Source organism: Methylobacterium radiodurans (genome assembly GCF_003173735.1).
Taxonomy (GTDB): Bacteria; Pseudomonadota; Alphaproteobacteria; order Rhizobiales; family Beijerinckiaceae; genus Methylobacterium; species Methylobacterium radiodurans.
In genome coordinates this window covers 1,586,866-1,640,423 of the sequence record NZ_CP029551.1, presented here as the reverse complement: position 1 = coordinate 1,640,423, position 53,558 = coordinate 1,586,866, and the positions used below count along the sequence as shown (strand labels likewise).

The following is a 53,558-nucleotide window of genomic DNA, read 5'->3' as shown; positions in this document are numbered from 1 at the left end:
TGCCCGCCGTGCTGGCTCGCGACCGCGCCGGCCGGCACGGCCCGGCGCTTGACGCTGATGCGGTCGACCACCGCCCAGGCCAGGAAGGCGGAGAACAGCACGATCGAGCCGAGATCGCCGTTGGCCAGGAGGTGAGCGGTCGCCCAGATCTTCACCGCGAGCAGCATCGGGTGCTTGGCAAAGGCCCGGATCCGGCCCGGGAGGTAGGCCGAGGCCATCACCACGAAGGCCAGCAGGACGAGGAGCAGGGCGAGGTGCCGGGTGAAGACCGGCGGGTTCCAGACCGGGATGTAGCCGGTCGCCCGGTAATGGCCGTAGCCGACCCCGATCAGCACGAGCCCCAGCACCGAGAGCAGCGTGTAGCCGAGCTTGTAGCGCGCCTCGCCGACCCGCCCCACCAGCTCCGCCCGGCGCGCGCGGGCCATCGAGAAGGAGTGCGTGCCGAGAAACAGCACGAGGCCGAGCAGCATGATCAGCATGGGTGGGGTCTCGGGAGATCTCGCGGGCTGTGGATGGGCGCGGCGCGCTCAAGCTCCTTGTAACGGTTCCGGACTGAAAGTCCTGCGGATTGTCGGGCCGGCCGGCCCGCGCGGCGGCCTGCCGCGGCTCACCGGAGATCCGCGATGCGCGCGCCAGCTGCCCTCGCCCTGGCCGTCGCGCTCCTCGGCGCACCGGCCACCGCGGAGCCTGCCGGGCCGCCCCTGTCGAGCCTGACGCTGGTGGGACCGCCCACCACGATGTTCCGGGCGCCCCGCGACGCCTGCGACGGCGTGGACCTGCCGGACGCGCCGCTGCGCGCCTTCCGCGACGCGGGCGGGTCGGTGGTGGCCTTCGGCCTGCACCACCGCAACCGGGCCCTGCGCGGGCCGGACCTCGACCGGCTGAAGATCGACTGCGCGGTGGTGCTCGAATCCGGCCACAAGGCGGATCCGGCGCTCTACGACGACCGCTCCTGGATCACCGCCACTTGGACAGAGGACGGGCGCGCGGTGGCGGCCCTCGTCCACCACGAGTACCACGCCGACGCGCATCCGGGCCGCTGCCGCGAGCAGACCATGATGGCCTGCTGGTACAACACGGTGACGCTGGTCGCCTCGGCGGATGGCGGGCGCAGCTTCCGGCGGCCGGAGCTGCCCGCCGTGGTGGCGGGCGCGCCCTTCACGCAAGATGTCGGACAGACCCGGCACCGGGGCTTCTTCAACCCCTCGAACATCATCGGCGACGGGCGCTGGCGCTACGCGCTCGTCGCCACGACGGGCTGGGACCGGCCGGGCAGCGACCAGCCGGCGGGCGTCTGCCTGTTCCGCAGCGACGACCCCGCCGACCCGCGGCGCTGGCGGGCCTGGACGGGCGGCGGCTTCACCGCGGCCTTTCCGGATCCCTACCGGGGCCGGGCGAAGCTCGCCGATACCTGCCGGCCGGTCGGCCCCTTCCCCGGACCGGTCGGGGCGGTGGTGCGCCAGCGCGGCAGCGGCGCCTACGTCGCGGTCTTCATGGCGGCGGCCGGCGGCGCGTTCCCGCAATCCGGCTTCTACTGGACGAGCTCGCGCGACCTCGTCACCTGGGACCGGCCGCGGCTGCTGCTCGCCGGCACCACGCTCTACGACGATCCATGCGGGACGAAGGGTGAGATCATCGCCTACCCCTCCCTCATCGATCCTGCGGCGAGTGGCCGCAACTTCGACGATGTCGGCGAGCGGGCACTCCTCACCTACGCGACGATCCGCACCGAGGGCTGCACGGTCACGGCCGAGCGCGACCTCGTGCGGCGCCCGGTGGCGATCAAGGTCTGGCCGTAGCGCCGCGACACGCTCGCTCCCCGTAGAGGAACGAGGGCGTCGCGGCCTCTGCCCTACCGGCCCTCGTCGATCCGCTGGCCCAGCAGCGCGATCGCCTTCTGGTAGACGCCGGCCGCGTTCCAGCCCTGGATCGCCGCGAAGTTCGGCTCGCCCGGCTGGTAGCCGGCGCCGGCCCGCCAGCCGTGGCCCTTGAGGAAGTTGGCCGTCGACATCAGCGCGGTGCTGGAATTGTCCAGGCTGCCGCCGGTGCCGTAGGTGAGCACGTTCTTGGGTAGGAACTGAGTGTGTCCGACCTCGCCGTGGGCGGCGCCGCGGGTGGAGGCGGTGAGGACGCCGCGGTCGACGAGCGTCAGCGCGGCATAGAGCTGATCGGTGAAGTATTCCGAGCGCCGGCAATCGTAGGCCAGCGTCGCCACAGCCGAGAGGGTGTTGATGTTGCCCTTCACGGCGCCGAAGCCCGTCTCCATGCCCCAGATCGCCAAGAGCGGGCCCGGCGGCACGCCGTAGCGCTGCTCGATCTGCGCGAAGAGTGCGGCGTTCTGCTGCTTCAGCTGGCGGCCGCGGGCCACGATGGTGTTGCCGCCCCGCTTGGCCAGGAACTGGTCGAGCGAGAGCTTGAAGCTCTTCTGGCCCCGGTCGGCCGAGATCGTCGCGGTCGAGTAGGAGGTCTCCGCCAGCGCGGCGAGGCTCTGGGCGCTCGCCCGGCCGCGCGCCTCCTGGATAAACTCCCGCTTCCACGCCTCGAAGCCGGCGCCGGTATTGCCGCACTGCGCGGCATCGGCGCGCAGGCCGGAGCCGGCGAGCGCGAGGCCCGCCATGATCCCGGCCGCGATCCCCGACCTCGTGAACCCGAGTCTGCTCATCTCGAACTCCTGTCGCGGCGGTCTCGGGTGTCGCTCGACCCGGACCCCCGCCCCTCCCACGGCTATATGTCCGCTGGGACGCACATCCCAAGGGGTCCCGTCAAGCTTGCGGGCTCACGCACGCAGCCCTCGCGGCCCGGGACGCGGGACCAGGCGATGAATTTTTTTGAACCATGCAGAAAAATGCATGCGCTTGGACTCGTGCGGGCGCCCGTGTAGATATCTGGCCTGCAAGAGCCCGCCCGTGCACGCCGACGGACGACGGGTCCACCCGCCCGGTTACAAGAACAGAGGCCATGCTATGAGCGCCGGTACCGCCGCCGACAAGCACTTCACCGACACCTTCTTCGCCGCCCCGCTGACGCAGGCCGATCCGGAGATCGCCCGCGCCGTCGAGCAGGAGCTCGGCCGCCAGCAGCACGAGATCGAGCTGATCGCCTCCGAGAACATCGTCTCGCGCGCTGTGCTGGAGGCGCAGGGCTCGGTGCTCACCAACAAGTACGCCGAGGGCTATCCGGGCCGGCGCTACTACGGCGGCTGCCAGTTCGTGGACGTGGCCGAGAACCTCGCCATCGAGCGCGCCAAGCGCCTGTTCGGCGTCGGCTTCGCCAACGTGCAGCCGAATTCCGGCTCCCAGGCCAACCAGGGCGTGTTCATGGCCCTGATGCAGCCCGGCGACACCTTCATGGGCCTCGACCTCGCCGCCGGCGGCCACCTCACCCACGGCGCCCCCCCGAACGTCTCGGGCAAGTGGTTCAAGCCCGTCTCCTACACGGTGCGCCGCGAGGACCAGCGCATCGACATGGAGCAGGTCGAGCGCCTCGCCCACGAGCACAAGCCCAAGGTGATCATCGCGGGCGGCTCGGGCTACCCGCGCCACTGGGACTTCGCCAAGTTCCGCGAGATCGCCGACGCGGTCGGCGCCTACTTCTTCGTGGACATGGCCCACTTCGCGGGTCTCGTCGCGGCCGGCGTGCACCCGTCGCCGTTCCCGCACGCGCATGTCGCCACCACCACCACCCACAAGACGCTGCGCGGCCCCCGCGGCGGCATGATCCTGACGAACGACGAGGCCCTGGCCAAGAAGTTCAACTCGGCGATCTTCCCCGGCCTCCAGGGCGGTCCGCTGATGCACGTCATCGCCGGCAAGGCGGTGGCCTTCGGCGAGGCGCTGAAGCCCGAGTTCAAGATCTACGCCCGCCAGGTCATCGAGAACGCCAAGGCGCTCGCCGACACCCTGATCTCCGGCGGCTACGACATCACCTCGGGCGGCACCGACAACCACCTGATGCTGGTCGACCTGCAGAAGAAGGGCCTCACCGGCAAGGCGGCGGAAGCCGCGCTCTCTCGGGCCGACATCACCTGCAACAAGAACGGCGTGCCCTTCGACCCGCAGAAGCCGACCATCACCTCGGGCATCCGCCTCGGCACCCCGGCCGGCACCTCGCGCGGCTTCGGCGTGGCCGAGTTCAAGCAGATCGGCGGCTTCATCGTCGAGGTGCTGGACGGTCTCGCCGCCAAGGGCGAGGAGGGCGACAGCACGGTCGAGGCCAACGTCAAGCAGCGCGTCCACGCGCTGACCGATCGGTTCCCGATCTACGGCTGAGGCTCTTCTGTAACCGCCGCCCTTTCGGCGACCATGCGGGTCGCTCTTTCGGCGGTCGGCACGACGGTCTAGGACGCGGGCCGCGGATCCTTTCGGATCCGCGGCCCGTCTCGTTCCACGGCACCAAGGTCCCCCGATGCGCTGTCCCTATTGCGGCGGCTCCGACACCCAGGTGAAGGATTCCCGGCCGAGCGAGGACGGGGCGGCGATCCGCCGCCGCCGGGTCTGCCCGGACTGCGCCGGCCGCTTCACCACCTTCGAGCGGGTGCAGCTGCGCGAGGTCACGGTGGTCAAGCGCTCCGGCAAGCGCGTGCCCTTCGACCGGGACAAGCTGCAGCGCTCGATCGACGTGGCCCTGCGCAAGCGCGCGGTCGATCCGGAGCGGGTCGAGCGTCTCGTCAGCGGCATCACCCGCCAGCTCGAGAGCAGCGGCGAGGCCGAGGCCAGCTCGGAGGCGATCGGCGAATTGGTGATGGAGGGGCTCAAGGGCCTCGACGACGTCGCCTACGTGCGCTTCGCCTCCGTCTACAAGAATTTCCGCGAGGCCAAGGACTTCGAGGACCTGCTCGGCACCCTCGGCGGGACGCTCGCGGCGGAGGCCGAAGCGGAGGCTGCGCCCGTGGAAGGCACCCCCGCCCCCCGGCGCCGGGCCCGGCAGGCGCGGCCATGAGCGGGCCTACGAGCACTCCCAGGGGCGAGGCGCGCTACATGCGCCTCGCCCTGGCGCTCGGGCAGCGCCATCTCGGCCGCACCTGGCCGAATCCCTCGGTCGGGGCCGTGGTCGTCGCCGGGCCGCCGGGGGCGGAGCGGATCGTCGGCCAGGGCGTGACCGCGCCGGGCGGGCGCCCGCACGGCGAGCCCCTGGCGCTGGCCCAGGCCGGTGCGGCCGCCCGCGGCGCGACCCTCTACGTCACGCTCGAGCCCTGCTCTCATCACGGGCGCACGCCGCCCTGCACCGACGCGATCGTGGCGGCCGGGATCGCGCGCGTCGTCAGCGCGATCGAGGACCCCGACCCGCGCGTCGCCGGGCGGGGCCACACGCGCCTGCGGGAAGCCGGCATCGCGGTCGAGACCGGCCTGCTCGCCGCGGAGGCCCGGCGCGACCACATCGGCCATATCCGGCGGATCGTGGACGGCCGCCCGGCCATCCACCTGAAGCTCGCGCAGACCCGCGACGGATTCGCCGCCGCCTCCGGGCCGGAGCGCCTGCGCATCACCGGCCCGGTCGCGGACGGGGCCGTGCATCTCTGGCGCGCCCACGCGGACGCGATCCTCGTCGGCATCGGCACGGCGCGGGCGGACGATCCCTCGCTCACCGTGCGGCTGCCGGGCCTCGCCCAGCGCTCGCCGCAGCGGGTGGTTCTCGATTCCCGCCTCGTGCTGCAGCCGCAGAGCGTGCTGGTCCGCACCGCCCACGACGTGCCGACGCTGGTGCTGACCACCCGCGGCGCCCCGGCTCATGCCAAGCGCATGCTGGAAGCGATGGGGGTAGAGTTGGTCCGCGTGGCCGACGACGGGCGCGGGCGCGTCGATCTCGCGGCGGCGCTCGCCGCACTCGCCGAGCGCGGCCTGACGCGCCTGTGCAGCGAGGGCGGTCCGCGCCTTGCGGACGCGCTGGCCGAGGCCGATCTGATCGACCTGTGCACGCTGATGACCGGCCCGGGCGAGATCGGGCCGGCGGGCGGACTGCCGGCGATCGGACCCCACCTGCGGGCACTCCTCGACGGCGGCCGCCTCCGCACGGTCGAGGCGCGCACCCTCGGGCCCGACCGGGCCGTCACCTACGAGCGGATTCCCTAGATGTTCACCGGCCTCGTCAGCGATATCGGAACCGTGCTCACCGTCTCGGGCGACGAGCGGCTGCGGCGGCTGACCATCGCTTGCGCCTACGACCCGGCCGGCATCGCGCTCGGCGCCTCGATCGCCTGCTCGGGGCCCTGCCTGACCGCCGTCTCGGTCGAGCCGGCCGAGGGCGGGGCGGTCTTCGCCGTGGACGCGGCGGCCGAGACGCTCGCCCGCACCACGGTCGGCTCCTGGCAGCCGGGCCGGCGGATCAACCTGGAGCGCTCGCTCAAGATCGGCGACGAGCTCGGCGGCCACCTCGTCACCGGCCATGTCGATGGGCTCGTCGAGATCGTGGCGCACGAGCGCGTCACCGACGCGGAGAGTTCCTGGGGCGCGAGCGAGCGCTTCACGCTCCGGGCGCCCGCGGAGCTGGCCCGCTTCATCGCCCCGAAGGGCTCGGTCTGCCTCGACGGCACCTCGCTCACCGTCAACACGGTCGAGGGCGACCTCTTCACGGTCCTGCTGATCCCGCACACGCTGGAGGTCACCACCTGGGGCGAGCGCCGCCAGGGCGACCGGCTCAATCTCGAGGTGGACCTGATCGCCCGTTACGCCGCGCGGCTCACCGAGGCGCGGGCGCCGGCCGCCAGCTGACGTTTCAGCGCGGCGGGATCGAGTAGGTGCCGGTGGCGTGGCAGACGAGGTCGTCGCCCGCCGCCGTGATCAGAACCTCGCCCACCGCGAGCCGGCGGCCGAGCTTCATCAGCCGGGCCTCGGCCATGAGATCGCCCGAGGCGGGCTTGCGCAGGAAGTTGAAGTTCAGGCTCGTCGTCACCGCGAGCGCCACGGGCCCGATATTTGCGAGGATCGCCGCGTAGAGGGCATAGTCGGCGAGCGCCATCATGGCGGGCCCCGAGACGGTGGCGCCGGGGCGCAGGAAGCGCTCGTGCGCCTCCAGCCGCATCCGGGCGCCGAGCGGCGCGACCGCCTCCAGATGATAGGCCCGCCCCCCCGCCTGCATCTGCGGGAACTCGCGGTCGAGGAAGTCCCGCGTCTCCGCGAGGCTCAGGACGGTCGTGCTCATGACCCCATGCAGCACGGCGGTGGGTGCGGGGCAAGGGATCTGCTGCGGCCGACGAATAGATCTACCCCCACTCCCCGCGCACGGGGAGTGGGGAGGCGCAGCGGCCGCTCAGAAGAAGATCGGCCGGGCGCTCGCGTGGTGCTCGGCCAGCACCGTGCCGGTGCCGGGCTCGATCTCCTTGAGCACCACGTCGTAGCCCCAGAGGTCGGCGAGGTGCTGGAGCACCCGGGAGGCGTCCTCCTTCTGCAGCGTGATCTTGTTAAGCGCCTTGTGGTGCAGGATCAGCCGGCGGTCACCCTCCAGATCGACGTCCACCACCTCGATGTCGGGATCGAGCCACGCGACATCGTACTGGCGCGCGAAGGAGCGGCGCATCTTGCGGTAGCCGCGCTCGTCGTGGATCGCCGCGACGCGCAGTTCCGGCTCGTCGGGATCGTCCACCACGTGGAACAGGCGCAGGTCGCGCATAAGCTTCGGAGAGAGAAACTGCGCGATGAAGCTCTCGTCGCGGTAGTTCTCCCAGACGTCGCGCAGCACCGACATGGCGTCGCCCGTGCCGGCGATCTCCGGGAACCACACGCGGTCCTCGGCGGTCGGCTGCTCCACGATGCGCTGGATGTCCTGCATCATCGCGAAGCCGATCGCGTAGGGGTTGTGGCCGCCGTAGGAGCGGTCGTCGTAGGTCGGCTGGCGGATGACGTTGGTGTGCGACTGCAGGAACTCGAGATAGGCCGCCTCGCCGATCTGCCCCTTCTGCGAGAGCGCGTTCATGATGCGGTAGTGCACGTAGGTGGCGCAGCCCTCGTTCATCACCTTGGTCTGGCGCTGCGGGTAGAAGTACTGCGCCACGAGGCGAACGATGCGCAGGATCTCCCGCTGCCAGGGCCGCAGGCGCGGAGCCACCTTCTCCAGGAAGTAGAGGATGTTCTCCTGCGGCAGCTCCAGGAGCGCCCGGCGTCGCTCGGCCGCGGCGTCTGTGCGGGCAGCACCGGGCTTTGCCGGCAGCGTGCGCCAGAGGTCGTTGTAGATCTGCTCGCCGTGCTCGACCCGCTCGCGCTCGCGGCGCTGCTCGGAGGCCAGATCCGGCCGCTTCTTGCGTGGGTAGCGGTGCACGCCCTGGCTCATCAGCGCGTGGGCGGCGTCCAGCACCTGCTCGACCGCCTGGTGGCCGTGGCGCTCCTCGCAGCGACTGATGAAGCCCTTGGCGAAATCGAGATAGTCGAGGATGCCCTCGGCATCGGTCCACTGCCGGAACAGGTAGTTGTTCTTGAAGAAGTGGTTGTGGCCGAAGGCGGCGTGGGCGATCACCAGCGTCTGCATCGTCGCCGTGTTCTCCTCCATCACGTAGGAGATGCACGGGTCGGAGTTGATGACGATCTCGTAGGCCAGTCCCATCAGGCCGCGGCGGTAGCCCGCCTCGTGCTGGGCGAAGTGCTTGCCGAAGGACCAGTGCTTGTAGAACAGCGGCATGCCGATCGACGCGTAGGCGTCGAGCATCTGCTCGGCCGTGATGATCTCGATCTGGTTCGGGTACCAGGACAGGCCGAGTTCCGGCCCGGCGATGGCCTCGCAGGCGTCGTGGATGCGCCGGATGGTCTCGAAGTCCCAGTCGTTGCCCGTGAAGAGCAGCTCACCGGGCTTCGGCGGCTGGATCCTCGGGCGGCTCAGGCTGGTCACCATCCGGCCAATCTCCTCGACAGTCTCTCCCCTCCCCGCGCGGGAAGGAGCCTCACGCCTCCGCCTTCGCGTCCTTGCGGCCGAACAGCTCGCGGAACACGGGGTAGATCTCGCGGCGGTGGTTCACCTTGCGCATGGCGATGGCGCCACCGGACTTGGCGACGGCCTCGTAGGTGCGCCAGAGCGTGGTGCGGTGCTCGACGAAGCCGGCCCGCGGCCCGTTCTCGTCGCCGACCTCCAGGTAGGCGAAGTGCTGACAGGCCGGCAGGATGTGGGCGCGCAGCAGTTCCGTGGCGGTCGGCCCGTCCGAGGAGACGTTGTCGCCGTCGGAGGCTTGCGCCGCGTAAATGTTCCAGTCGTCGGGCGAGTAGCGCTCGGAGATCACGCGCTTCATCTCGACCAGTGCCGAGGAGACCAGCGTGCCGCCGGTCTCGCGCGAGCCGAAGAAGGTTTCCTCGTCCACCTCCATCGCCCGATCGGTGTGGCGGATGAAGACGATCTCGACGTGCCGGTAGCGGCGCGTCAGGAAGATGTGGAGCAGGATGTAGAACCGCTTGGCGAGGTCCTTCATGTGCTCGGTCATCGAGCCCGAGACGTCCATCAGGCAGAACATCACGGCCTGGGCGATCGGCTTCGGGTAGGGCTCGAAGCGGCGGAAGCGCAGATCGATCGGATCGACGTAGGGGATGCGCTTCGAGCGCTCGCGCAGCAGCGCCAGGGACTGCACGAGGTCGGCCCGCTCCGGCGCGTCCTCGGGCAGGGCCTCGATGCGCGATTCCAGCGCCGCGATCTCGTCGGGCTTCGGACGCTTCAGGGCGATGCGCCGGGACATGGAGTTGCGCAGGGTCCGCCCGAGCGCGAGGTTGGCCGGCGAGCCGGTCACCGTGTAGCCGGCCCGGCGCATCCCCTCGGTCTCGACGATCGCGAGCCGCCGCTTGGCGAGATCCGGAAGTTCGAGATCTTCGAGGAAGAGTTCCAGGAACTCCTCGCGGGTGAGCACGAAGCGGAAGGCGTCCTCGCTGTTCTCGCCGCCCTCGCCGCCCTCGCCGGAGCCGCGCCCCCCTCCCCCGCCCGGCGGGCGCTCGATCGTGTCGCCCTCCACGTAGGTCTTGTTGCCGGGCAGGATGTGGTCCTGCAGCCCGGTGCCGGGCTGGCGCGAGAAGCGGGGCTCGCGCACCCCGTCCGCCGGCACGGTGACGCGGCCGTCCTTACCGAGATCCTTGATGTCGCGCTCGCGGGCGGATTCGCGCACGGCCCGCTGGGCCACGTCCTTCACGCGGCGGAGGAAGCGCTGACGGTTGGGGAGACTCTTGCCCCCGGGATTGAGTCGACGGTCGACGATGTGCATCCGGTGCCCGAACCCTCGTCCGCTCTGATTCCGGCCGGCCATGATCGCCGGCCGGCCGCTCGAAACTGTGGCGGCGTGAGGGTGTGGCCGGCCGCGAACCGGCCGGCGCCCCCTACCCCGCCTGCTTCACCCGCATGTACCACTCGACCAGCCGGCGGACCTGCCGCTCGGTGTAGCCACGCGCCACCATGCGCTCGACGAACTCGCCGTGCTTCTTCTCGGTCTCGCCGTCCTTCTTGGAGCCGAAGGAGATGACCGGCAGCAATTCCTCGACCTGGGAGAACATCCGCCGCTCGATCACCTCGCGCAGCTTCTCGTAGCTCGTCCAGCTCGGGTTGCGGCCGCCGTGCTGCGCCCGGGAGCGGAGCGCGAACTTCACCACCTCGTTGCGGAAATCCTTCGGGTTGGCGATGCCCGCGGGCTTCTCGATCTTGGTCAGCTCCTGGTTCAGCAACTCGCGGTTGAGGAGCTGGCCGGTCTCGGCATCCTTGAAGTCCTGATCCTCGATCCAGGCGTCCGCGTAGTCGATGTAGCGGTCGAACAGGTTCTGCCCGTAATCGTGGTAGGATTCGAGATAGGCCTTCTGGATCTCGTGGCCGATGAACTCGGCGTAGCGCGGCGCGAGCTCGGTCTTGATGAACTCCAGATAGCGCTTCTCGGTTTCCGGCGGCAGTTGCTCGCGCTTGAGCGCCTGTTCGAGCACGTACATCAGGTGTACGGGGTCGGCCGAGACCTCGGTGGTGTCGTGGTTGAAGGTCGCGGCGAGCACCTTGAAGGCGAAGCGGGTCGAGATCCCGTCCATGCCCTCGTCGACGCCGGCCGTGTCCTTGTACTCCTGCATCGAGCGGGCGCGGGGATCGACCTCGCGCAAGCTCTCGCCGTCATAGACCCGCATCTTGGAGAACAGGTTCGAGTTCGCGTGCTCGCGCAGGCGCGAGAGCACCGAGAACCGGGCCAGCATCTCCAGGGTACCGGGCGCGCAGGCGGCGGTCGCGAGTTCCGAGCCCGTGATCAGCTTGTCGTAGATGCGCTGCTCCTCGGTCACCCGGAGGCAGTATGGCACCTTGATCACGTAGATGCGGTCGATGAAGGCCTCGTTGTTCTTGTTGGTCTTGAAGCTCTGCCACTCGGCCTCGTTCGAGTGGGCGAGGATCACGCCCGTGAAAGGGATCGCGCCGATGTTCTCGGTGCCGACGTAGTTGCCCTCCTGCGTCGCGGTAAGCAGCGGGTGGAGCATCTTGATGGGCGCCTTGAACATCTCGACGAACTCGAGAACGCCCTGGTTCGCCCGGTTCAGTCCACCCGAGTAGGAGTACGCATCCGGGTCCGCCTGGGAGAGCGTCTCCAGGCGGCGGATGTCGACCTTGCCGACGAGCGAGGAGATGTCCTGGTTGTTCTCGTCGCCCGGCTCGGTCTTGGCGATGCCGATCTGGCGCAGGCGGGACGGCCGGACCTTGATCACCTTGAAGCGCGAGATGTCGCCGTTGAACTCGTCCAGGCGCTTGAGCGCCCACGGGCTCATCAGCCCGGTGAGGCGGCGGCGCGGGATGCCGTAGCGGCTCTGGATCTCGGCGCCCATCGTCTCGGGGTCGAAGAGACCCAGCGGGCTCTCGAAGACCGGCGAGACCTCGTCGCCCGCCTTGAGCACGTAGATGGGGTGGACCTCCATCAAGGCCTTCAGGCGCTCGGCGAGCGACGACTTGCCGCCGCCGACGGGACCCAGCAGGTAGAGGATCTGCTTGCGCTCCTCCAACCCCTGCGCGGCGTGGCGGAAGAACGAGACGATCCGCTCGATCGTCTCCTCCATGCCGTAGAACTCGGCAAACGCCGGGTAGGTCCGGATGGTCCGGTTCATGAAGATCCGGCCGAGGCGCGAATCCTTGGCGGTGTCGATGAACTCGGGCTTGCCGATGGCCTCCAGGATGCGCTCGGCCGCGGAGGCGTACATCAGCGGCTCGTCGCGACAGGCCTCCAGATACTCGGAGAGCGTCATCTCCGTGTCGCGGCGCGCCTCGTAGCCTCTGGCGAAGCTCTGGAAAAGGTCGTTCGTCGCATGCATCGGCATTCGATAACCCTCTCAGACCACGGGTAGCTTCATCCTGTCCCGGCTTGGATGCAACTGACAGGCCCGCTTTTGTCGCACTGCGACGGAGACGCCGCAGGTGCGTGTGCCGCCTGCAACACTCCGCCTTTCGTCGGGCCGGATCAACAGTCTTCCGGCTCGCTTGCGCGGGGCTGAGCGGCGGCCGGGGCCGAACCGGGCCCGCGACCGCCCGTGGGGCGCCGGCCCGTTGCGCGACGCACAATGGGCCGGCCGCGATGCGGCCCGTCAGAGGTCGTTGCTGTCCTTCTTGGCGTCGCCGCCCTTGGCGGCCGCCTCGACCGTGATCTTGAAGACCCGGGTCTGAACCTCGCCATCGGCGCTCTTCACCTCGAAGGTCAGCTCGTCCGAGCCGGTGAAGCCGTCCTTGGGCTGGTAGAACACGCCCATGACGCCGGCCTCCTTGTTCGGGCAGCGGAAGCTCGCGGGCGTCTTCTGCTTGCCGGCCTTCACGATCACGGCGCCGTTCTTCGGGTAGGCGGAGAACCGGAATTCCGGCATCGGGCCCTCGGCGCAATCCTTCTTCAGGTTCGGCGTGACGAGGAGGCGGCCCGTCTTGCCGGAGGCCACCGTCTCGGTCTTCTGGACCGTCTCGGCCTGGACCGGGCCTGCGGCGATCAGGAGGCCGCCGGCGACGAGCGCGGCGAGCGGGCGGGCGAAGGTCATGCTGGGCTCTCCCCTGGAGCGGTCTCGATCCGGCGGCTGCGCCGGGACACGCCATGTGGGGAGGCGGCCGCATCCCGTCGAGGGGCGCGCCCTCCGCCGGGCCGTCAGTGCCGGGGCCGGGCGGCGCTACTCCTGCAGCGCGGCCGCGACGATACCGGTCACCCGGGCGATCATCTCGGGGCGCAGCTCGTCCTTCAGCACGGCGGCGAGCCGCGCCTCGACGCGCGCCCGCTCGCCCGCATCGGCGGTGGGCGTGACGGGGATGTCGGCCTCGGCGATGCGGCAGACCCGGCGGATGGTCTCGGCGGCGGTGCGCAGGGCCTCGCGGTCGCTCGGACCCATCTCCCAGAGAGGGTTGCGCAGGCGGCTGATCACCCGCCGGGCGTCGCGGTAGGCGTGATCGACCTCCGTCGCCGCCTCGATGCGGCTCGCGAGGTAGACGAGTTCCAGAACCTCGGCGGCCGCCTGCGGGCAGGTGCGGACGACCCGCATCAGACGGTTCGTCAGTTCCTGGGTCGGAGAGAGCGGGCGGGGCGGCGCTTTCATGCGCCGGTCAACGCGGTCTCCTCGGCAAAGTTTCGCGTCTCGCCCAGCCGGAAAGGCAATGACCCGACAATGGGTTGTGCGTCATGGATCGGGTGAAGGCGGCTCTCCCGGCTCCGCGTCCGCACAGCGCGCACTTTCCCTGCCCTTCCCCTCTGCGGGGGATGGAGAGCCCGACCGGTGTCCGCCAACGTCGTGAATCCAGGGGCCTGTGAAAGGCAGAAGCACCCTACTCCCGCCCCGCCCGCAGGGCGGCCAGCGCGTCCCGGCAGGCGTGAAGCTCGGCCAGCACCGCCTCCAATGCGGCGCGCGTGGCGGGGTCCGGACCAAGCGGGGCCGCGTCGCGCTGCGTCTCCGGCGCCTCGGGCGCCGCGGCCACGACCTCGCCCCGACCGACCGCCTGGACGAAGCGCACGCCGTTCTCCCGCAGCACCCGCTGCGCGCCCTGGATGGTGTAGCGCTGCACGTGCAGGAGCTGCCGGATGCCCGCGATCAGCGCGACGTCCTCGGGCCGGTAGTAGCGCCGCCCGCCGGCGCGCTTGAGCGGCCGCACCTGCCCGAACCGCGTCTCCCAGAAGCGCAGCACGTGCTGGGGCACGTCGAGCGCCTCCGACACCTCGCTGATCGTCCGGAATGCGCCGGCCTGCTTCGGGCCCGGATCGGCGGCACTCGCGGCGGGGGGCGCTGGCTGCATGAACGGGTCCTGTCCGGGTGGCGGAGACGAGCCGCCCGGCCGCGATCATAGGCCGGGGCCGCGGGTGGCAGCCAGAAAAACAAAAGGCCCGCGGGATCCCGCGGGCCTCTCGAGACACATGATCGAACTCTTGGCTCCGGCCGAAGCGGCCGGTCCGTTCCTCAGCGCGAGTAGAACTCGATGACGAGGTTCGGCTCCATCTGCACCGGGTAGGGGACCTCGGAGAGGCCCGGCACGCGGGTGACGCGGGCGGTCATCTTCTGGTGATCGACCTCGATGTAGTCGGGCACGTCGCGCTCGGCGAGCTGGGTGGCGACCACCACGAACTCGAACTGGCGGGCGGCCTCGCGCACCTCGATCACATCACCGGGCTTCACGAGGTAGCTCGGGATGTTCACCCGCTGGCCGTTCACCTTGATGTGGCCGTGGTTGATGAACTGGCGGGCGGCGAACGGGGTCGCCACGAACTTCGAGCGGTAGACGACCGCGTCGAGACGGCGCTCCAGCAGGCCGATCAGGTTCTCGCCCGAGTCGCCGCGCAGGCGGATCGCCTCGGCATAGTAGCGGCGGAACTGCTTCTCGGTGATGTTGCCGTAGTAGCCCTTGAGCTTCTGCTTGGCGCGCAGCTGCGTGCCGAAGTCGCTCATCTTGCCCTTGCGGCGCTGGCCGTGCTGGCCGGGGCCGTACTCACGGCGGTTCACGGGGCTCTTCGGGCGGCCCCAGATGTTCTGGCCCATGCGGCGATCGAGCTTGTGCTTCGCCTGAACGCGCTTCGACATCGCGATTCCTCTGTCTTTCTGTTCGTACTTCGAGGAACGCGCCCTCCTCTCCCCAGCGGCCGGAGCCGTTCTCGGCCGGAGCCGGGCGGGGCGACAGGGCGGGGTTGAGGCCGCCCACGGGTGCGTTGAAAATGCAGCGGGGCCCCTCATCGGAGCCCCGCGACGGCGCGTCTGTAGTGCAGACGGCCGGTCTGGTCAACCTGCGGCCGGGATCGTCAGTTGCCGTAGGGGTTGTGGGGGCTGACGGCGGCCAGATGCGGCAGGCCCGCGAAGGCGTAGCGCAGACCGATGCGGAACTCGTTGGCCGTGAGGTCCTTCAGGCGGGTGCCGTAGCCGTAGGCATCGACGCCCGTGCGCAGCTTGCCGAGATCGACGTAGCGGTAGGCGGCATCGATGCTCAGGCCGTGGCCGAGATCGTAGGACAGGCCGGCGGTGAGCGCCCAGGCCAGCGAGGCGACGGAGCGCTTAGGCCGCGTCACCGCCTCCCGCGGGCCGACGCCCGGCGCGCCGTCGCAGGCGTCGATGAAGCAGGTGGTCTGGGTGTAGTTGCGGCCGGTGCCGATATCGGCCATGCCGACGCCCGCGCCGATATAGGGGGTCAGTCCCCACCACGTGCCGAGGTCGGCGTAGACGTTGACGAGGGCGGTGAGCGCGTCCACGCGCCCGGTCTCGACGTTGCCGCCGGTGGCGAAATTCGAGCGCGACGAGAAGGCGCTGAACCGGCTCGGGCCGCGCTGGTCGATGGTCGCGTCGATGCGCAGCCAGGGGTTGACGCGGTAGCCGACGCCGCCGCCGTAGCCGCCCGCGTCGCCGACCCGCAGGCCGACATAGGGCGGCACGTTCGGATCGGTCGGGTCAGGCGGGGTGTCGTCGCGGGGCCGGCCGTAGCTCGCGTGGGTGAAGTCGCCGCGCAGGTACCAGCCCGAGCCGATCTCGACCGGCGCCGCGGCCTCGACCGGCGGCGGGGGCGGCGGCAGGGTCGGCAGGAGATCGGCGGCACCGGCCTGGTGGAGGGAGCCGGCGAGCGCGAGGAGCGCGCAGACCGGCAGACGTGTAGACGCAACCATGGATCGTCCCGACGCTTGGGCCCGGCGGGCCGGGCGGCCTCGCGCAGGCGGCGGACCTGGGGCCCGGGGAGCCGGGCGGACCGGCCGAATCCAATAGTGACGAACAAGGGTTATGAGGGGCTTAACCCTAACGGAAAGGCGCGCGCGAAAGCCGATCCGGCAAGGGTCGCCCCAACGCCTCGAGGGGCGGCGCGGGAGATCCCGCGCCGCCCCTCGAGGCGTCAGCGACGTTCTGCGGGACCGCGGTCCCGGCGCTTCTCAGTACTTGCGCACCAGCGGACCGGGCGGCGGCGGCGCGTAGTCGGCCATCAGCGGGGGCAGCGGGGCCGCCACGAGGCCACCGATCAGGTAGCGGAAGCCGAGCCGCACGTCGTGCGCCTCGATGTTCTTGAACTTGTAGACCGTGCCGGGGCATCCGTCGGCACCGAAGCAGTTCAGACCCGCGGTCTTCACGCTGCCGAGGTTGAGGTACTCGTAGGCGAGTTCGAGCCGCAGGTTCGGCGTGATGGCGTAGCCGAGGCCGGCATGCAGGCCCCAGGCGAAGGTGGTGGTGTCGCGCGGGCCGATATAGCCCGCCCCGCCCACCGCCGTGCCGGCGCCCACGTCAACGAACGTGCCGACGTGGTGGAAGGCCGCGCCGACCGAGCCGCCGCCGAAGAACGAGACGCCGTTCCACGTGAAGAGATCGTAGGAGCCGCGGGCCATCGCCACGATCGAGGAGATCTGACCTGTATAGAGGTCGATGCCCTTGCCGGGCGACTTGCAGTTCCCGTCCTTGTCGAAGTTCGCGTTGAAGCAGCCCGCGTAGCTCTCGCCGAAGCGCAGGGTGGTGGAGGTCCGGTATTGGGCCACGGCCTCGACGCGCAGGCCGTTGCCGAACTCGTAGCCGAAGCCGCCACCCGCGAAGGCCTGGTCGCCGATCTCGCGGTACTCGGGATGGTAGCCGCCGTCCGGCTGCGGGAAGCCCGGCTTGTCGTGCCCCTCGAATTTGCCGAGGCGCAGCGCGCTGACGCCGACTTCACCCCGCAGGTACCAGCCCCCGCCGACATCGACGACGGGCGGCGGCGGAGGGGGCGGGGGCGGCGGGGGCAGCAGGTCGGCGGCCTGTGCGAGGCAGGGCGCGCCGACGCTCGCTGCGAGCGTGAGGCGGCGCGCCAAGGCCGTAAGCTTGGAGCGGGCCATTAACAATTCCTTCACTCGAATACGTGCCGGAAGCTGTGTTCGCTCGCTCCGGAAGACATTCGGGAGGATGAGCCTAAGAACTTAAGCCGGGCTTAACGTTAAGTCTTAGCCGTGCAGACACGTGCCGTCATTGACGATGGCCCGGCGGCGGCGACCGGGCGCTGCCCGAGGAAGAGGCCGTGCCGGCGCAGGCCGTCGGCGAGGCGACGTTCCTCCGCAACGCGCCGCGACGCCCCCTGCGACGCCTCTCCCTGCGCCGAGCGCAGGATCTCGTAGATGGTGCCGAGCCGGCGGGCGGAGGCGAGTACGTCGCGGACGCGCAGACCCGGCTCGCCCGGCTCGGGCGCATCGACGATCGTGCCGACCCATTCGCGGATCGAGCCGTCGGCGTTCTCGACCGGCACTCCGCGCGCCAGCATCCAGCGGTAGCCGCCGTCGAGGTGGCGGACCCGGTAGGCAATCTCCAGGGGCGCGCAGACGCGCCGCGCCGCCGCCCAGGCCGCGACCGTGCGCGACCGGTCGTCCAGGTGCAGCGCGTCGAGCCAGCCGCTTCCGGCGAAGGTCTCGGGCTCCTGGCCGGTGCGCTCTGTCCAGCCGTAGCTGTGGGTGACCCGCCCGTCGGGTGCGGCACGCCACTCGATCACTGCGCTGGCGCGCACCAGCGCAAGGTAGCGCTGCTCGCTCTCGTGCAGGCTCTCACCCGGATCGGGGGCGCGGATCGCGCGGGTCGCGGGCGAGGTGGCGTCGACGCGACGGAACACAGGATCGTAATGCCCGCGCGGCAGTTCGACCCGGATCGTGCTGGCGCAACCCGGCTCGGCATAGATGGTATCGAGCACCCGCCGCAGCCGACGCGCCTCGACCCGGACGATCGCGTCCGTAACAGGATCGAAATCCGCCGGCCGTCCGAGCGCCTGCGTGGCGATCGTGTAGGCTTTCAGGCGAGCGCCACGACCCGAGAGGCTTTCCCGCACGATGTATCCGAGGAATGCCGAGAGCTTCGGCGCCTTGCGCAGGGCTGGATGCTGCAGGAGGGCGGCGATCTCCCGGTCGATCTCCTCGCGCTCGATCGTGCTGGAGTTCATCTGTGCATGCGCGCGCCCGGCGACTGAGGACTGATTCGGTAACACAACTTTTGGTAGATAGACAGGATCCCCTTCCACCACGATCCGGAACGGTCGCGCGCCCGGCGCCGTTGGCTCCTCGGACAAAGGCCCGCGCGGACGTCACGCGGGCGATGCTCAACCGGATGCCCGTCCGGCATCGCAGGAGACCGCAGACCATGAGCCTCAAGACCCTGTCAGCCCCGCTTCTCGCCCTTGCGCTCGCCGCCGGCGCCCTTTCGGCCGCGCAGGCGCAGAGCAACGCCACCCCGGGCGCGCCTGCCGGCAGCAGCGGCGGCAACGCCACAACCGGCAGCACCGCCGCGCCCAGCGGCAAGTAATCCGCGGCCGAGCAGCCCACGGCCGACCAGCCAGCGGCAAAGCGCCCCAGGAACACCACGACCGGGGGGCCGGCAGTCCGGATCCCGCTTCGGATCGAGATCCGCCACCGCCGGCCGCCTTCTCAGGCGCGGCAATCCTCGAACCCGGCGCGGATCGCCTCCGCGTCGAGGTTGCGGCCGATGAACACCACCCGGGAGACGCGGGGTTCGTCCGCCCGCCAATCGGCCTGCAGATCCCCGTCGAGGATCATGTGCACGCCCTGGAAGACGAAGCGCTTCGGCTCGTCCGGGAAGGCGACGATGCCCTTGCAGCGCAGGATGTCGGGCCCTTGGACCTGGGTGAGCGTCGAGATCCAGGGCATGAACTTTTCCGGGTTCACGGCCCCGTCGATCCGGGCCGAGACCGACTGGATCTCGCTGTCGTGGTGATGGTGATGCCCCTCCTCCAAGAAGGCAGGCTCCAGGTCGAGGATGCGGCCGAGATCGAACGCGTTGCGCTCCAGCACCGCGTCGAGAGGCACGGCGCAGTTCCGTGTGCGGTGGATCTGGGCGAAGGGATTAATCACCCGGATCTCGCCCTCGACGCGGTCGAGGTCTTCGCCTGAGACGAGATCCGACTTGTTGAGCAGGATCACGTCCGCGAAGGCGATCTGGTTGCGGGCCTCGGGCGCGTCCCTCAGGCGGTCGGTGAGCCACTTGGCGTCGGCCACCGTGACGACCGCGTCGAGGCGTGCGGCCTCGCCGACATCCTGATCGACGAAGAAGGTCTGGGCGACGGGAGCGGGATCGGCCAGCCCCGTGGTCTCGACGATGATCGCGTCGAACTTGCCGCGTCGCTTCACCAGCCCGTCCATGATGCGGATCAGGTCGCCGCGCACCGTGCAGCAGACGCAGCCGTTGTTCATCTCGAACACTTCCTCGTCGGCGCCCACCACGAGGTCGTTGTCGATGCCGATCTCCCCGAACTCGTTGACGATCACCGCGTAGCGGCGGCCGTGGTTCTCGGTGAGGATCCGGTTGAGCAGCGTCGTCTTGCCGGCGCCGAGATAGCCCGTGAGCACCGTGACAGGGATCTTGGCGGAAGCGGCGAGAGACGGGGAGTTGGACGGGGCGTCGGACATGGTTTTCCTTCGGCTTCTCCTCGCGCGGGTCCGGGACCCGGGAGCGCCGCGCCATGAGGCACGGCCGTGTCCTGTCATATCGTTGCGCCCGCCGCGGATGGAAGGCGGTCCGATGGAGGGGACCAGGGACAGCGAGCGGTCTACGAGCCGTTCCGAATGAGCAGAAATTGTCCAGACGCGGGGCAAATTCTCGATTGTTTCCCGGGGCATGAGCAAAATTTCGCCCATTCGGAAGCAGAATTTCATGGTATTGCGCAACCCACGCGGGTAATCTCGGGCACCATCGCGTCGGGACAGCCGCATGAAACACTGCTTTGATCCAGGCAGCCTGCGAGAAGACAGGCATAATGTCGACCAGAACTTCGACGGCGCGGGTCGGAGATCCTCATGACCGAGGCGACGGATGATCGGGGCGCGACCGGCCTGGACGAGAGGCTCGCACGGATTGCGGAGCTCGTCGGCCGGCCAGTCGAGACCTTCCGGGTCCCGCAGGGCGATGCCCTCGGCGACGCCCTCGAACTGGTGAAGCTCTGGGAGCGGATCGACGCGACTGGCCGGGCCCGCCTTCTCGCCTGCGCCCGCACGGAGGCGACGCGTGTGGGCGAGCCTCAGCAGAGCGGCCAAACGGGTGCCGCTCTGCGCGCGCCCTCGAGCTGAGGCGCATCCGAACGGGCGGAGAGCGCCCTAACCGCGCGGTGGGCGCAGGGATTGGATCAGGCGCGGAAAGAGGCGACGGGGAACTTCAGGCTCGTTCATCGCCCGCATCGTTTCCGGACCAGCCTCCCGCATCGCGCCGTCCTGCCCGGCATCGCCCTCCGCATGGCCGATCGCGCCGTCCTCCTCGCCCCGGAGCGCGCGGCTGAGCACGTCCACGACCCGGTCCGGGATCGGCCGGTCGTAATCCTGCAGCAGCAACGCTGCCCTTCCGAGCGCGGTGAGCTTCGCCATCGACGCCTCGCCGCTCTCGTGCTCGCTCATCACCTCGTCCGCGAGGGCGCCCGCGAGACGCGAGACCTCCGCGAGGCGCTCGCCGTTCAAGCCACCGTCAACCATACTCCTGCCCTCGCAGCACCAAGTCCCGGCGCTTTCGAGAAACAAACCTTTGTTAGAAAGCGCGCTCGACTTGAATTTTACGTTCCGAGCGAACGATACGCAGCACAGATCCCCATTTCAATCACGCCGAGCACTTGCCGCGGCGGAGCCCTGGAGGGTGCCGCGCGTCGCGGGCGGACCGCCGGACCGGCGCCGTTAACGCTCTGGTGAGCCTGTTCCGAGAGGGTGCGGCCCGGATCAGCCAGGGAGTGAGCATGTCCGACACGATCGATACCGTGGGCGTCGCGGGCGACCGAATCCGCTCCATCATCGAGCGCATCGAGCGGCTCGACGAGGAGATCAAGGACCTGATGGAGGCCAAGAAGGAGATCTTCGCCGAGGCGAAGGGCGAAGGCCTCGACGTGAAGGTGCTGAAGGAGATCCTGAAGCTGCGCAAGCAGGACAAGGACGAGCGCGACGAGCAGGAGAGCCTGCTGGAACTCTACCTGCGCGCCATGGACGCGCCGAGCCCGGCCCCGATCGCCCAAGCGGCCTGAGCGGCGCTCGATCGACGAACCGTCGCGGCGGACAGGGTGCGACGCCCTGTCCGGCCGACGCGTGAATCCGGCAGATTGCGGCCAGGAGGGGGGCGCATCTCCCGAGCCGTGACCCGACCGAGACCGGATTCAGTGGTGCTGGAAGACAGAGCGCAGCAGGCCCTGCTGGGCCGCGACCGGGCTCTCGCGCGGCACCGGGGCGGGGCGGTCCTCGGAGATCAGGCCGTCGAGGTGCAGGATGCGGGTGTGCAGGCGGCGGGTGCGCAGGATCAGGTTCTGGAGCCGCACGGGCAGCAGGCTGAAGCTCTCGGGCTTGGGCGGCTCGGCAGCGGCGAGGCGCACGCGATTCTTCTCCTGCAGCGCCTGACCCGGCGTCAGCTCGCCCTCGGAGACGGCGCGCTGAACCAGGAGCCAGGAGGCGACCTGCATCAGCAGCGTGGTCAGTCGCATGCTCTCGGACGCGTAGCAGAGCGTGGCGTCGCGCGAGATCAGCCGGGATTCCTCGCGGCCTTCCCCGTCGAGATACGAAGCGGTCTCCTCGACCAGCGCCATGCCGTCGCGGAAGAGGGCGCGGAAGGCCTCCGAGCCCACATAGGTCTGACCGAAATCCACCCAGTCGCGCTCGTCGCGGAACGTGACGTCGAAGCCGCTCATCTTGCCTCCTGAACCCCGGTTCGGGCGGCGTCCCGCATCAGGACCCGCACACCGATCTCGCGGTCGTGGACGCAATCCTAACGCCCCGCGGGGCGTTCCGGTAACGGAAGCTAAACATAGCGTTAATGTGCCGCCTCCGCACCTGTGGCGGCGGGCGGGCACCGGCGGGCGTGCGAACAGGGGGATACGAACAGGGGGATACAGGGGGATAATGGCGGTACCGCGCCGGGAACGGATCGTCCCAGCGCGGGACAAGTCGCTCCCAGGGCGCGATGGTGCGGCTTTTCTGCCACGGCCGCGCTTGAGCACCCGGCTTCCGCGCCGGGCGGGGCCGTGCCGGGTGCGCCGCCGCACCCGCGCGCCACATTCTGGCCCGGTCCCCATGGGTTCTTAACCGTACCCAGATACCCCGGCGACAAGGGGCGCGGCGGGCGATCCGGCCCGCCGAACCCGTTCTCGCCCTCCGACGGACAGAGCCACCGGCCCATGCTGAAACTGGCAACCCTGCGGGTCTCCACGAGCCTCGCGCTCCTCGCCACCGCCGCAGCCGCGGGCGGCGCCCTCGCCCGCGACCCGGGCGGCTTCGCCCAGGCCGAGTGGGCGCAGGACTACGCCTCGCCCGCCGCCATGCAGGTGCAGCGCTCCTCGACCCCGATCCTGTCGCCCCAGACGGTGGCGGCGACCGAGCAGATGGTCGAGCGCTACAAGGACATCGTGGCCCGCGGTGGCTGGCGGCCGGTCAGCGGGGCCGACCGCCTGCGCATCGGCACCAAGGGTCCGGCGGTGGCCGCCGTGCGCCAGCGCCTCATCGTCACCGGCGACCTCGACGCGGCGGCCGGCACGTCCGGCGTCTACGATTCCTACGTCGCGGCGGGCGTGAAGCGCTTCCAGGCCCGCCACGGGCTGAGCCAGACCGGCGCGATGAGCCTCGCCACGCAGCAGGCCATGAACGTGCCGGCGGACATCCGCTTGCGCCAACTCGAGATCAACGCGGTGCGCCTGCGCTCCTACTCGGGCAATCTCGGCAACCGCTTCGTCATCACCAACATCCCGGCCGCGCTGGTGCAGACGGTCGAGAATGGACAGGTCGTGACCCTGCACGCAGCCGGCGTCGGCAAGATCGACCGCCAGTCGCCGATCATGAACACCAAGGCGACGCAGATCAATTTCAACCCGACCTGGACGGTCCCGGCTTCCATCGTGAAGAAGGACCTGATCCCGAAGATGCAGAAGGATCCGAACTACCTCACCGACAACAAGATCCGCATCCTCTCAGGTGGTGGCGAGATCTCGCCGAAGTCGGTGAACTGGTTCTCGGACGAGGGCACGCGCTACACCTACCGGCAGGATTCGGGCGCCGACTTCAACTCGATGGGCATCGTCCGCATCAACATCCCGAACCCCTACGGCGTGTTCATGCACGACACGAACACCAAGGGCGTGTTCGGCGACGATTTCCGCTTCATCTCCTCGGGCTGCGTGCGCGTGCAGAATGTGCGCGAGTACATCACCTGGCTGTTGAAGGACACGCCCGGCTGGGGCCGCGAGCAGGTCGAGCAGGCGATCGAGAGCGGCAAGCGCATCGACGCGACGCTGACCCAGCCGGTGCCCGTCTACTGGACCTACATCACCGCCTGGTCGACCCCGGACGGCCTCGTGCAGTTCCGCGACGACATCTACAAGCGCGACGGCGTCAACGTACCCTCGACGATCAGCGCGCCGACCCCGGTCGCCAGTGCCGAATCCACCATGCCGGAGACCTTCGAGCCCGGCGACGAGGAGGCGAACTGAGGCCTTGCGCCTCGGAGCGTTCAAGCAGAAGGCCCGCACGCCAATGGCGTGCGGGCCTCTTTTTTTCGGACCGTTGTTTCCGCGGTTCAGGCGGCGAGCTGGCGAGCCTCGTGACGGCCCTCCTTCACCTCCTCGATGATCTTGGCCACGAAGGCGTCGAGGTCGCCCGGGTTGCGGCTGGTGATGATGCCCTGGTCGGTCACCACCTCCTTGTCGTGCCAGCGCCCACCCGCGTTGATCACATCCGTCTTGATCGAGCTGAACGAGGTGACGTCGCGGCCCTTCACGGCGCCGGTCTCGATCAGCAGCCAGGGCGCGTGGCAGATCGCGGCGACGACCTTACCGGAGGTGAGGAAGCCCTTGATCACCTCCAGCGCCCGCGGCTCCAGGCGTAGCTTGTCCGGATTGATCTGGCCGCCCGGCAGGACGAGCACGTCGTAGGCGGAGACGTCGACCGCCTCCAGATCGTGATCGACCGCGACGTTCTTGCCCCAGTCGGTCTTGTCCCAGCCGCGGATCGACTCCTTGGCCTCGCGGGATTTCGGCGCGACCACGTGCACGGTCGCGCCCGCCTGCCGCAGCTTGGTCAGCGGCACGGTCAGCTCGGTCTCCTCGAAGCCATCGGTGGCGAGGATCAGGACCTTTGACTGCTTGATGTCGGGCATGGCGTGTTCTCCCGTTGCGTCGTTGACTGGACGGGCAACGGGACCGGTGCGGCGACGTTCCGCCCGGGGTCGGCAGGGCGCCCCCGCGTCACGCTCAGACCGGAACAGGCGGGCGGCGCGGCCGTTAGCCCCCGCATTCCCGAGAGTCAGAACCCGACAGCCAGGAGATCCGCGCATGGCCAATCCCGGCCTTCCGACGCCCGACCCCACGCCCGGCGATCTGCCGCCGCCGCCCCAGCCAGACGAGATGCCGGATGTCGGCCCGACCGGGCCGCGCACACCCTACCCGGTGAACGATCCCGGCATCGGCGAGCCGGGCGGTCCGGGCTCCGAGCCCGACGTGTTTCCAGGCGCCCCGACCGATCCCGGCGTGCGGATGTAGGGGAGCGCGCTCCTCCCTGTCATTCGGGAGGAAGCTGCTGCTGGCGAGCGACCTTCAGTGCCCCCCGTGCGAGGCCCGCACGTCGCGGGGCGCGCTCAGGATCTCGGCGAGGCTCGTCGCGACGTGGCGGGCCTCCTCATCGGTCAGGCGGAGTTGGAAGGGCGGCAGGGCGCCCGCCTGCAACGCCACCACGGCCTGGCCCTGCTCATCGGTGCCGACCTCGATCGCCGAGGAGGTGACGTCGAGCATCGCGACGTCCTCGTCGCTCAGATCCTCCGGCAGTTCCGGCTCCTCCGAGTCGTCGATCGCGGTCAGCAGCTGCCCGACCGCCCGCACCAGGGCGCGGGCGGCGCGGGCGTCCATCACCACGGCCGTCGCCTGATCGTCCTTCTGGAAGGAGAGTTGGATGTTCGCACCCTCGAGCGAAACCGAGATGCCTGCCATGGATCGCCTAACTGCCTGAACGCGTACCATATATGCACCGCGCCGCCCTCGATTCACAGGGCCGCGCGACGCCCCCCGGCGCGAAGGTCGCGGGCCGACACGGAAAATGGATGGCGGTATCGCCTTGTTGCGGCCGCAAGGACCACCTAGATATCTCTGTGGAGGGCCACCGATCGAGACCGACGCTTCCTGAAGGTTCAGCGTCTCGCGCCCTGCCTGCTCTGCAAAACTTTCGAAGACGAAGCGACGTGCGTCCTCGGACGCATGAACTTTCGTCTTATGGACGATACGAGGTACTATACGTGAATACCGGCACCGTGAAGTGGTTCAACGAGACCAAGGGCTACGGCTTCATCCAGCCCGACGACGGCGGCAAGGACGTGTTCGTCCACATCTCCGCCGTCGAGCGCGCGGGGCTGCGTAACCTCGTCGAGGGCCAGAAGCTCTCCTACGAGATCGTGGCCGATAAGCGCAGCGGCAAGGAAGCGGCGGGCAACCTCCAGGCGGCCTGACGCACCCTCCGCGGCTCTCGCAACCAGAGCCCGCTCACGCGGCCGGATACCGGCCGAAGCCCTCCGACGCTGCCGTCCCGACGCGTATCCGCGGGACCGGTCGCGCCGGACGGTCGAACGAATCTAAGACGACAAAAACCGAAGAAACGGAGTCGCAGGGTCCGGACAACCGGGTATCACCTGCGCCGACAAGGGACAGAACAAGAAAAGACATGCAATTCGAGTACACGCGCCACAAGGGCGCCCGGTCGCCCGTCACCGATGCGCCGACCTTTCGGGTCAAGAGCCTGAACGAAGCCTCCCGGGCCGGGCAAAAGGCCGACCTCTCCCACCTGATCGATCGCAGCTACGGCTATCACTCGCAGCGCGAGCTGCGCTGGCATCTCGCCGAGCGCCTCGGCCTGGCGCCGAACACCCTGCGCCTGCGCGAGGCCACAATCTGATCGATCCCGGGCGGCTCGGTCCCCGGCCGCCTCTCTAGCTGCCCGATTGCCAGGCCGACAGGGCCTGATCCCGCAAGCTGTCCGGGACGGCGACGAGTTCGCCGTGCACGGGCTCCGGCCGGTTGTAGACCGGCATCTGCCCCGCCAAGTCGCGGACGCTGCCGCCCGCCTCGCGCAGGACGAGGTCCGCGCCTGCCAGATCCCAATCCCGCGCATTCGCGGTGATCAGGCCGAGATCGATCGCGCCCTCGGCCACGCGCGCGAGCCGCAGAGCCAGCGAGGGGATGCGCTCGATCGTCGTGAAATCCGGCTCCGCTCCGGTCTGCGTTACGCCGCGCTCCAGCCGGTCGAACATCGGCCTGGGGCCGGTCACGCGCGCGCCGGGCAGTTCGGCGCGTCCTGAGACCTGGATCGGTTGCCCGTTGCAGGTGGCGCCCTGCCCGCGGACGGCCTCGTAGGCCTTGCCGCAGACCGGGGCGTGCACGAAGCCGACGAGCGGCTCGCCCCGCGACAGCAGCGCCACCGCGATCGACCAGTCCGGGTGCCCCGACAGGAAGGCCCGCGTGCCGTCGATCGGATCGACGATCCAGACGAGATCCCGCCCGATCCGGGCGTGGTCGTCGGCCGTCTCCTCCGAGAGCCATGCGGCCTGCGGCACCAGCTCGCTCAGGCGGATCTTCAGAAAGGTGTCGACGGCGACATCGGCCTCCGTCACCGGCGAGCCGCCGGCCTTCGACCAGACCCGCGCCGAGGTCTGGTCGCCCCGGCGGAAGAACGGCAGGGCGAGATCCGCCGCCTCGCGGAGCGCGCCGCGCAGGGCCGGCATCAGCGCGGATACGGAGGCGGCGGAGATCGAGTCGGGCATCCGTGATCCGGTTCGGGTCGGCCCCAAAGCGGCGCGGCGATCCGCGCGGGCGGGCCGGACGATACGGGACGTGAGAGGGTCGGGCCGGCGAGACCGGCATTCCCACCGTTCTAAGGTGCGGTGCGTAGGCCCACAAGCAGCGCGAGGCCCCCGCTCGCATCCGCCGCATTCGGCCTATCGGGGCAAGGAAGCGTTGAGCATTCCGCCAGCAAGGCCCAGGTCCAGATTCGCTTAACGCTGGCTCTTAAGGTCATCGAGGGAGGTGGACGGCCAATCTGCTCTGCATAACGGACGGTCCGACAGAGATCGCCACTTGCAACAGGGCATCGAACCGATGAACACCTTCGAAACCATGGCGAGCCCGCACGAGATCCACTGCCAGGACGGCGCCGCGGCCCCGGTCTGGCCCGCAGCCTTCCCGGCGCTCCCGATCTTCGGCGCCACCCAGCAGGGTACCCGGCCCGCGGGCGTCGCGCTCGCCTTCGCGGGCGAGGCCAGCGAGATCAGCGGAGAGGACCGGTTCATGCTGGCCCTCGTCGATGCCGAAGGCCGGATCTTCGACCAGATGGGCCCGTTCTGCGAGGAGGAGGTCGTGGCCGTGTGGCGCGACGTTGCGCAGAAGGCGGGCCTTGCCCGGATGATCGTGCGCGAGGACGGCGTGCTCTGCCCGGTCTCGCAGCAGCTCGGCCGCCTCGCCCTCGGCAAGATCCGGATGCGTCGCCGCCACGGCTCGCTCTGCGACCGGCGCCCGCGCTTCCTCGTCCGCCGCAAGACCGGCCGCCTGCCCGCCCGCCCGCTGATCCACCGGGGCGAGAAGGAGATCATCGCCCGGACCTGAGCGGATCGGGGAGAGAGTCAGTACAGCCAGCCGAGCGCCACCGTGTCGGCGGCGAGGCCCGCGAACAGGACGAGGCCCGCGCCGCGGTTGGACCGGAACAGGGCAAGTGCTCCGCGCCCGTCGCGCTCCCGCAGGGACCAGACCTGCCAGGCGAGATGGCCCGCGAAGGCCAGCACACCCAGATAGGCGAGCGGCCCGCCGCCCGCACCCCGCACGGCAAGCGCGACGCCGAGCACGGCGAGCCCGTAGCAGAGCCCCACGGCCAGCTTCAGCCGGTCGCCGAACAGGCGGGCCGAGGAGCGGATCCCGGCGATCTCGTCGTCCTCGATGTCCTGTACGGCGTAGATCGTGTCGTAGCCGATCACCCAGGCGACCGAGCCCACATAAAGGGCGAGCGCCGGCACGCCGAGCGCGCCGAACACCGCAACCCAGCCCATCAGCGCGCCCCAGGCGAAGGCAAGGCCGAGCACGGCCTGCGGCATCGGCATCACCCGCTTCATGAACGGGTAGATCGCGACCGGCACCAGCGAGCAAAGCCCGCAGAGGATCGCCGCGCCGTTGAACTGCAGCAGCACGGCGAGGCCGACCAGCGCCTGCGCGATCAGGAACAGGGCCGCGGCGCGGGTCCGCACCTGGCCCGAGGGGAGCGGGCGCGAGCGGGTGCGCTCGACCTGCGCGTCGAGGTCGCGGTCGGCGATGTCGTTGTAGGTCGAGCCCGCCCCGCGCATAGCGACCGCGCCCACGAGGAAGAGGACGAGGTGCCAGGGATCGGGCCAGGGATGGTCGGCCCGGGTCGCGGCAAGCGCCGCTGACCACCAGCAGGGCAGGAGCAGCAGCCACCAGCCGATAGGCCGGTCGATGCGGGCGAGGCGCAGGTAGGGCCGAGCCGAGCGCGGCGCGAGCCGATCGACCCAGTGCCCCGCGACCGCGTCCGCGACGCGTCCGTCCGCGGGGCCGCTCACGCTCCGTGCCGCGCGCACCCGAAGATCAGAGCGCGCCCTGGGGCAGCTTGAACGAGCCGGTCAGGCCCGGCCCGCCGAGCAGGCCGCCGCCGCCGCCGTTCGAGGCCTGGGCGCGGGCCTGCGCCTCCATCTTGGCGGCCTGGGCGGCCATGCCGCAGACCTTGGTGCGGACCTCGCCGACCTTCTGGTTGTCGGCCTTGAAGCCCTGCGCGAACGAATCGGGGATCGAGCACCACTCCTTGTTGGCCTCGATCCACTTGATGCCCGAGACGCCGTTCTGCTGGAGCTTGCCAAACAGGGCGCAGGCCTCCTGGGGCGTCATCTTCTTCTTCGAGGTCGAGGCGGCGTTCGCCTTCGCCACAAGCGACTTGCGCTCCTCCAGGGTCTTCTGGATCGCGCCGCAATCGGACGATTGCTGCGCGAGGGCGGCAGCGCCCCAGAGGGTGCTGCCGGCGAGCGCCGCCGCGGCCAGTACGCAGGTTCTGAATGCCATCGCCTAGACTCCTGGGATCCTTCGGGCCGTGTCCTTGGGGCCGCCCCGGGCGCCGGAGCCCGACCGAGGCGCCGCCGGCTGTGTTCTTGGTGTTCTCGTTCGCCACAGGAATGTGGCGTCAATCAAGACGCGTCCGGCCGCCGCCAACCGCGAAGGCGCGGCGGGTTGCAGTCAGAAGCGGAGATCGGACGAAAAAACGGCTGCTGTAACCTTTTGGCAACGTGTTCGTGCGCCCGGCCGCGCCGCGTTGACAGGGGCCGTGCCGCGCGCGACCAGACCGGCATGGCTGCCTACGACTTCACCGCGCCTCGGCTCCATGTCGCGGCGGATCTCTACGCTGGGGCCAGCCTGCCCCTCGACCGGGCGCAGGCGAACTACCTGCTGAACGTCCTGCGCCGGAAGCCCGAGGATCCGGTCCTGCTCTTCAACGGGCGCGACGGCGAGTGGCGGGCGAGCCTCGTGCCCTCGGGCCGCAAGAGCGCGGACCTTCAGGTGATGGAGCGGACCCGGCCCCAGACGGCGCCCTCCGACCTGCACTATCTCTTCGCACCCCTGAAGAGCGCGCGGCTCGACTACCTCGCCCAGAAGGCGGTCGAGATGGGGGCCGGCACGATCCGTCCGGTCTTCACCCGCTACACGCAAGGGGAGCGGATCAACCTGGAGCGGCTCGGGGCGAACGTGGTGGAAGCGGCCGAGCAGTGCGGCATCCTGGCGATCCCCGCGGTCGCCGAGCCCGCGCGCCTGCCCGAGGCGCTGGCGGAGCTCGCGCCCGAGCGCCTGCTGGTCTTCTGCGACGAGGACGCGCCCGTCGCCGACTCGGTCTCGGCGCTCCGCGGGGCGGGCGACCCGGCGGCAGCCCCGCCGCTCGCCGTGCTGGTCGGGCCGGAGGGCGGCTTCGCGCCGGAGGAGCGCGCGCTGATCGCCGCCCGCCCGAACACCGTCGCCCTGTCCCTCGGCCCCCGCATCCTGCGGGCCGACACCGCGGCGGTCGCGGTGCTGGCCCTGGTCCAGGCCGTGCTCGGCGACGCCCGGTAGGCGTAGACAGGTCCCGGATTCCAGAGGTCGAGACCTTTGGCGGGTGCAGGGCTGCGCGCCCCGGGACCCCGCCCAAGGACCCAGGGTCCCTGGGGATCCCCAGGCTTGGCCGTGTGCGCGGACGCACATGGCCGTGCCCGCGCGGGCCGGGCTGGCGGAATCGGTACGGCGGGTCCGCACGCAGCCGCGTTGTCGCGCCTTGCCGGCTGGATTAAGCGCACGACATCCCGTTCAACGGGCCGGGACCTTGGACTCGCCGGAGCGCCCGGCGCGCTTCCACCCATCGCAGACGACGACGCACGGGCAGAAGGCGCATGGCGCGCGACACCTCCGACACCACCCCGCTCACCACGCGGGCCGAGCTGATCGCCTGGTTCGCCGAGGGCGAGAAGCCGCGCGAGCAGTTCCGCATCGGCACCGAGCACGAGAAGATCCCGTTCTACCGGGAGAACGACGCGCCCGTGCCCTACGCGGGTGAGCGCGGCATCCGGGCCCTGCTCGAAGGCCTGCGCCGCGAGACCGGCTGGGAGCCGATCACCGACCTCGGCCACATCATCGGCCTGCACGCGGAAGCGGGCGGCGCGATCTCGATCGAGCCCGGCGGGCAGTTCGAGCTCTCGGGCGCGGCTTTGCCCGACGTGCACGCCACCGTGCGGGAACTCGACGAGCACCTCGCCGCCACGAAGCGAGCCGCCGATCCCCTGGGCATCGGCTTCCTCGATCTCGGCATGAGCCCGAAATGGCGGCGCGAGGAAACGCCCGTCATGCCCAAGAGCCGCTACAAGATCATGGCGGGCTACATGCCGAAGGTGGGGAGCCTCGGCCTCGACATGATGCTGCGCACCGCCACCGTGCAGGTGAACGTGGACTTCGCCTCCGAGGCCGACATGGTGCGCAAGCTCCGGGCCTCGCTCGCCCTGCAGCCGGTGGCGACCGCGCTCTTCGCCAACTCCCCCTTCACGGACGGGCGCCCGAACGGCTTCCTCTCTCGCCGCTCTGAGATCTGGCGCGACACCGACGCCGACCGCACCGGCATGCTGGGCTTCGCCTTCGAGCCGGGCTTCGGTTACGAGGGCTACGTCGACTGGCTGCTCGACATGCCGATGTACTTCGTCAAGCGCGGCGACACCTACCACGACGTCTCGGGCGCCTCCTTCCGCGACCTGATGGCGGGCAAGCTCGCGCAGCTGCCCGGCGAGTACGCCACGGTCTCGGACTGGGCGAACCACGCCTCGACCGCCTTCCCGGAGGTGCGCCTGAAGCGCTTCCTCGAGATGCGCGGCGCCGATGTCGGCGGCCCGGACATGATCGCCGCGCAGGCCGCCTTCTGGACCGGCCTCCTCTACGACGAGGCCGCCCTCGACGCAGGCCTCGACCTCACCAAAGGCTGGAGCGCGCAGGGACGCGAGGCCATGCGCGCCACCGTGCCGCGACTCGGCCTCGCCACGCCGGTCGGCGGGCGCAGCCTCGGCGCGGTGGCCGCGGAGGCGCTCGCCATCGCCCGCGCCGGCCTCCAGGCCCGCGCCCGGCGGGACGCGGCCGGACGCGACGAGACGATCTACCTCCAGCCGCTGGAGGCCATCGTCGCCGCCGGCCGCTCGAGGGCCGAGGAGCGGCTCGCCGCCTACGAGGGGCCGTGGCAGCGCTCGGTCGAGCCTGCCTTCGAGACCTGCATCTTCTGAGGCGTCGGTCGCCGAGGGCCGCCGCATGTGCGCTCACGCACGTTTCCGGCCCTGCGACGGTCCGGCCTGGAACGGGAGGGCCTGCTGCGTGGTTTCTCGGGACCTTCCCATGTTCAGGAGATCGCGATCATGTCGCGCTTCATGACTCTCGCTCTGGCCGGCGTCACGGCGCTCGGGACCTCGATCGGCGCCGCGCAGACCGCGCAGGCGGCCCCGCTTCCCGCCCTATCGGGCAATCAGGTGGGCGGCACCAACGCCACGATCGATCACGTCGGCTGGCGCGGCGGCTATTACGGCCGCGGCTACGGCTGGCGCGGCGGTTACGGCGGCTACGGTTACCGGGGCTACGGCTACCGTCGCAACGTCGGCGGCGCCCTCGCGGCCGGCGCGGCGCTAGGCCTGATCGGCGGCGCCATCGCGGCGAGCACCGCCCCGCGCTACGGCTATTACGGCGGCTACGGCGGCGGTTACGGCTACGGCTATCCCGCCTACGGCTACGCCCCGGTTGGCTACGGCTACGGCTACCCCGCCTACGGTGGGTACTACGGCTACGGCTGGTAAGGCTGACAGGCCGGACCAGACCTTCTAGGAAGCCCCGTCGGCGCGCCCCGCCGGCGGGGTTTTTCTTGGGCGGCGATGTCGGACGGGGTCGATCTGGATCTGACGGGCCTGAAATGCCCCCTGCCGGTGCTGCGAACGCGCAAAGCTTTGCGGGCCCTGGCGCCGGGCGCGCGTCTCACCGTCGCCTGCACCGATCCGATGGCGGCCATCGACATCCCCAACCTCCTGCGGGAGGATGGGCATCGCCTGGAATCGAGCGCGCGCGAGGGCGGCGTGCTCCGCTTCTTCATCCTTCGCGGAGCGGATCGTCCCGGATGAGATCTTCGCCGCGGGCTTCGCGATGACGCCGCATTCCTGAGCCATGCGCTGTCCGCACCGCTTGCGGCAGAACGGCAGGAATCTCCGGCAGATGGCTCCCTATATCGGCGGCACCCGCCTCATCCACGACGGCTGGGCCCGCTTCCTCGTCGCCGAGGTGACGATGCCCGACGGCACGCGCGTGAAGCGCGAGATCGAGGATCACGGCCGCGCCGTCGCGGTGCTGCCCTACGATCCCGTACGGCGCACCGCCGTGCTGATCTCGCAGTTCCGCGCGCCGGTCCTCTACGCCGACGGGCCGCCCGAGATGATCGAGGTGGCGGCCGGCATCCTCGACGAGGGCAATCCCGAGGACGGCGCCCGCCGCGAGGCCTTCGAGGAGACCGGCCTGCGGCTGGACGCGCTCGAACTCGTGACCAGCGCCTGGACCGCGCCCGGCATCTCGACCGAGCGGATGGACCTGTTCCTCGCCGCCTATTCGGAGGCCGACAAGGCGGGCCCCGGCGGCGGCTTGGCCGAGGAGCACGAGGCGATCACCGTGCACGAACTGCCGCTGGCCGAGGTCGCTGCGATGAGCGAGCGCGGCACGATCGCGGACATGAAGACCCTGGTCCTGGTCTACGCGCTGCGGCTCCGGCACCCGGAGCTGTTCGCGGAGGGATGAGCGGGCAACAGGATCGATCGCGCTGAACCGAGCCGAATCGAGGCCGCCTTCAGCGTCGCCGACCAGCCCCGCGCACCGGTTTGCGCGGAGCGGCAACCACCGGCGTCTCATCCGGGAACATCTCGTCCGCGTCCGGCTCCTTCGTCACCTCCGCTGCCCGCGGGCGCGGCTTCGGTACCGGGCGGAAGCGAGGCGGGGGCTCGACCACGACCTCGGGCGCGTCGAACACGGCCAGCAGCGGCATCGGCGGCGGCTCCTTTCTCGGGCGGCCGCGCGGCTTCTTCTCCGGCTCAGGCTGCGGGTCGAAGGCGTGGGCCAGGACCTTGCGCATCAGGCCGGGCAGCGGCTCCTCGGACAGATCCCGCCGAGGCGTGAAGCGCATGCCCGGAGGCGGCGCGGTGTTCAGGGCGACGCGGGCCAGGAACACCGTCAGCTCCAGCGGGAAATGCGTGAAGCCGTGGCGCACGAGGCCCGGCAGCCGCTTCCAGCGGGCGTCGAGGGGCGCGTCGAGGAGCGCGCCCGCCGGGTCGTAGTCGGTCTCCCAGGCGCTCGTCGGCGGCTCGGCCATGTTGCCGAGGAGCCCTTCCGGAGGGCGGGTCCGCAGCAGCACCGCCTCGTCGCCCGCGCGCAGGACCACGAAGGCGGCTCCCCGACGCAGCGCCCCCTTCGCCGCCTTGATCTTGCGTGGAAAGGTCTCCTGCGTGCCCGCGGCCCGGGCGTGGCAGGGCGCAAGCCAGGGACAGAGGGCGCAGGCGGGCCGTTTCGGCGTGCAGATCGTGGCGCCGAGATCCATCAGCGCCTGCGCGAAATCGCCCGGCCGGTCCGCCGGCACCAGGGCCTGCGTCAGCCGCCGGATCTGGGTGCGCGCCCCGGGCAGCGGCGCCTCGACGGCGTGGAGGCGGCTCATCACCCGCTCGACATTGCCGTCGACGGCCGCTTCGGCCCGGTCGAAGGCGATCGCCGCGATGGCACCCGCCGTGTAGGCGCCGATGCCGGGCAGCTTGCGCAGGCCCTCGGCCGTGTCCGGGAAGGAACCGGCCGCCGCCACGGCCTTGGCGCAGGCGTGCAGGTTGCGCGCCCGCGAGTAGTAGCCGAGCCCGGCCCAGGCCGACATCACCGCCTCCTCGGGCGCGGCCGCCAGGGCCGCGATGTCCGGGAAGCGCGCCAGGAATTTCTCGAAGTAGGGGCGGACCGCCGCGATCGTGGTCTGCTGCAGCATCACCTCGGAGAGCCAGACCCGGTAGGGATCGGGCGTCTCGCCGGCGAGCGCCCGCCAGGGCAGGACGCGGCGGTGCCGGTCGTACCAGGCGAGGAGGTCGGCCGCGCGGGCGGGCGGAAGGCCCGGGTCGGACGGGTCGGGCGCAGGCATCGGGTCGGTGATAGCCGGTGCGGAGGCCCGTTCAAAGGGCTGCCGCGTTAACCATCGGCAGGTTACAGTCCGGGCGTGGCCGCTGAGGCGTTCGAGAGACCATGGCGCGCGTCAAACCGCTGGCGGAGCTGATCGAGGGCTGCATCGGGCCGGCCTTCGCCGCGCAGGGCTTCGCCTCGACCGACATCCTGGCGGCCTGGCCCGACATCGTGGGCGCGCGGCTCGCCCGCTACTGCCGCCCCGCGCGGATCGAGTGGCCGCGCAAGCGCCGCAACAGCGCCGAGGCGCCCGATTCGGGGACTCTCGTGGTGCAGGTCGAGAGCGTGTTCGCGATCGAGCTGCAGCACCTCGTACCCGTGGTGATCCAGCGCATCAACGCCCATTACGGCTGGGCCTGCATCGGGCGGATCGTGATGAAGCAGGACCGGGTCGGCCGGCCCGGCGCGCCCGCCCGGCGGCGCGAGGTCGATCCCGGCCGGCGCGGCGAGGTGGCCCAGGCCGTCTCGCGCATCGAGGATGCGGGATTGCGCGACGCCCTCGACCGCCTCGGCCTCGCCGTGGTGGCGACGCCGCAGCGCTGAGCGGGGCTCAAGACCGCCTACGGTCCGTCAATTCGAATCCAGATGGCTGATCCCCTCTCCCCGCCGTGCGGGGAGAGGGGGATCCGCGGCCACGGACGCGATCTACCGGAACCCGCCCTCAACCCCAGAGGGCGGGTTCCGGCGGGTGGATCGTGCTGCCCTCGAAGCGCAGGGACGGCTCGCGGTCACGGGCGAGCAGCAGCGGACCGTCGAGATCGACGTAGTCCGCGTGGTGGGCGAGTAGCATGGCGGGCGCCATGGCGAGCGAGGTGCCGACCATGCAGCCGATCATCAGCGAGAGGCCGCGCGCCCGCGCCTCGTGGGCGAGCATCACCGCCTCGGTCAGCCCGCCGGTCTTGTCGAGCTTGATGTTGACGGCGTCGTAGCGGCCGGCCAGCGCGTCGAGCCCGGCGCGGTCGTGCAGGCTCTCGTCGGCGCAGATCGGGATCGGGCGCTCCATCCCCTCGAGCGCCGCGTCGTCGCCCGCCGGCAGCGGCTGCTCGATCAGGCTGACACCGGCCGCGACGCAGGCCGCGAGGTTGGCCTCCAGCGTCTCCGGCCGCCAGGCTTCGTTGGCGTCGACGATGAGGCGGGAGACCGGCGCGCCGCGGCGCACGGCGGCGATCCGCTCGGGGTCACCCTCGCCGCCGAGCTTCACCTTCAGGAGCGGGCGGGCGGCCGCCTTGCGGGCGGCCTCCTCCATGCTCTCCGGCGTGCCGAGGCTCAGCGTATAGGCGGTGATCGCGGGCGCCGGGGCCGACAGCCCCAGGATCTCGTAGGCGGGCCGGCCGAGCTGCTTCGCCTCGAGGTCGAGCAGCGCACAGTCCAGCGCGTTGCGGGCGGCACCGGCGGGCAGGTGCTCCAGGAGCTCGGCACGGGTGAGCCCCGCCGCCACGGCCTCGTCCTGCGCCGTGATCAGCGCGGCGACGCTCTCCACGCTCTCGCCGTAGCGGGCGTAGGGCACGCACTCGCCCTGGCCGGCGAGGCCCGCCGCGTCGGCGACGCGCGCGACGACCACGGCGGTCTCCGTGCGGCTGCCGCGGGAGATCGTGAAGGCGCCCGCGATCGGGAAGCGCTCGACGGCGACGGTGAGGCGGCGGGTCATCGCCTCAGGCTCCCGGGAACTCGGTGACGATCCGGTCGACGAGGCCGTCCACGCCGAAGCGCACCGGGTCGGTCGCCGGCAGGCCGTGCGAGGCGGCGAGCTGGTCGAGGAGCGCGCGCGCTTCCGCCTCCTCCAGCGCCTGCGTGTTGACCGCGATGCCGACCGGCCGGATCTCCGGGTTGGTGAGCTGCCCGAGCTGCACGGTGAGGTCGATCACCTGTCGGATCGTCGGCAGCGGGTGCTGCACGCCGCGCATCGTGGTGCGGGTCGGCTCGTGGCAGACCACGAAGGCGTCCGCCTGCGCGCCGTGCAGGAGGCCGAGGCTGACGCCCGCGAAGGACGGGTGGAAGAGCGAGCCCTGGCCCTCGATCAGGTCCCAGTGGTTCGGCGCGGCGGCCGGCGCGATCCACTCGACGGCGCCGGAGATGAAGTCGGCCACCACCGCGTCGATGGCCACGCCCCGTCCGGAGATGAACACGCCGGTCTGTCCGGTGGCGCGGAAATCCGCGTCGAGGCCGCGCGCGCGCATGCCCTTCTCCAGCGCCAGCGCGGTGTACTTCTTGCCGACCGAGCAGTCGGTGCCGACCGTGAGCAGGCGCAGGCCTGCGCGCCGCGTGCCCTTGCCGGTGGCGAAGGTCTCGCTGGTGTGGCGCACGTCGTGGAGCTGGCGCCCGCTGCGCTCGGCGGCCTCGGCGATCGCCGGCACCGCGCCGAGCCGGGCGTGCAGGCCGCTCGCCACGTCGAGGCCGGCATCGAGGGCGGCCACGATCTCCGAGACCCAGTGCTCGGGCAGCACGCCGCCCGCGTTGACGACGCCGATCACCAGGGTCTTGCAGCCCTTGGCGATGGCCTCGTCGAGGGTGAGGTCCGGGATGCCGAGATCGGCCGCGCAGCCGGGGAGCCGCATCTGGCCGACGCACCATTCGGGACGCCAGTCGGCGATGCCGTAGGCGGTCTTGGCGGCGAGCTTGTCCGGCACGTCGCCGAGGAACATCAGATAGGGTGTGGCGATCTGCATCCCGGTGCTCCGTCGCGGCGCGCCGGGCCGGCGCGGGCCCGAAGCGTGTCCTTGAGCACGTGTCTTTGCAGGAAGCGGCCGCCGGGGCAACGCGCCGCAGCGCCGGGCAGGTTCCCGGCCGGGAGATGGCGGGGCGTTCGGTCGATCGCGACCGGGACGGCCCTTGCGGTTCCGGCCGCGCTGGAGTGTCCTCCGCGGAACGATACGGGAGGCACACGCATGAAGATGTACGGCAACTGGCGCTCGGCCGCCGCCTTCCGGGTGCGGATTGCCCTGAAGCTGAAGCAGATCTCCTACGAGGAGACCTTCATCGACCTCGACGCGGGCGATCAGCACAAGCCGGAGTTCCGGGCGATCAACCCGCAGGGCGCGGTGCCGGCGCTCTTCGACGGCGACGGCCCGCCGCTGACCCAGTCGCTCGCCATCCTCGACTATCTCGAGGAGACGCGGGGCGGCGTGCGGCTCCTGCCGGAGGATCCGCGGGCCCGGGCGCGGGTCCGCTCGCTCGCCCAGGTCGTCGCCTGCGATACCCATCCGCTCTACGTCCCGCGGGTGCGCAATTACCTGATGGAGGCCTACGGGCTGCCCAAGGAGCGCATGATGGCGTTCGTGCGCCACAGCTTCACCACCGGGCTGGAGACCCTGGAGAAGCGTCTGACGGGCGAGCCCGGGACCGGCCGGTTCTGCCAGGGCGATCAGGTCAGCCACGCCGACCTCTGCCTCGTCAGCCTGTGGGTCGGCACGAAGATCTTCACGGTGCCGACCGAGCCCTACCCGACCGTGGCCCGCATCGCCGAGGCATGCCTCGCGCTTCCCGCATTCGCCGAGGCCCACCCCTTGCGGCAGCCCGGCGCGCCGCCGGCCTGAACGGCCCCGCCGGCCGGGCCGAACGGGGCCGCGGGAAGATCTGGCATACAGATGGGTATCCTGTGTAAGCAGGGATGGGATCGCGTAGCGGGACGTACGGGCCCGGCGAGTGCTGAGGGGACGGAATGGTACCTGCCGAGAAGGAGAGCGGCCTGCACCGCATCGTGGTGGTTGGGGGCGGCGCCGCCGGCCTCCAACTCGTGACGCAGCTCGGGGACAAGCTCGGCCGCAAGGGCCGGGCGCACGTCACGCTGGTGGACCGCGCCCGCACCCACATCTGGAAGCCGCTCCTGCACGAGGTGGCGGCCGGCAGCCTGGATATCGGCCACCACGCGGTCGATTACCTGCACCACGCCCACCAGCACCATTTCCGCTACCGCATCGGCCAGATGACCGGACTCGACCGCGCGGCGCGCACGGTCCAGCTCGCCGCGAGCCACGACGCTGAGGGGCGCGAGGTGACGCCCGAGCGGGCGATTCCCTACGACACGCTGGTGATGGCGGTGGGCTCCACGACCAACGATTTCGGCACGCCGGGCGTGGCCGAGCACGCCATCGCGTTGGACACGCAGGCGCAGGCGGTGCGCTTCCACCAGCGTCTCGTCAACGCGATGCTGCGCGCGCACACCCAGACCGGGCCGGTGCGGCCGGGCCAGCTCCACGTCACGGTGATCGGCGCGGGCGCAACCGGCACGGAGCTGGCGGCCGAGCTGCACCGCACCCTGCGCCACGTGGTCGGCACCGGTCTCGACCGGATCGACCCGGACAAGGACCTCAAGATCACCCTGGTGGAGGCGGCCGACCGCATCCTCCCGGCGGTGCCGCACCGCCTCTCCGCGGAGGTGATGGCGCTGCTGACCAAGATCGGCGTCGAGGTGCGGGTGCGCGCCCGCGTCACCGAGGTGCGGGCCGACGGCGTGGCGCTGGCCGACGGAGCCTTCATCCCCTCCGAGCTCGTGGTCTGGGCGGCCGGCGTGAAGGCGCCCACGTTCCTGAAGGATATCGGCGGCCTGGAGACCACGCGCACCAACCAGCTCGTGGTGACGCCGACGCTCCAAACCACGCGCGACCCGGACATCTTCGCGATCGGCGACTGCGCCTACCTCGTCGAGGCGGGCTCCGACACGCCGGTGCCGCCCCGAGCCCAGGCGGCCCACCAGCAGGCGACCTACCTCGTCAAGCAGATCCCCGCCAAGATGGAGGGGCGCCCCCTGACGCCGTTCCGCTACCGCGATTTCGGCTCGCTGGTCTCGCTCGGCGAGTACTCGACGGTCGGAAGCCTGATGGGCTTCATCCAGGGGAAGAACATGTTCATCGCCGGGCTGTTCGCCCGGCTGATGTACCGCTCGCTCTACAAGATGCACGAGCGGGCGCTGCACGGCACCATCAAGACGGCGCTGGACGCCGCCGCCCGGGCGCTCACCCGGCGCACCGAGCCGCGGGTGAAGCTGCACTGAGCCGTCTTGACTGAACCGTCTCGGAGCCGCTCCCGACCGCAACACCATCGGGAGCGGCTCTAAGTCCTTGTTTCGACGCGCTCTCTTTCGCCGAACCGGGATCCACTTCGGCGGAGAGCGCTCTAGATCGCTGCTGGGTCGGCCCGCGCCAGACGGGCCGGCAGGGAGAGAAGCAATGGTCCTCGTGAGCGTGATGTACCCGGCCGGCGGCCGCTTCGACATGGACTACTATCTCGGCCACCACATGCCGCTGGTGCGCGAGCGCTGGTCCTCCTTCGGCCTGCACGAGGCGAAGATCGTGCGCGGCGTCTCGACGCCGGACGGGGGCGAGGCGCCCTATCAGGTGATGGCCCTGCTGACCTGGGAGTCGCAGGAGGCCTTCGGAAAGGCGGCGGCCGCGCACGGGCCGGAGATCTTCGGGGACATCCCGAACTTCACCGACCGCCAGGCCCAGGTCCAGATCAACGACTTCCCCGAGCGCGGCGCGTGATCGACATCGTCAAGGCGGTCCAGGAGGCGGATCCGAGCCTCGGCTCCTACGTGATCGTGCTGCGGTCCGATTCCCGGGCGCTCGCCGCGCCCGACCGGCTCACGGACGCGGCCGCGGCCTGGGTCGCGGCGCAGACGCCGGAAGCCCGGCTGGCCGAGGTCACGATCGCGCTCGCCCCCTATCCGGGGGCGGCGCCGGCCGAGCGCACCGTGACGGTGCTGGCCTTCCCCGACGCGCGCGGGCTCGCGGCCTTCGCCACCGCCTGGACGGCCGATCCCGAGCCGGAGGAGGACGCACCCGCGGCCTGAACCCTCTCGGTCGGGCGAACGCGTCCGGCTCTAGGGCATCGTGCTGGCTATCGGATCCAGCACGATGCTCTCGTCCCTTGGTTTTGCATCATCCCGAAAGCCGGCAACCACCTTTCGGGATGATGCTCTAGCCCCGCTTCTTCGCGGCCCAGGCCGGGTAGGGGCTCTCGCCCTCGGGCCGCCGGTGCTCCAGCCGCATCGGCTGCTCGGCGAGCGGCCGGCAGAGTTCCGCGTAGATCGTCGCCGAGCCCGCCCCGTAGGTCTCGGCCTCCTCGGCCGCGTAAGCGAAGTAGCCCTGGCGAAAGCCCGCGAGCCGCATCGCCGCGTGGCACATCGGGCAGGGCTGGCCGCTCGCGTACATCACGCAATCCGAGAGGTCGCGGCTGCCCAGCAGGCGGCTCGCCTCCCGCAGGGCCACCATCTCGGCGTGGTCGCTCGGGTCGTTGGTCCGGTGGACCGTGTTGGCCGCGCGGGTCAGCACGGCGCCCTGCCGCACGATCACCGCCCCGTAGGGTGAGCCGCCCTCGTCTACGTTCCGGCGGGCGATCGCGACCGCCTCGGCGAGGTGGGATGCGTGGTCCGTCACTGAAGGCTCTCCCAAGGATTCCCGGGGCAACCGCGGCACTGGTAACGCGACACCGGGTGCTCGGGTTCAGAACGCGTAGCGCACGGTGCAGTCCGGCAGGGTCTCGGCGAGCAGCGCCTTGAAGCGGGCGAGCCAGCGGCCCTTCCAGCCGGCGCGGTAGCGCACGTTCTCGCCCCCGCCCTCCGAGACCTTCGCCTCCTGGATGTCCGGCCGCCAGAGCAGCGCCTCGGCCTTCGGGTGCCAGCCCAGATTGACCTGATGCAGCCCCGCATTGTGGGTCAGCATGATGATCTCGCAGCGCAGCTGCGCGCGGGCGCGCGCCGAGGTGCAGGCCGCGATCTGCTCGAACAGCGCCCGCCAATCGGCCTCCCAGCCCTCGTAGAGGATCACCGGCGAGAAGTTGGCGTGCACCTCGTAGCCCGCGGCCACGAAATCATCGATCGCCGCGATCCGCTCCGGGATCGGCGCCGTGCGCACGTCGACCACCCGCGCGACCCTCTCCGGCATCAGCGAGAAGCGGATGCGCGTCTTGCCCTGCGGGTCGTAGCCCAGCAGGTCGCGGTTCACCGCCTTGGTGGCGAAGGAGGCCTTGACGTTGGGCAGGGTCCGGAACAGCTCCACGAAGTCCCGCACGCCCTCCGTCAGCGCCGCATCGACCGAGAGGTCGCCGTTCTCGCCGATATCGTAGACCCAGTGGGCGGGATCGATCTGGTCGGGCTCCGGCAGCGGGCCCTGCTTCCCCGCGTGCCGGGCGATCGCCGCGCAGGCGGCTTCCGTGTTCACGAAGAGCGAGATCGGGTTGGAGAAGCCCTTGCGGCGCGGCACGTAGCAGTAGGCGCAGGCCATGGCGCAGCCGTTCGAGGTCGAGGGCGCGATGAAGTGGGCGCTGCGCCCGTTGGGCCGCATCGTGAGCCCCTTCTTCACCCCGAGCACCAGCGTCGAGCGCTTGAGGCGGACCCAGTCCTCCACGGAGCCGGCATTGCCGTGCAGCTCCGGGATGTTCCAGTGCGACGGGACGAGGATGCGCTCCGCGTCGGGAAAGCGCGCCAGGATCTCGGCGCCGCGCCGGTGATCCGGCACGGCGGCCTCGTGGTAGATCCGGCGGATGTCGAGCAGGTCGCGGGTGAGGGCCAAGGAGCGGAACGGGGATGGGGCCGGCGGCGCGGGCGCCGGCCTGATATGGCCCCATCCTCAGAGACGGGCGAGCAGCTCCGCCTTCTTCTCCGCGAATTCCTGGTCGGTCAGAACGCCGCGGCCGTGCAGCTCGGACAGGCGCTCGATCGTGCCGAGCACGTCGCCGGAGGCGCCGGAAGGCGGGCTCGCGTAGCTCGGGGCCGGGGCGTAGCCCTGCGGCGCCTCGGGTTGCGAGACCGGCATCTCGGCGGGCTGGCGCATCGCCGCCTCGGCCTCGGCACCGATCCGGCGCAGGTGCTCGATGGCGACGGCGCCCTGCGGGCCCGAGAAGCTCACGCCGCCGTTCGACTGCGAGACGCCGGAGATGTGGTGCCCGTCCGTGTCGTAGAGCGCGACGCCCGTGCCCGACTCGATCGCGAGCCGGTTGCTGTCCGGGAAGTAGGCGTAGCGCATTCCGTTCTGCGAGCCCGTGCTCGACGGATGGCCCAGATCGGCCGGCCACCACTCGCCGCCGCCCCGCTGCCCCCCGGGCGCCCCGCCCGAAGACCAGCCGCCGGGCGGCAGCGCGGCGGCGAGCTCGTTGCAGAGGCCGGAGACCCGCGCTTTCAGCTCGGTGTTGAACATGTCGCCGACCATGATCATGCCGCCGGCCGACCACTGGCCCATCCCACCGAGATCGGGATGGTTGAACTGCGCCATGCTGCCCTGGCCGCGCTCCAGCGCGTGCATCAGGTGGCGCACGGCGTCGAGCCCGACGCCGTAGCGGTCGGCGACCGCCTGCAGCCCGGCGGCGTGGTCGGGTCCATCGTTGATCATCGCGTCAGGCTCCGCAGCACGGCCCGTGTCACCCCGACCCTGCCCCGACTCGCCGCGCGCTGGCAAGCACCGCGCGGGCGTTTCGCGTGACGGGACGGGGGCTTGCCGCAGTGCGGCAGTGCTTCGCCCGCGAGGCGTCGGGACGCCCGCAGGGAGCCGACCTGCGTCAGACCATCTGCTTGCGGGCGAACAGGGCTCCGGCGAACAGCACGGCGGAGCCCGCGGCGATGAGGCAGATCATCAGCACGCGCCGCGGCTGGATCGCGGACTCGGCCAGCACCGGCGGCACGATCAAGCTGAAGAACTCGATCTGGCGCGTGGCGATGATGCGGGCGCGCTCGTTGGCCGCCAGCACCGCCGCGTAATATTTCTCCGCGTTCTTGCGCTCGTTGTCGAGCGCCTCGAAGCGGGTCAGCGCGTCGGCGAGCACGCGCTTCTGCTCGGCGTCCTGGCTCGTGGACTGGCGCTCGATCCGGGCGATGTTCTCGTCGAGGTCGCGGATCTGCGTCTTCAGCTCGATGATGCGGTTGGAGTTCGGCCCGAGGTCGCGCTGGCCTACCGTGAGCTGGATCGACTTCTCGACGCGGGCGGTGCGCAGCTCGGCGATCGTCTTCAGATTCGCCTCGTTGGTCTTCTGCGCGTCGAGCACGCCGTCGCGGTTGCGCAGGTCGCGCACCTCCAGGCGGACCTTGCGCATCCGCTCCTCGGCGAGCGCCAGCTCGCGGTTGCTCTCCGCCACCGCGTCGGTCCGGGCGTTGAGGCTGAGCCGGTTCACCACCGCCTCGGCCTCCTTCAGGATGGCCTGGATGAGGGTGAGCGATTCCTGAGGGTCGAAGGCGTTGACCGTCAGGACCATGATGCCGGAGCCCGACTCCACCGAGATGGCGACGCGCTCCTTCCAGTACCGTATGAACTTCTCGATCGGCTTCTCGGGGTCGAAGCGGGAGAGGAAATCGATGCTGTCGCGGCTGAACCAGGCGCGCAGGGGCAGTTCCTTCTCCAGCGTCTCCAGCATCGGCCGGCTGAGCACGTACTGGTAGGTGATCAGGGTGTCCTGGGCGATGAGTTCCTTGGGCACGCCCGAGTTGGTGCCGACCGAATCGGGATTGGCCTTCTCGGCGCCGCCGAGCGCCGGGCGGATCGCGAAATGCGCCTCGGTGACGTAGCGGTCGGAGGCGATCAGCCCGTAATAGACCGCGCCCATGAGCGTCGGCAGCACGAAGCAGACGACGAACAGCACCGGCAGCCACGGGTCTCGTTTCACGTGGCTCTGGTAGGACCGGATGCCCTTCCGGCGGTCGGCAAAGCGCGACATCCGGGCGAACTGCCGGAGCGACTCGGCCACGGCGTTCGACTTGTCCGCGGTGGTGAGCGGCTGCCCTTGCGGATTGCGGATCTCGACGTTCATGGGCCTGCGTTCATGGGGCTGCTCGCGTCCGGGGCAGCGCGACTCGCATCGCACGGCCCCGCGGCGAAAGCATGTCCGTTCAGATCACGCCAGCGCCGGGCTTGCGCCCGCTCAGGCGTTCAGGCGGCGGTAGACCTCGATGGCGTCGTTGACGTCCTCGTACACGATGGCACGGCCGTTGAGCAGGACGATGCCCTGCTGGCACCACTCGCGGATCGTCTCCATCGAGTGCGAGACCATGATGACGTCGGCGCTCTTGCGCCGCTGCGAGAAGACCTCGGAGCAGCGCTTCTGAAAGCGCGCATCGCCCACCGCCGTGACCTCGTCGATCAGGTAGCAGTCGAACGGGATCGCCATGCTCATCCCGAAGGCGAGGCGCGCGCCCATGCCCGAGGAGTAGGTCCGGATCGGCACGTCGAGGTAGCTGCCGAGTTCGGAGAAGTCCTCCACGAATTCGAGCACCCGCTTGGGGTCCTCACCGTAGATGCGGGCGACGAAGATGACGTTGTCGCGCCCGGTCATCTGCGGGTGGAAGCCGCCGCCGAAGCCGAGCGGCCAGGACACCCGCAGGCCCCGGTGGATCCGGCCCCGGGTCGGGTCCTCGACGCCGCCGATCAGGCGCATCGTGGTCGACTTGCCGGCGCCGTTGATGCCGAGGATGCCGTAGCTGATGCCGGGCTTCAGGGTCAGCGAGACCCGTTCCAGGATGGTGCGGCGGTGGCCGTCCGTCTTGTAGACCTTGGTGACGTTGTCGAAGCGGATCACCGGGATGGAGCCCTGCGGGATGGCGCCGCCCGGACGAGCGGGGCCGATGGCGCGGCGTGGCCGGTGAAAGCGGCGAATCTGAGGATGGGCCCGGGCCTCGCGACGGAGCCCGGGGTTGCACGCCGGCCGCGCCGGGCCGCTATTTCACCCGTTCGGTGGCGTGCGCCGCGATCGCCCCGGCCGTGGTGATCCAGACCGCGTCCCGCTGCCCGGCGATCCGTTCGAGCGCCCGGCGCAGGGGGCGCAGCCGGTGCGGCTGGCCGACGATGTAGGGATGGAGCGCGATGCCCATGACGAGCGGCGCCCGGCGCGACTGCTCGAGCATCTCCTCGAAGGCGTCGGTGACGGCCTCCGCGAAGTCCCGGCCCGTGTCCTTGCGGGCGACGATGGCCGGGATGTCGTTCAGCTCCTGCGGGTAGGGCAGCGAGAGGATGCGCCCGCCGCCGCGGGTCACGAACCAGGTCGGCTGGTCGTCGTGGCACCAGTCGAGCAGGTAGCGGTAGCCGGCCTCCGCCAGAAGGTCGGGGGTGACCCGCGACTGCGAGATCCAGGGTCCGAGCCAGCCCGCGGGCGCCCGACCCTCCTCGCGCGTCAGAACCTCCGTCGCCTCCGCGATGAGCGCGCGCTCCTCCGCCTCGCTCAAGGTCCCCTGGCGCTCAGCATTGGTGCGCCCGTGCCCGACGATCTCGTCGCCGCGCGCGCGGAAGGCCTCAATCAGGCCCGGACAGTCCCGGTAGAGCCGGCTGTTGACGAGAACGCTCGCGGGCACGCCCAAGGCGTCGAGCATGTCGCGCACGCGCCACGCGCCGACCCGGTTGCCCCAGTCGCGCCAGGCATAGTTCAGCACGTCCGGCTGCGGACCGCCCGGCGCCAGCTCGGCCCCGAGGCCCGCGCCGAAGTCGAAGGTCTCGAGGTTGAGCGCGAGGTAGACCGCGAGGCGCCGCCCCCCCGGCCAGTCGTAGACGGGCCGGTCCGGCAGGGCGGAGTAGGTGTAGCGGCCGTGGCTCGACATGGTCGGCTCCGAAATCGTCACGGGAAGGTCTCTGTGGGGAAAATCTCGATCCTGTCATGCGCGGGCACGCGCCGCCTCACGCGGCTCCGAGATAGGCAGCTTCGAGCGCCGCGTCCGCCGTGAGCTCCGCCGCGGTGCCCGACGCGGCGATGCATCCCTGCTCCAGGACGTAACCCCGGTCCGCCACGGTCAGCGCGAGCGCGGCCATCTGATCGACGATCAGGATGGTGGTGCCCTGGTCGCGCAGCTCCGCGACGGTGGCGTAGAGGGCGTTGATGATCGCGGGTGCGAGTCCGAGGGAGGGCTCGTCGAGCAGGAGAATGCGCGGGCGCGCCATCATCCCGCGGGCGATCGCGAGCATCTGCTGCTCCCCGCCCGAGAGCAGGCCGGCGCGGCTCGCCGCCCGCTCGCGCAGGCGCGGGAACCGGTCGAGCAGCGCCTCGACCTCGGCCGGATCGACCCGGCCACCGCGGCTCCAGGCGCCGAGGCGGATGTTCTCGACGACGGTGAGTTCGGGAAAGACCTGCCGGCCTTCCGGCACCAGGGCGAGGCCGAGGCGCGCGATCCTGTGGGCCGGCAGCGCGGCGATCGGGGCGTCGGCCAGCACCACCGAGCCCTCGACCGGGCGCAGCAGGCCCGCGAGCGCGCGCATCGCCGTCGACTTGCCGGCCCCGTTGGAGCCGAGCAGCGCCACCGTCTCGCCCGGCCGCACCGCGAGCGCGACGCCATCGAGGACGGGCGCGGCGCCGTAGCCGGCGCGCAGGCCGTGGGCGGAGAGAACCGCGTCGGCCGGACCGCTCCAGGGCGCGGCCCGCGGCCGGGCCGGGGCGTCGGCGGCGCCGAGATAGGCCCGCAGCACGGCGGGATCCCGGCGCACCTCGGCGGGGGTGCCGCGGGCGATCGGGCGGCCCGCATCCATGACGAGGATGCGGTCGGACACGCCCATCACCAGGGGCATGTCGTGCTCGACGAGGATCACCGCGATGCCGCAGGCCGCGATCCGGCGCAGCAATTCGCCGAGGCGGTCGGTCTCGGCGCGGGCGAGGCCCGCGGCCGGCTCGTCGAGGAGCAGTACCCGGGGGGCTCCGGCGAGCGCGCGGGCGATCTCGACCAGCCGCCGATCGACATGGGGCAGCTCAGCGGCCGGCCGGTCGAGGGCGCCGGCATAGCCCACGAAGGCCAGCAGCGCCGCAGCCTCCTGCCGGTCCCGCGCCCGCATCCGGCGCAGCAGGCGCCCTGGGGCACGCGCGAGAACGACGTTCTCGACGACGCTGAGCGAGCCGAACAGGCGGGTCGTCTGATAGGTGCGGGCGATTCCCGCGCGGGCGATCGCGTGGGCCGGGCGGCCGCCGAGCTCCAGATCGCCGAGGCGGATCGTGCCGGCGCTTGGCCGGTAGAAGCCCGAGATCATGTTGAGGACGGTGGTCTTGCCCGCCCCGTTCGGCCCGATCACGCTGGTGATCGCGCCGGGCAGGGCCGCGAAGGCCACGCCCTCCGCCGCCCGGATGCCGCCGAAGGCGATCCCGAGCCCCTCGACGGCGAGCGGCGCGCGCGCGTCCCTGTGCAGGAAGTCCGGCGCCTCCCCAGCCGCCTCCGGGCGCGCCTCGCCGCCCCGCGGCAGGAGCCGGGCGAGGCTGCCGACGAGGCCCGCCGGCACGAGCCAGAGCACCACCAGGGTGGTCAGCCCGAAGAACAGCAGCCGGTACTCGGCAAGCCCCGCCAGCGCCTCGGGCAGGAGCACCGTCACCAGCGCGCCGAACAGGGGCCCGAGCACGGTGCCGGCCCCGCCGACCACCACCGCGAGGACGAACAGGATCGACTGCGTGAACGGGAACGAGCTCGGCGCGATGAACAGCATCAGCGGCGGCAGCACCGCGCCCGCGAGCCCGGTCAGCGCCGCCGAGATGGCAAAGGCGGCGGTCTTCACCCGGACCGGGTCGAAGCCCAGCGAGGCGGCGGCCACGTCCGCGTCCCGCACCGCGCGCATCGCCTGGCCGAGGCGGGCATGGCGGAGCCGGTGGAAGCCGTAGAGGCTGAGGCCCGCCCCGATCACCGCGATCCAGGCGAGGCCGCGCTCCCCGAGGGGGAGGCCGAACAGGCTCGGGCCGGCAGCGACGACGAGGCCGTTCTGCCCGCCGGTCAGGTCTCCGCCCTCGATAAGCGCGTGCTCGACGAGGAAGCCGAAGGCGATCGTCACCATGGCGAGGTAGGGCCCGCGCACCCGCATCGCCGGCACCGAGAGCGCCGCGCCGACGAGCGCCGAGAGGCCGGCCGCGGCGGGCAGCGCCAGCCAGAAGCTCACGCCCTTGAGCGTCAGGATCGCGCTCGCGTAGGCGCCGAGCGCGTAGAACCCGGCATGGCCGAAGGAGATCAGGCCGGCCAAGCCCAGCAGGACGTTGAGGCCAGTGCCTGCCACGACCGTCAGCGCCACAAGCGCGATGACGAAGTGGCTGTAGCCGCTCGTGCCCACGACGAGGCCGAGCCCCGCGAGCGTCAGGGCCAGGATGGCGAGCGGCATCGCGGCCGGCGCTCCGAGAAGCGAGCGCATGGGTCAGACCTTGTTGACGGCGGCCCGGCCGAGCAGGCCGTTCGGGCGGAGCGCCAGCGCGAGGATGATGACAGAGAAGACGACGATCTGGGTCGCGCCGGAGCCCAAGGTGGCGGTGACGCCGGCCTCGACGAGGCCGTAGAGCAGCCCCGCCAGCACCACGCCGGTGGCCGAACCGATGCCGCCGAGGATCGCCACCGCGAAGGCCTTGATCCCGAACAGCGCCCCCATCTCGGCCGAGACGGAGAAGAGCGGCGCGATGAGCAGGCCCGCCGTCCCTGCGAGCACCGCCGAGAGCGCGAAGGCGCTTGCCACCGTGCGGCCGACATCGATGCCCATCAGCCGCGCGGCCTCGGCGTTCTGCGCCACGGCCAGCAGCACGCGGCCGAGTTCCGTCCCGCGGAACACCGCGCGGATCGCCACCGCGGCGGCGACGCCCACCACCGGGATCACGAGCTGGAGCGGGTAGATGCCGGCGCCGAGAACCTGGACGGGGGCCGAGACCAGGCCGGAGGGCAGGCTGCGCGGCTCCTTGCCGAAGGTGAACAGGAGGGCGTTGTCGAGGATGATGCCGCCGGCCACCGTCGCCAGGAGCCAGGCGTCGGAGCCGCGCACCACGAAGGGGCGCACCAGCAGGCGCTCGACGGCGAGACCGAGGAGCGCGCAGCCGGCGAGCGCCGCGGCGAGCGCCAGCGGCATCGGCCAGCCGAGTTGCACGCCGAAGGTGTAGCCCAGCACCGCCCCGAGGGTGACGGCGCTGCCCTGCGCGAAGTTCACGGTGCCGGAGACCGCGAAGGTGATGTGGAAGCCGAGCGCCACCAGCCCGTACATGCTGCCGAGGCCGAGCCCGCTGACGAGGGTTCCGGTCAGCATGGGCGTTTCTCCCTGCGTCGGCTCGGAGGGCGGCTCATTTGGCCACCGCGACGATCTCGCCGTTGCGGAAGGTCGCGAAGATGTAGTCGTCCGGCCTCAATGCGTCGTGCCGATCCTTGGCGAAGGGCACTTCGTAGGTCTTGATCAGGCCCGCATAGGCCGAGATCTTGTAGAAGCCGTCGCGGACCTTCGGCCCCTCGGTGGAGCCGGCCGCCTGGATCGCGAGCGCGATCAGGTGCGTGGCGTCGTAGGCGTTGGCGATGCCGACGGCGGGGGTGACGTCGGCCATGGACTTGATCGCCGGGTACTTCGCCTTCAGGGCATCGAGCACCGCCTTCGCCTTCGGGCTGTCGTTGCCCGCGAAGGTGAAGGTCTGGACGAAGTGGACCCGCGCTGCGCCGGGACCGGCGAGTTCGTCGAAACGCCCGCCGGCCGGACCCCAGTGCGAGATCACCGGCACGGTCCAGCCCATCCGGTCGAGGGACTTCACCACCTGGGCGGAGGGGCCGACATTGCCGACGAGGAACAGCGCGTCGGCCCCCGCCTCCCGCAGGCGGGAGAGCTGCGGGACCATGTCGATGTCGTTGGCCTCGTACTTCTCGATGCCGGCGCTAGACAGATTCGCGGCCTTCAGCGCCGCGACGAGCCCCTGCTGGTTCGACTCGCCCCAGGCGTTGTTGACGAGGATCGCGCCGGGCTTCTTCGCGCCGTAGGTCTTCACCGCGTAGGCGACGAGGGCCTCGTCCACGAGCGCGTCGACCGCGGAGACGCGGAACACGTAGTTGTCGGCGGCGCCGTTCCGGGTGATGCCGGTCCCGGCCGCCCAGGGCCCGACGAAGGGCACCTTCATCTGGTTGGCGATCGGCACGATCGCCATGGAGACCGGCGTGTCGAGGCCGCCGATCAGCGCGACGACCCCGGCGCGCTGGATCAGCTCGCGGGCGGCGAGCACGCCCTTCGACGGGTTGGCCTCGTCGTCGCGGGCGACGAGTTCCAGGGGCCGGCCCAGGACGCCGCCGCGGCGGTTGATCTCCTCGATCGCGAGCCCGATCCCGCGGGAGATCGCCTCGCCCGACTTCGCCGACTGGCCGCTGAGCGCGGTGACGAGACCGATCCGGACGGGCTCGGCGGCCCGGACCGGGCCGAGGCTCGCGACCCCTGCCAGGAGGGTGCCGAGGGCGAGGCGCCGCGTGAGGGATCGGGCGGCAGTGAGGCTGTGAGGCATGTCGATCCGGTCCCCGTATATGGTCGACCGATGACAGCAACGGCCGTGCCAGCCGCTGCATCGTTGATAAGGCTCGCGTTTTCCGGGTCAAGCACAGCCTGTCCGCCGATCGTGCACAAACGCGCGCCAAAGTGCATACACTTTCTGCATGCAGCTCTCAGGTAGTTCCGGCATCTTCGTTGCGTGTCGCCGGAGCGCGATGGAGGAGATCGGCATGGACGCGAAGGAAGCGGCGGCCGCGCGCGACGCGGCGGCGGTGACGCAGTATCTCGAAGCCTCGATGGTCCCCGATCCCGAGACCGCCGCGCGCTACATGATGCCCGGCATCGCGATCGTCTTCACCGGAGGCCGGGTGTTCCGTCATCCGCGCGAGGTGACGGCCTTCAACGCCGGCCGCTACGCCTGGGTGAAGAAGCGGATGGAGCGGCTCGACGTCGTGCCGGGCGAGGGCGTCACCACGGTCTACAGCCTCGGCACGCTCTACGGCGCGTGGCCGGACGGCACCGCGTTCGAGGGCAACCGCTACGTCGATCGCTTCACCGTGCGGGACGGGCTGATCGTCTCCATGGAGGTCTGGAACGACAGCGCCGAGCGGATGCTCGAGCGGCAGGGCGTGCCGGCCTGAGCATCAGCCCTCGACGTAGGGGGCGAGCAGGCGGATGAGGTCGCGCTCGCGCCGGGGTTCGTCGAGGATGCGCGCCCGCTCCGCCACCGCGTCGAGGTGGTGGTCCATCAGGGCGACAGCGCGCCCGGCATCGCCGGCGACGAGCGCCGCCACGATCTCCCTGTGCTCGCTCACCGCGCAGTCCGACGAGTGCGGCCGGCTGTAGAGCGACAGGATCAGGGCGCAGCGGTAGCCGAGTTCCGCGACGTAACGGTTGAGCACGGGACTTCCGGTCATCTCGGCCAGGAGCAGGTGGAACTCCGTGGCGAGCCGGATCGAGGCCGCGTCCGGGCCCCCGCTCGCCCGCTCCTCCCCGGCGATATGCGCTTCGAGCGCGGCCCGCTGCTCGGGACTGAGCCGGTCGGCCAACCGCTGGACCACGAGGCGCTCCAGGCTGATGCGCACGTCGAAGGTGTCGCGCGCCTCCTCCCAGCTCGGGCTCGCGACCACGGCGATGCGGTTCCGGCGGAGCTCGACCAGCCCCTCGCCCGCCAGTTGGCCGAGCGCCTGCCGGGCGATGGTGCGGCTGACGCTGAACCGCTCGCCGAGCGCGTCCTCGGGCAGGCGGTCCCCGGGGGTCAGGGCTCTCTCCACGATGGCCCGGCGAAGGGACCGGCAGATCGCTCCCACGCGGTTGGTCGGGGGGCTCCTCTCACCCTCTCTCATCGCTGACGCGCATCCTCTCGCACGGCGGGTCCCGGGGCCGGCTCGTATCAGATGCATGATCGGCGCCGATGTGCCCCTGCCGCCCCAACGGTGAAAAATCAGGACCGGGCACGCCTCGGTTGCCGCCCCACGCGCGGCCGGGTCACCGGGGCGCGAGGGCGGCGATCACCGGAGCCGCGCGGGAGAGACCCAGCCGAAGATGCCGCCCTGCGCGGTGATCATCGCCAGGGCGGCCTCGTGGAAGGCCGGATTTTACGACGCGCAGGCATCCGCAACGACGAGGCAGCGGTAGCCGCGGTCGTTGGCCTCGCGCACCGTGGTGTGCACGCAGACCTCCGTCGTCACGCCGCAGATGATCAGGGTCTCGATGCCGCGCGCCCAACCAAGGGTAGTGTGTCGCCCGGCGAGCGCACCGGGCGAAGGCCCCGCTCAATCCCAGTCGATATCCAGGGACCGCTCGAAGGCGACCGCGCTCAGTTCCCGGCCGCTCGGGTCCAACACCACGACATCGCGGAAGCCGCGCCGCTGCAGCTCCCAGGTCTTCTCCATCGCCTGCTCGTCGGTTCCACAGGCGAAGGTCATGGTCCGTCCGCGCGGATCCGTACCTCTCACTCTGTACACGATGCGCTCCCTCGACCTGGCGGCGATGGAGGAGAACGCGCCGGCCGGCGCGGGGCTCCGGCCCGTCGCCTACCGGCACGCGCCCGGCACGAACCGGCTATGGGCGGTCCGGTGGGTTCAGCTCGCGATGAAGCCCTGGTCGGCGCTCCTGGCCTGGCCGCCGCACGGGATGTCGCTGCCATCACCACCGGAGAGGATGTCGGCGTCCTGGCCTCGGTCAATGACGTTGCCGTCCGCTTGCCGAAGAGCGTGTCGTTCCCGAGATCGCCGTCGCCCCCGAGCCGAACCTCGCATGGGCCCAAGGACCGCCGCGGCGCCGCGCCGGTCTCCCGCGCGAACCTGGTCGCGGCCTCGCGTGGGCGCGAAGGCCGCGCCAGCCGCGGCGCAG

At 71.0% G+C, this 53,558-nt stretch carries 60 protein-coding genes and 1 pseudogene (2 of these 61 only partly in view); 25 read left to right on the top strand and 36 right to left on the bottom strand.

Translation table 11 applies throughout. From position 1 onward, the window contains the following. Positions 1–479, bottom strand: the 5' portion of a protein-coding gene (locus tag DK427_RS07385) for an NnrU family protein (RefSeq protein ID WP_109950697.1). It extends 127 nt beyond the left edge of the window; 479 of the gene's 606 nt are visible here — the first part of the coding sequence; its start codon is at positions 477–479; its stop codon lies beyond the left edge, outside the window. Between the two features lie 144 nt (positions 480–623). Here DK427_RS07385 and DK427_RS07380 point away from each other — a divergent pair, with 144 nt between their 5' ends. Then, positions 624–1,799: a hypothetical protein gene (locus DK427_RS07380; RefSeq protein WP_109950696.1), complete on the top strand. Its 1,176-nt coding sequence runs from the start codon at positions 624–626 to the stop codon at positions 1,797–1,799. Between the two features lie 53 nt (positions 1,800–1,852). Here DK427_RS07380 and DK427_RS07375 read toward each other — a convergent pair whose 3' ends face one another. Further along, positions 1,853–2,617, bottom strand: a complete 765-nt coding sequence (locus tag DK427_RS07375; RefSeq protein WP_109954054.1) for a lytic murein transglycosylase — start codon at positions 2,615–2,617, stop codon at positions 1,853–1,855. A 346-nt stretch (positions 2,618–2,963) separates the two neighbouring features. Between DK427_RS07375 and glyA the strand changes: the two genes are divergently transcribed. The 4 genes from glyA (at position 2,964) to DK427_RS07355 (ending at position 6,707) form a co-directional block, all read left to right on the top strand. Then, entirely contained in the window at positions 2,964–4,268 is a 1,305-nt protein-coding gene (glyA, locus tag DK427_RS07370; RefSeq protein WP_109950695.1) for a serine hydroxymethyltransferase, read from the top strand. 136 nt (positions 4,269–4,404) lie between these two features. Then, the gene (gene nrdR, locus DK427_RS07365) at positions 4,405–4,938 is read left to right on the top strand and encodes a transcriptional regulator NrdR (RefSeq protein WP_109950694.1); all 534 of its coding nucleotides are present in this window, start codon (positions 4,405–4,407) and stop codon (positions 4,936–4,938) included. Next, on the top strand, positions 4,935–6,068 hold the full coding sequence (gene ribD, locus DK427_RS07360; RefSeq protein ID WP_245930831.1) for a bifunctional diaminohydroxyphosphoribosylaminopyrimidine deaminase/5-amino-6-(5-phosphoribosylamino)uracil reductase RibD: 1,134 nt from the start codon (positions 4,935–4,937) through the stop codon (positions 6,066–6,068). The genes nrdR and ribD overlap by 4 nt, the downstream gene beginning before the upstream one ends. After that, complete coding sequence (locus DK427_RS07355; protein ID WP_109950692.1) at positions 6,069–6,707, top strand: riboflavin synthase; 639 nt, start codon at positions 6,069–6,071, stop codon at positions 6,705–6,707. A 4-nt stretch (positions 6,708–6,711) separates the two neighbouring features. Here DK427_RS07355 and DK427_RS07350 read toward each other — a convergent pair whose 3' ends face one another. From DK427_RS07350 to DK427_RS07300, 11 genes are all read right to left on the bottom strand, one after another. Further along, positions 6,712–7,137: a PaaI family thioesterase gene (locus tag DK427_RS07350; protein WP_109950691.1), complete on the bottom strand. Its 426-nt coding sequence runs from the start codon at positions 7,135–7,137 to the stop codon at positions 6,712–6,714. A gap of 108 nt (positions 7,138–7,245) precedes the next feature. Beyond that, positions 7,246–8,817, bottom strand: coding sequence for a SpoVR family protein (locus DK427_RS07345; RefSeq protein WP_109950690.1), 1,572 nt, complete (start codon positions 8,815–8,817; stop codon positions 7,246–7,248). Positions 8,818–8,866: 49 nt separating this feature from the next. After that, positions 8,867–10,162, bottom strand: coding sequence for a YeaH/YhbH family protein (locus tag DK427_RS07340; RefSeq protein ID WP_109950689.1), 1,296 nt, complete (start codon positions 10,160–10,162; stop codon positions 8,867–8,869). Positions 10,163–10,274: 112 nt separating this feature from the next. Further along, positions 10,275–12,227: a PrkA family serine protein kinase gene (locus tag DK427_RS07335; protein WP_109950688.1), complete on the bottom strand. Its 1,953-nt coding sequence runs from the start codon at positions 12,225–12,227 to the stop codon at positions 10,275–10,277. A gap of 264 nt (positions 12,228–12,491) precedes the next feature. Continuing rightward, positions 12,492–12,929, bottom strand: coding sequence for a 4-aminobutyrate aminotransferase (locus tag DK427_RS07330; RefSeq protein WP_109950687.1), 438 nt, complete (start codon positions 12,927–12,929; stop codon positions 12,492–12,494). Positions 12,930–13,055: 126 nt separating this feature from the next. Next, a complete protein-coding gene (locus DK427_RS07325) occupies positions 13,056–13,475 on the bottom strand; it encodes a hypothetical protein (RefSeq protein ID WP_109950686.1) in 420 nt (139 codons plus the stop codon). Positions 13,476–13,701: 226 nt separating this feature from the next. Then, positions 13,702–14,166 (bottom strand): MerR family transcriptional regulator, encoded by a 465-nt coding sequence (locus DK427_RS07320; protein ID WP_109950685.1) that lies wholly within the window; start codon positions 14,164–14,166, stop codon positions 13,702–13,704. Between the two features lie 161 nt (positions 14,167–14,327). Then, on the bottom strand, positions 14,328–14,945 hold the full coding sequence (gene rpsD, locus DK427_RS07315; protein WP_066927633.1) for a 30S ribosomal protein S4: 618 nt from the start codon (positions 14,943–14,945) through the stop codon (positions 14,328–14,330). A gap of 215 nt (positions 14,946–15,160) precedes the next feature. After that, positions 15,161–16,012 carry an outer membrane protein gene (locus DK427_RS07310; protein ID WP_109950684.1) on the bottom strand — a complete coding sequence of 284 codons (852 nt, stop codon included), beginning with the start codon at positions 16,010–16,012 and terminating at the stop codon, positions 15,161–15,163. A 258-nt stretch (positions 16,013–16,270) separates the two neighbouring features. Continuing rightward, positions 16,271–17,194 (bottom strand): outer membrane protein, encoded by a 924-nt coding sequence (locus tag DK427_RS07305; RefSeq protein ID WP_109950683.1) that lies wholly within the window; start codon positions 17,192–17,194, stop codon positions 16,271–16,273. Between the two features lie 98 nt (positions 17,195–17,292). Then, positions 17,293–18,279, bottom strand: coding sequence for a PAS domain-containing protein (locus tag DK427_RS07300; RefSeq protein WP_204165286.1), 987 nt, complete (start codon positions 18,277–18,279; stop codon positions 17,293–17,295). Positions 18,280–18,476: 197 nt separating this feature from the next. On the opposite strand from DK427_RS07300, the gene DK427_RS26665 reads away from it, so the two are divergent. After that, positions 18,477–18,638 carry a hypothetical protein gene (locus tag DK427_RS26665; RefSeq protein ID WP_204165285.1) on the top strand — a complete coding sequence of 54 codons (162 nt, stop codon included), beginning with the start codon at positions 18,477–18,479 and terminating at the stop codon, positions 18,636–18,638. Between the two features lie 122 nt (positions 18,639–18,760). Here the strand turns inward: DK427_RS26665 and DK427_RS07295 are convergent, their stop codons facing one another. Further along, positions 18,761–19,759: a CobW family GTP-binding protein gene (locus DK427_RS07295; RefSeq protein WP_109950682.1), complete on the bottom strand. Its 999-nt coding sequence runs from the start codon at positions 19,757–19,759 to the stop codon at positions 18,761–18,763. 387 nt (positions 19,760–20,146) lie between these two features. Here DK427_RS07295 and DK427_RS07290 point away from each other — a divergent pair, with 387 nt between their 5' ends. Then, positions 20,147–20,416: a hypothetical protein gene (locus tag DK427_RS07290; protein WP_204165284.1), complete on the top strand. Its 270-nt coding sequence runs from the start codon at positions 20,147–20,149 to the stop codon at positions 20,414–20,416. Positions 20,417–20,443: 27 nt separating this feature from the next. Here the strand turns inward: DK427_RS07290 and DK427_RS07285 are convergent, their stop codons facing one another. Beyond that, positions 20,444–20,812: a hypothetical protein gene (locus tag DK427_RS07285; protein WP_162559720.1), complete on the bottom strand. Its 369-nt coding sequence runs from the start codon at positions 20,810–20,812 to the stop codon at positions 20,444–20,446. 254 nt (positions 20,813–21,066) lie between these two features. Here DK427_RS07285 and DK427_RS07280 point away from each other — a divergent pair, with 254 nt between their 5' ends. Continuing rightward, a complete protein-coding gene (locus DK427_RS07280; protein ID WP_109950680.1) occupies positions 21,067–21,348 on the top strand; it encodes a DUF2312 domain-containing protein in 282 nt (93 codons plus the stop codon). Positions 21,349–21,477: 129 nt separating this feature from the next. Here DK427_RS07280 and rcdA read toward each other — a convergent pair whose 3' ends face one another. Then, complete coding sequence (rcdA, locus tag DK427_RS07275) at positions 21,478–22,002, bottom strand: protease adaptor protein RcdA (RefSeq protein ID WP_109950679.1); 525 nt, start codon at positions 22,000–22,002, stop codon at positions 21,478–21,480. A 486-nt stretch (positions 22,003–22,488) separates the two neighbouring features. Here rcdA and DK427_RS07270 point away from each other — a divergent pair, with 486 nt between their 5' ends. Then, the gene (locus DK427_RS07270; protein WP_109950678.1) at positions 22,489–23,793 is read left to right on the top strand and encodes a L,D-transpeptidase family protein; all 1,305 of its coding nucleotides are present in this window, start codon (positions 22,489–22,491) and stop codon (positions 23,791–23,793) included. An 86-nt stretch (positions 23,794–23,879) separates the two neighbouring features. Here DK427_RS07270 and DK427_RS07265 read toward each other — a convergent pair whose 3' ends face one another. Beyond that, positions 23,880–24,458, bottom strand: coding sequence for a type 1 glutamine amidotransferase domain-containing protein (locus DK427_RS07265; protein WP_109950677.1), 579 nt, complete (start codon positions 24,456–24,458; stop codon positions 23,880–23,882). 175 nt (positions 24,459–24,633) lie between these two features. On the opposite strand from DK427_RS07265, the gene DK427_RS07260 reads away from it, so the two are divergent. Continuing rightward, the gene (locus DK427_RS07260; RefSeq protein WP_109950676.1) at positions 24,634–24,840 is read left to right on the top strand and encodes a hypothetical protein; all 207 of its coding nucleotides are present in this window, start codon (positions 24,634–24,636) and stop codon (positions 24,838–24,840) included. Positions 24,841–24,894: 54 nt separating this feature from the next. Here DK427_RS07260 and DK427_RS07255 read toward each other — a convergent pair whose 3' ends face one another. Further along, entirely contained in the window at positions 24,895–25,284 is a 390-nt protein-coding gene (locus tag DK427_RS07255) for a hypothetical protein (protein WP_109950675.1), read from the bottom strand. A 302-nt stretch (positions 25,285–25,586) separates the two neighbouring features. Between DK427_RS07255 and DK427_RS07250 the strand changes: the two genes are divergently transcribed. Together DK427_RS07250 and DK427_RS07245 are read left to right on the top strand one after the other, a co-directional pair. Further along, a complete protein-coding gene (locus DK427_RS07250; RefSeq protein WP_066918608.1) occupies positions 25,587–25,796 on the top strand; it encodes a cold-shock protein in 210 nt (69 codons plus the stop codon). A gap of 212 nt (positions 25,797–26,008) precedes the next feature. Beyond that, complete coding sequence (locus tag DK427_RS07245; RefSeq protein ID WP_109950674.1) at positions 26,009–26,239, top strand: AsnC family transcriptional regulator; 231 nt, start codon at positions 26,009–26,011, stop codon at positions 26,237–26,239. 34 nt (positions 26,240–26,273) lie between these two features. Here the strand turns inward: DK427_RS07245 and DK427_RS07240 are convergent, their stop codons facing one another. Further along, positions 26,274–27,104: an inositol monophosphatase family protein gene (locus tag DK427_RS07240; protein WP_109950673.1), complete on the bottom strand. Its 831-nt coding sequence runs from the start codon at positions 27,102–27,104 to the stop codon at positions 26,274–26,276. 334 nt (positions 27,105–27,438) lie between these two features. Between DK427_RS07240 and DK427_RS07235 the strand changes: the two genes are divergently transcribed. After that, complete coding sequence (locus DK427_RS07235; RefSeq protein ID WP_245930830.1) at positions 27,439–27,942, top strand: DUF6101 family protein; 504 nt, start codon at positions 27,439–27,441, stop codon at positions 27,940–27,942. A gap of 17 nt (positions 27,943–27,959) precedes the next feature. Here the strand turns inward: DK427_RS07235 and ubiA are convergent, their stop codons facing one another. After that, entirely contained in the window at positions 27,960–28,904 is a 945-nt protein-coding gene (ubiA, locus tag DK427_RS07230; protein WP_109954052.1) for a 4-hydroxybenzoate octaprenyltransferase, read from the bottom strand. Between the two features lie 25 nt (positions 28,905–28,929). Then, positions 28,930–29,397: a hypothetical protein gene (locus DK427_RS07225; RefSeq protein ID WP_109950672.1), complete on the bottom strand. Its 468-nt coding sequence runs from the start codon at positions 29,395–29,397 to the stop codon at positions 28,930–28,932. A gap of 282 nt (positions 29,398–29,679) precedes the next feature. On the opposite strand from DK427_RS07225, the gene DK427_RS07220 reads away from it, so the two are divergent. From DK427_RS07220 to DK427_RS07200, 5 genes are all read left to right on the top strand, one after another. Further along, positions 29,680–30,432: a 16S rRNA (uracil(1498)-N(3))-methyltransferase gene (locus DK427_RS07220; protein WP_109950671.1), complete on the top strand. Its 753-nt coding sequence runs from the start codon at positions 29,680–29,682 to the stop codon at positions 30,430–30,432. Positions 30,433–30,746: 314 nt separating this feature from the next. Beyond that, complete coding sequence (locus tag DK427_RS07215) at positions 30,747–32,114, top strand: glutamate--cysteine ligase (RefSeq protein ID WP_109950670.1); 1,368 nt, start codon at positions 30,747–30,749, stop codon at positions 32,112–32,114. A 129-nt stretch (positions 32,115–32,243) separates the two neighbouring features. After that, positions 32,244–32,675 (top strand): hypothetical protein, encoded by a 432-nt coding sequence (locus DK427_RS07210; protein WP_109950669.1) that lies wholly within the window; start codon positions 32,244–32,246, stop codon positions 32,673–32,675. 75 nt (positions 32,676–32,750) lie between these two features. Then, complete coding sequence (locus DK427_RS07205; RefSeq protein ID WP_109950668.1) at positions 32,751–32,993, top strand: sulfurtransferase TusA family protein; 243 nt, start codon at positions 32,751–32,753, stop codon at positions 32,991–32,993. Positions 32,994–33,084: 91 nt separating this feature from the next. Beyond that, a complete protein-coding gene (locus tag DK427_RS07200) occupies positions 33,085–33,657 on the top strand; it encodes an NUDIX domain-containing protein (RefSeq protein ID WP_109950667.1) in 573 nt (190 codons plus the stop codon). 49 nt (positions 33,658–33,706) lie between these two features. On the opposite strand, the gene mutY is transcribed toward DK427_RS07200, so the two are convergent. Continuing rightward, positions 33,707–35,026, bottom strand: a complete 1,320-nt coding sequence (gene mutY / locus DK427_RS07195; RefSeq protein ID WP_109950666.1) for an A/G-specific adenine glycosylase — start codon at positions 35,024–35,026, stop codon at positions 33,707–33,709. Positions 35,027–35,127: 101 nt separating this feature from the next. On the opposite strand from mutY, the gene DK427_RS07190 reads away from it, so the two are divergent. Beyond that, positions 35,128–35,607 carry a DUF721 domain-containing protein gene (locus tag DK427_RS07190; protein WP_109950665.1) on the top strand — a complete coding sequence of 160 codons (480 nt, stop codon included), beginning with the start codon at positions 35,128–35,130 and terminating at the stop codon, positions 35,605–35,607. Between the two features lie 118 nt (positions 35,608–35,725). Here the strand turns inward: DK427_RS07190 and dgcA are convergent, their stop codons facing one another. Together dgcA and dgcN are read right to left on the bottom strand one after the other, a co-directional pair. Beyond that, on the bottom strand, positions 35,726–36,712 hold the full coding sequence (gene dgcA / locus DK427_RS07185; RefSeq protein ID WP_109950664.1) for an N-acetyl-D-Glu racemase DgcA: 987 nt from the start codon (positions 36,710–36,712) through the stop codon (positions 35,726–35,728). Between the two features lie 4 nt (positions 36,713–36,716). Further along, positions 36,717–37,730, bottom strand: coding sequence for an N-acetyltransferase DgcN (gene dgcN, locus DK427_RS07180; RefSeq protein WP_109950663.1), 1,014 nt, complete (start codon positions 37,728–37,730; stop codon positions 36,717–36,719). Between the two features lie 219 nt (positions 37,731–37,949). Between dgcN and maiA the strand changes: the two genes are divergently transcribed. From maiA to DK427_RS07160, 4 genes are all read left to right on the top strand, one after another. After that, entirely contained in the window at positions 37,950–38,597 is a 648-nt protein-coding gene (gene maiA, locus DK427_RS07175) for a maleylacetoacetate isomerase (RefSeq protein WP_109950662.1), read from the top strand. A 125-nt stretch (positions 38,598–38,722) separates the two neighbouring features. Then, on the top strand, positions 38,723–40,054 hold the full coding sequence (locus DK427_RS07170; RefSeq protein ID WP_109950661.1) for an NAD(P)/FAD-dependent oxidoreductase: 1,332 nt from the start codon (positions 38,723–38,725) through the stop codon (positions 40,052–40,054). A gap of 175 nt (positions 40,055–40,229) precedes the next feature. Then, on the top strand, positions 40,230–40,544 hold the full coding sequence (locus DK427_RS07165; RefSeq protein ID WP_109950660.1) for an EthD family reductase: 315 nt from the start codon (positions 40,230–40,232) through the stop codon (positions 40,542–40,544). Then, positions 40,541–40,852 carry a hypothetical protein gene (locus tag DK427_RS07160; protein ID WP_109950659.1) on the top strand — a complete coding sequence of 104 codons (312 nt, stop codon included), beginning with the start codon at positions 40,541–40,543 and terminating at the stop codon, positions 40,850–40,852. The genes DK427_RS07165 and DK427_RS07160 overlap by 4 nt, the downstream gene beginning before the upstream one ends. 127 nt (positions 40,853–40,979) lie before the next feature. On the opposite strand, the gene DK427_RS07155 is transcribed toward DK427_RS07160, so the two are convergent. The 9 genes from DK427_RS07155 to DK427_RS07115 form a co-directional block, all read right to left on the bottom strand. Next, entirely contained in the window at positions 40,980–41,438 is a 459-nt protein-coding gene (locus DK427_RS07155) for a nucleoside deaminase (protein ID WP_109950658.1), read from the bottom strand. A gap of 66 nt (positions 41,439–41,504) precedes the next feature. Then, positions 41,505–42,572, bottom strand: coding sequence for a spore photoproduct lyase family protein (locus DK427_RS07150; protein ID WP_109950657.1), 1,068 nt, complete (start codon positions 42,570–42,572; stop codon positions 41,505–41,507). 57 nt (positions 42,573–42,629) lie between these two features. Next, entirely contained in the window at positions 42,630–43,388 is a 759-nt protein-coding gene (locus tag DK427_RS07145) for an SHOCT domain-containing protein (RefSeq protein ID WP_109950656.1), read from the bottom strand. A 166-nt stretch (positions 43,389–43,554) separates the two neighbouring features. Further along, a complete protein-coding gene (locus tag DK427_RS07140) occupies positions 43,555–44,796 on the bottom strand; it encodes a KpsE/RkpR family capsule polysaccharide export protein (RefSeq protein ID WP_109950655.1) in 1,242 nt (413 codons plus the stop codon). Between the two features lie 111 nt (positions 44,797–44,907). Beyond that, positions 44,908–45,561: an ABC transporter ATP-binding protein gene (locus DK427_RS07135; protein WP_109950654.1), complete on the bottom strand. Its 654-nt coding sequence runs from the start codon at positions 45,559–45,561 to the stop codon at positions 44,908–44,910. A gap of 139 nt (positions 45,562–45,700) precedes the next feature. Next, the gene (locus tag DK427_RS07130) at positions 45,701–46,573 is read right to left on the bottom strand and encodes a polysaccharide deacetylase family protein (protein WP_204165283.1); all 873 of its coding nucleotides are present in this window, start codon (positions 46,571–46,573) and stop codon (positions 45,701–45,703) included. 76 nt (positions 46,574–46,649) lie between these two features. Next, the gene (locus tag DK427_RS07125; protein WP_109950652.1) at positions 46,650–49,121 is read right to left on the bottom strand and encodes a branched-chain amino acid ABC transporter ATP-binding protein/permease; all 2,472 of its coding nucleotides are present in this window, start codon (positions 49,119–49,121) and stop codon (positions 46,650–46,652) included. 3 nt (positions 49,122–49,124) lie between these two features. After that, positions 49,125–49,994 carry a branched-chain amino acid ABC transporter permease gene (locus DK427_RS07120; RefSeq protein ID WP_109950651.1) on the bottom strand — a complete coding sequence of 290 codons (870 nt, stop codon included), beginning with the start codon at positions 49,992–49,994 and terminating at the stop codon, positions 49,125–49,127. 34 nt (positions 49,995–50,028) lie between these two features. Next, positions 50,029–51,219, bottom strand: coding sequence for an ABC transporter substrate-binding protein (locus tag DK427_RS07115; RefSeq protein ID WP_109950650.1), 1,191 nt, complete (start codon positions 51,217–51,219; stop codon positions 50,029–50,031). Between the two features lie 214 nt (positions 51,220–51,433). Between DK427_RS07115 and DK427_RS07110 the strand changes: the two genes are divergently transcribed. Beyond that, entirely contained in the window at positions 51,434–51,844 is a 411-nt protein-coding gene (locus tag DK427_RS07110; RefSeq protein WP_109954051.1) for a nuclear transport factor 2-like protein, read from the top strand. 3 nt (positions 51,845–51,847) lie between these two features. Here the strand turns inward: DK427_RS07110 and DK427_RS07105 are convergent, their stop codons facing one another. From DK427_RS07105 to DK427_RS07095, 3 genes and pseudogenes are all read right to left on the bottom strand, one after another. Then, on the bottom strand, positions 51,848–52,549 hold the full coding sequence (locus DK427_RS07105; RefSeq protein ID WP_109950649.1) for a GntR family transcriptional regulator: 702 nt from the start codon (positions 52,547–52,549) through the stop codon (positions 51,848–51,850). A gap of 183 nt (positions 52,550–52,732) precedes the next feature. Beyond that, positions 52,733–52,927, bottom strand: a pseudogene (locus tag DK427_RS07100) (cysteine hydrolase family protein); the annotation flags it as partial. A gap of 51 nt (positions 52,928–52,978) precedes the next feature. Further along, positions 52,979–53,170 (bottom strand): hypothetical protein, encoded by a 192-nt coding sequence (locus DK427_RS07095; RefSeq protein ID WP_109950648.1) that lies wholly within the window; start codon positions 53,168–53,170, stop codon positions 52,979–52,981. Positions 53,171–53,269: 99 nt separating this feature from the next. Here DK427_RS07095 and DK427_RS07090 point away from each other — a divergent pair, with 99 nt between their 5' ends. Next, a protein-coding gene (locus DK427_RS07090) for a flagellar hook protein FlgE (RefSeq protein ID WP_342772543.1) crosses the window boundary here: on the top strand, positions 53,270–53,558 show its 5' end (the start). 1,679 nt of this gene lie beyond the right edge of the window; 289 of the gene's 1,968 nt are visible here — the first part of the coding sequence; the start codon lies at positions 53,270–53,272; its stop codon lies beyond the right edge, outside the window.

Excerpts from the sequence above, each read along its gene's own strand:
- DK427_RS07380 (WP_109950696.1), top strand. The coding sequence starts at position 624 with ATGCGCGCGCCAGCTGCCCTCGCCCTGGCCGTCGCGCTCCTCGGCGCA.
- DK427_RS07375 (WP_109954054.1), bottom strand. The coding sequence starts at position 2,617 with ATGGCGGGCCTCGCGCTCGCCGGCTCCGGCCTGCGCGCCGATGCCGCG.
- glyA (WP_109950695.1), top strand. The coding sequence starts at position 2,964 with ATGAGCGCCGGTACCGCCGCCGACAAGCACTTCACCGACACCTTCTTC.
- nrdR (WP_109950694.1), top strand. The coding sequence starts at position 4,405 with ATGCGCTGTCCCTATTGCGGCGGCTCCGACACCCAGGTGAAGGATTCC.
- ribD (WP_245930831.1), top strand. The coding sequence starts at position 4,935 with ATGAGCGGGCCTACGAGCACTCCCAGGGGCGAGGCGCGCTACATGCGC.
- DK427_RS07355 (WP_109950692.1), top strand. The coding sequence starts at position 6,069 with ATGTTCACCGGCCTCGTCAGCGATATCGGAACCGTGCTCACCGTCTCG.
- DK427_RS07350 (WP_109950691.1), bottom strand. The coding sequence starts at position 7,137 with ATGAGCACGACCGTCCTGAGCCTCGCGGAGACGCGGGACTTCCTCGAC.
- DK427_RS07345 (WP_109950690.1), bottom strand. The coding sequence starts at position 8,817 with ATGGTGACCAGCCTGAGCCGCCCGAGGATCCAGCCGCCGAAGCCCGGT.
- DK427_RS07340 (WP_109950689.1), bottom strand. The coding sequence starts at position 10,162 with ATGCACATCGTCGACCGTCGACTCAATCCCGGGGGCAAGAGTCTCCCC.
- DK427_RS07335 (WP_109950688.1), bottom strand. The coding sequence starts at position 12,227 with ATGCCGATGCATGCGACGAACGACCTTTTCCAGAGCTTCGCCAGAGGC.
- DK427_RS07330 (WP_109950687.1), bottom strand. The coding sequence starts at position 12,929 with ATGACCTTCGCCCGCCCGCTCGCCGCGCTCGTCGCCGGCGGCCTCCTG.
- DK427_RS07325 (WP_109950686.1), bottom strand. The coding sequence starts at position 13,475 with ATGAAAGCGCCGCCCCGCCCGCTCTCTCCGACCCAGGAACTGACGAAC.
- DK427_RS07320 (WP_109950685.1), bottom strand. The coding sequence starts at position 14,166 with ATGCAGCCAGCGCCCCCCGCCGCGAGTGCCGCCGATCCGGGCCCGAAG.
- rpsD (WP_066927633.1), bottom strand. The coding sequence starts at position 14,945 with ATGTCGAAGCGCGTTCAGGCGAAGCACAAGCTCGATCGCCGCATGGGC.
- DK427_RS07310 (WP_109950684.1), bottom strand. The coding sequence starts at position 16,012 with ATGGTTGCGTCTACACGTCTGCCGGTCTGCGCGCTCCTCGCGCTCGCC.
- DK427_RS07305 (WP_109950683.1), bottom strand. The coding sequence starts at position 17,194 with ATGGCCCGCTCCAAGCTTACGGCCTTGGCGCGCCGCCTCACGCTCGCA.
- DK427_RS07300 (WP_204165286.1), bottom strand. The coding sequence starts at position 18,279 with ATGAACTCCAGCACGATCGAGCGCGAGGAGATCGACCGGGAGATCGCC.
- DK427_RS26665 (WP_204165285.1), top strand. The coding sequence starts at position 18,477 with ATGAGCCTCAAGACCCTGTCAGCCCCGCTTCTCGCCCTTGCGCTCGCC.
- DK427_RS07295 (WP_109950682.1), bottom strand. The coding sequence starts at position 19,759 with ATGTCCGACGCCCCGTCCAACTCCCCGTCTCTCGCCGCTTCCGCCAAG.
- DK427_RS07290 (WP_204165284.1), top strand. The coding sequence starts at position 20,147 with ATGACCGAGGCGACGGATGATCGGGGCGCGACCGGCCTGGACGAGAGG.
- DK427_RS07285 (WP_162559720.1), bottom strand. The coding sequence starts at position 20,812 with ATGGTTGACGGTGGCTTGAACGGCGAGCGCCTCGCGGAGGTCTCGCGT.
- DK427_RS07280 (WP_109950680.1), top strand. The coding sequence starts at position 21,067 with ATGTCCGACACGATCGATACCGTGGGCGTCGCGGGCGACCGAATCCGC.
- rcdA (WP_109950679.1), bottom strand. The coding sequence starts at position 22,002 with ATGAGCGGCTTCGACGTCACGTTCCGCGACGAGCGCGACTGGGTGGAT.
- DK427_RS07270 (WP_109950678.1), top strand. The coding sequence starts at position 22,489 with ATGCTGAAACTGGCAACCCTGCGGGTCTCCACGAGCCTCGCGCTCCTC.
- DK427_RS07265 (WP_109950677.1), bottom strand. The coding sequence starts at position 24,458 with ATGCCCGACATCAAGCAGTCAAAGGTCCTGATCCTCGCCACCGATGGC.
- DK427_RS07260 (WP_109950676.1), top strand. The coding sequence starts at position 24,634 with ATGGCCAATCCCGGCCTTCCGACGCCCGACCCCACGCCCGGCGATCTG.
- DK427_RS07255 (WP_109950675.1), bottom strand. The coding sequence starts at position 25,284 with ATGGCAGGCATCTCGGTTTCGCTCGAGGGTGCGAACATCCAACTCTCC.
- DK427_RS07245 (WP_109950674.1), top strand. The coding sequence starts at position 26,009 with ATGCAATTCGAGTACACGCGCCACAAGGGCGCCCGGTCGCCCGTCACC.
- DK427_RS07240 (WP_109950673.1), bottom strand. The coding sequence starts at position 27,104 with ATGCCCGACTCGATCTCCGCCGCCTCCGTATCCGCGCTGATGCCGGCC.
- DK427_RS07235 (WP_245930830.1), top strand. The coding sequence starts at position 27,439 with ATGAACACCTTCGAAACCATGGCGAGCCCGCACGAGATCCACTGCCAG.
- DK427_RS07225 (WP_109950672.1), bottom strand. The coding sequence starts at position 29,397 with ATGGCATTCAGAACCTGCGTACTGGCCGCGGCGGCGCTCGCCGGCAGC.
- DK427_RS07220 (WP_109950671.1), top strand. The coding sequence starts at position 29,680 with ATGGCTGCCTACGACTTCACCGCGCCTCGGCTCCATGTCGCGGCGGAT.
- DK427_RS07215 (WP_109950670.1), top strand. The coding sequence starts at position 30,747 with ATGGCGCGCGACACCTCCGACACCACCCCGCTCACCACGCGGGCCGAG.
- DK427_RS07210 (WP_109950669.1), top strand. The coding sequence starts at position 32,244 with ATGTCGCGCTTCATGACTCTCGCTCTGGCCGGCGTCACGGCGCTCGGG.
- DK427_RS07205 (WP_109950668.1), top strand. The coding sequence starts at position 32,751 with ATGTCGGACGGGGTCGATCTGGATCTGACGGGCCTGAAATGCCCCCTG.
- DK427_RS07200 (WP_109950667.1), top strand. The coding sequence starts at position 33,085 with ATGGCTCCCTATATCGGCGGCACCCGCCTCATCCACGACGGCTGGGCC.
- mutY (WP_109950666.1), bottom strand. The coding sequence starts at position 35,026 with ATGCCTGCGCCCGACCCGTCCGACCCGGGCCTTCCGCCCGCCCGCGCG.
- DK427_RS07190 (WP_109950665.1), top strand. The coding sequence starts at position 35,128 with ATGGCGCGCGTCAAACCGCTGGCGGAGCTGATCGAGGGCTGCATCGGG.
- dgcA (WP_109950664.1), bottom strand. The coding sequence starts at position 36,712 with ATGACCCGCCGCCTCACCGTCGCCGTCGAGCGCTTCCCGATCGCGGGC.
- dgcN (WP_109950663.1), bottom strand. The coding sequence starts at position 37,730 with ATGCAGATCGCCACACCCTATCTGATGTTCCTCGGCGACGTGCCGGAC.
- maiA (WP_109950662.1), top strand. The coding sequence starts at position 37,950 with ATGAAGATGTACGGCAACTGGCGCTCGGCCGCCGCCTTCCGGGTGCGG.
- DK427_RS07170 (WP_109950661.1), top strand. The coding sequence starts at position 38,723 with ATGGTACCTGCCGAGAAGGAGAGCGGCCTGCACCGCATCGTGGTGGTT.
- DK427_RS07165 (WP_109950660.1), top strand. The coding sequence starts at position 40,230 with ATGGTCCTCGTGAGCGTGATGTACCCGGCCGGCGGCCGCTTCGACATG.
- DK427_RS07145 (WP_109950656.1), bottom strand. The coding sequence starts at position 43,388 with ATGATCAACGATGGACCCGACCACGCCGCCGGGCTGCAGGCGGTCGCC.
- DK427_RS07140 (WP_109950655.1), bottom strand. The coding sequence starts at position 44,796 with ATGAACGTCGAGATCCGCAATCCGCAAGGGCAGCCGCTCACCACCGCG.
- DK427_RS07130 (WP_204165283.1), bottom strand. The coding sequence starts at position 46,573 with ATGTCGAGCCACGGCCGCTACACCTACTCCGCCCTGCCGGACCGGCCC.
- DK427_RS07125 (WP_109950652.1), bottom strand. The coding sequence starts at position 49,121 with ATGCGCTCGCTTCTCGGAGCGCCGGCCGCGATGCCGCTCGCCATCCTG.
- DK427_RS07120 (WP_109950651.1), bottom strand. The coding sequence starts at position 49,994 with ATGCTGACCGGAACCCTCGTCAGCGGGCTCGGCCTCGGCAGCATGTAC.
- DK427_RS07115 (WP_109950650.1), bottom strand. The coding sequence starts at position 51,219 with ATGCCTCACAGCCTCACTGCCGCCCGATCCCTCACGCGGCGCCTCGCC.
- DK427_RS07110 (WP_109954051.1), top strand. The coding sequence starts at position 51,434 with ATGGACGCGAAGGAAGCGGCGGCCGCGCGCGACGCGGCGGCGGTGACG.
- DK427_RS07105 (WP_109950649.1), bottom strand. The coding sequence starts at position 52,549 with ATGAGAGAGGGTGAGAGGAGCCCCCCGACCAACCGCGTGGGAGCGATC.